We start from the raw sequence: 56,513 nt of genomic DNA, 5'->3' as shown, positions 1-56,513 counted from the left end.
CACCAGCGAAGGGTTGGCCGGATGGGTGACATGGATGCCGGGGATGTGGCTGGAGCAGGTGGCCAGTGCCAGGCACAGCAGCAGGACGAGGAACAGGCGCATCGACGCTCTCCATGGGCGATGGACCGCATGCTCGGGCGCACCCGGGCAGGCGGTCAACCGATCAAATGGGCGGGATGACCAGATCCAGGCGCGGGTACTCGCCGTCCTCGCCCCGTTCACCCTTTGGGGGCATGTGGAAGGTCCCCGTGATGTTGTCGCCGTTGAGTGTTTCCAGGTGGATGTCGAACCCCCACAGGCGGTGCAAGTGGCGCATCACCTCTTCGGTGGATTCGCCGAGCGGTTTTCGGTCGTGCTGCTGGTGGCGCAGCGTGAGCGAGCGGTCACCCCGGCGGTCGACGTTCCAGATCTGCACGTTGGGCTCGCGGTTGCCGAGGTTGTACTGGGCAGCGAGGGTTTCGCGGATGATCCGGTAGCCGGGTTCGTCGTGGATGGCCGGGACCAGCAGTTCGTCCTTCTGGTCGTCGTCGAGGATGCTGAACAGCTTGAAGTCGCGGATCACCTTGGGCGAGAGGAACTGCAGGATGAAGCTCTCGTCCTTGAAGCTCTTCATGGCGAACTTGATGGTGGAGAGCCAGTCGCTGCCGGCGATGTCGGGGAACCAGCGCTTGTCCTCTTCGGTGGGCTCCTCGCAGATGCGGCGGATGTCGCGGTACATGGCGAAGCCCAGGGCGTAGGGGTTGATGCCGCTGTAGTAGGGGCTGTCGAAGCTGGGCTGGTAGACCACGCTGGTGTGGGACTGGAGGAACTCCATCATGAAACCGTCGGTGACCAGGCCTTCGTCGTACAGATCGTTCATCAGGGTGTAATGCCAGAAGGTGGCCCAGCCTTCGTTCATCACCTGGGTCTGGCGCTGTGGGTAGAAGTACTGGGCGATCTTGCGCACGATGCGCACGATCTCGCGCTGCCAGGGCTCCAGCAGCGGGGCGTGCTTCTCGATGAAGTAGAGGATGTTCTCCTGGGGTTCGGCCGGGAAGCGGCCCTTGTCCTTGTCGTCGGACTTGCCATGGCCCTTGGGAATGGTGCGCCAGAGGTCGTTGATCTGACGTTGCAGGTGCTCTTCGCGCTCCTTCTGCCGGCGCCGCTCTTCTTCGGCGGAGATGGGGTAGGGGCGCTTGTAGCGGTCCACGCCGTAGTTCATCAGGGCGTGGCAGGAGTCCAGCAGGTTCTCCACGGCATCGATGCCGTGCCGTTCTTCGCACTGGTTGATGTACTGCTTGGCGAACACCAGGTAGTCGATGATCGAGCTGGCGTCGGTCCAGGTGCGGAACAGGTAGTTGCCCTTGAAGAAGCTGTTGTGCCCGTAGCAGGCGTGGGCGATCACCAACGCCTGCATGGTGATGGTGTTCTCCTCCATCAGGTAGGCGATGCAGGGGTCGGAGTTGATCACGATCTCGTAGGCGAGGCCCATCTGGCCGCGGCTGTACGACTTCTCGGTGCTGAGGAAGTGCTTGCCGTAGGACCAGTGGTGATAACCCAGTGGCATGCCCACGGAGGCGTAGGCATCCATCATCTGTTCGGCGGTGATGATCTCGATCTGGTTGGGGTAGGTGTCGAGTGCATAGCGTTCGGCCAGGCGGCCGATCTCGCGGTCATAGGCTCGGATGAGGTCGAAGGTCCACTCCGATCCCGTGGAGATCGGCTGCCTTTTCTTCTCTTTCGCGGTCATGGCGCAGCCCTCAGGTAACCAGCCGGCGCTGGAAGAGTTCGCGGAACACCGGATAGATGTCGGACGCCGAGACGATCTGCTGCTGGGCGAAGGTGTCGGCGAACGCCTCGCACACCTGCTCGTACTCGAACCACAGCGCCTGGTGCTCGCGCGGGGTGATCTCGACATAGGTGTAGTACTGGACGAACGGCATGATCTGCTTGATGAGGATGTCGCGGCAGATGGGTGAGTCGTCGTTCCAGTTGTCACCGTCCGAGGCCTGGGCGGCGTAGATGTTCCATTCGTTGATCGGGTAACGCTCGGCCATGATCTCCTGCATCATCTTGAGCGCGCTGGAGACGATGGTGCCGCCGGTTTCGCGGGAGTAGAAGAACTCTTCCTCGTCCACTTCCTTGGCGCTGGTGTGGTGGCGGATGAACACCACTTCGATCTTGTCGTAGTTCCGCTTGAGGAACAGGTACAGGAGGATGAAGAAGCGCTTGGCGATGTCCTTGGTCGCTTGGGTCATGGAGCCGGAGACGTCCATCAGGCAGAACATGACGGCCTTGGAGCTGGGGTTGGGCTGTTTGACCAGCAGGTTGTACTTGAGGTCGAAGGTGTCGAGGAAGGGCACCCGCTCGATGCGGGCGCGCAGCCGGGCGATCTCGGTTTCCAGCTCCTGGATGTCGCCGAAGTTGTCCGGCTCTTCACGCTTGAGGCGTGCGAGTTCCTCCTTTGCCTCCCGCAGTTTGGCGCGGCTGGAGCCGGAGAGGGCGATGCGCCGGGCATGGGCGGAGCGCAGGGTGCGGACGATGTTGATGCGCGAGGGGTTGCCTTCGTTGCTGATGCCGGCGCGCACGGTCTTGAAGGTGTCGGCACCGGTCAGGTGGCGTTTCACCAGGTTGGGCAGTTCGAGGTCCTCGAACATGAAGTCGAGGAACTCTTCCTGGGTGATCTGGAAGACGAACTCGTCCATCCCGTCGCCCTGGTTGCTGGCCTTGCCGCTGCCGCGTCCGCCGCCTCCGCCCTGGGGGCGAGGGATGCGTTCACCGGCGGTGAACTCCTTATTGCCCGGGTGGACGATGGTCTGCCGGCCGCCACGGCCGTGGTGCAGGACGGGCTCGTCGATGTCGCGGCCGGGGATGCTGATCTGCTCGCCGTGCTCCATGTCGGTGATAGAGCGCCGGCTGACGGCCTCCTCCACGGCCTTCTTGATGTGCTCGCGGTAGCGCCGCAGGAACCGCTGGCGGTTCACGGTGCTCTTGTTCTTGCCGTTCAGGCGTCGGTCGATCACATAGCTCATAGATGCCCCTCCGGGGCAGCGTCAGGCTGCCAACCGCAGGCTGCGGCGGGGAGCCCCGCACGCAGCGTGCAGCTGATGACTTGCGGCTGCTGTTATTGCGACTTGCGTACCCGCAGGTACCACTCGGACAGCAGGCGGACCTGCTTCTCGGTGTAGCCGCGCTCGACCATGCGCTTGACGAAGTCGTTGTGCTTTTGCTGCTCCTCTTTGCTGCCTTTGGCGTTGAAGCTGATGACCGGCAGGAGGTCCTCGGTGTTGGAGAACATCTTCTTCTCGATGACCACCCGCAGTTTCTCGTAGCTGAGCCAACTGGGGTTCTTGCCGTTGTTGTTGGCCCGGGCGCGCAGCACGAAGTTGACGATCTCGTTGCGGAAATCCTTCGGGTTGCTGATGCCGGCGGGCTTCTCGATCTTCTCCAGTTCCTCGTTGAGGGCTACGCGGTTGAGGATCTCGCCGGTCTCCGGGTCGCGGTATTCCTGGTCCTGGATCCAGAAGTCCGCGTACAGCACGTAGCGGTCGAAGATGTTCTGGCCGTACTCGCTGTAGGACTCCAGGTAGGCGGTCTGGATTTCCTTGCCGATGAATTCGATGTAGCGCGGTGCCAGGTACTCCTTGATGTAGCGCAGGTAGCGCTCGCGTACTTCGGCGGGGAACTGCTCCTGCTCGATCTGCTGCTCCAGCACGTAGAGCAGGTGTACCGGGTTGGCGGCGATCTCGTGGGGGTCGAAGTTGAAGACCTTGGACAGGATCTTGAAGGCGAAGCGGGTGGACAGGCCGTTCATGCCTTCGTCGACGCCCGCCGAGTCACGGTATTCCTGGATCGACTTGGCCTTGGGATCCGTGTCCTTGAGGTTCTCGCCGTCGTAGACGCGCATCTTGGAGTAGATGTTGGAGTTCTCCGGCTCCTTCAGGCGCGAGAGGACGGAGAACTGGGCGAGCATGCGCAGGGTGTCGGGCGCGCAATGGGCCTTGGCCAGCGAACTGTTGATCAGCAGCTTGTCGTAGATGCGGATCTCGTCGGTGACGCGCAGGCAGTAGGGCACCTTGACGATGTAGATCCGGTCGATGAAGGCCTCGTTGTTCTTGTTGTTGCGGAAGCTGTGCCACTCGGATTCGTTGGAGTGGGCCAGCAGGATGCCGCTGTACGGGATCGCGCCCAGGCCTTCGGTGCTGTTGTAGTTGCCCTCCTGGGTGGCGGTGAGCAGCGGGTGCAGGACCTTGATGGGCGCCTTGAACATCTCGACGAATTCCATCAGGCCCTGGTTGGCGCGGCACAGGGCGCCGGAGTAGCTGTAGGCGTCCGCGTCGTTCTGCGGATACTCCTCCAGCTTGCGGATGTCGACCTTGCCGACCAGGGCCGAGATGTCCTGGTTGTTCTCGTCACCCGGTTCGGTCTTCGCCACGGCGATCTGGTTGAGGATCGACGGGTAGAGCTTCACCACGCGGAACTGGCTGATGTCGCCGCCGAACTCCTGCAGGCGCTTGGTGGCCCAGGGCGACATGATGCTGGAGAGGTAGCGGCGCGGGATGCCGTAGTCCTCTTCGAGGATCGCGCCATCCTCGGCGGCGTTGAACAGGCCCAGCGGGGACTCGAACACTGGAGAGCCCTTGATGGCGTAGAAGGGCACCTTCTCCATCAGCTGCTTGAGCTTCTCGGCCAGGGACGACTTGCCGCCGCCCACCGGGCCCAGGAGGTAGAGGATCTGTTTCTTCTCTTCCAGGCCCTGCGCGGCATGGCGGAAGTACGCGACGATCTGGTCGATGCACTCTTCCATGCCATGGAAGTCGGCAAAGGCCGGATAGCGGCGGATCACCTTGTTGGAGAAAATCCGCGACAGGCGTGGATCGGAAGAGGTATCCAACAGCTCGGGCTCGCCGATCGCCATGAGCATGCGCTCCGCGGCGGTGGCGTATGCGCTCCTGTCCTGTTTGCAGAGGTCCAGGTACTCCTGCAGGGAATACTCTTCCTGGCGAGTGGCTTCGAAGCGCTGTTGGAAGTGGCTGAAAATGCTCATTGCGTCACCTCGCTGGATACGGGAGCCGGCGGGATCGGTCACGCGGGTGGGCAGTCGTCCGACGAGTCGGCCGAAGAGAATCCCCCAGTACACCAAATGGTCGCTGCCGATGGCCCGGAACCGGTGTGCCGGCTCTCCTTTTTGGATGGCCTGCCCTAAGAGTAGTTCGGAATCGGCGAGGTCAAGGATGACGGAGTGATAACAGCGTGTTGCCGTTCGTCAGGAAGGTGCGCAAGGCTACGGATGGCGCGGGTTTGCGCCATCCGCAGTTTTTTTACTCTTCGCCGCCTTGTGCTACGTGGGTGGGGTAGGTGGCGCGCCACAGCTCGAAGCCACCGTCGAGGCTGTAGACCTCGGAGAAGCCCTGGCCCACCAGGTAGGCGGCGGCTCCCTGGCTGGAGTTGCCGTGGTAGCAGGCGACGATAAGCGGGGCGTCGAGATCGGCCTGGGCGATGAAGTCAGCCAGGGAGTAGTTGTCCAGATGGCGTGAGCCGCTGATGTGGCCCTGCGCGAAGCTCTGCGGATCACGGATGTCGACCACTACGGCGCCTTGTTCGCGCAGGGCCTGGGCCCGCTCCGGCGGGATTCGCTGGAATTCACTCATGTCGGGGCTCCTTGCAGTCACAGCTGATGCGCTGGCCGTTGTCGATGTTCAGCAGGGTCATGGTGCCGCCCCAGACACAACCCGTGTCGAGGGCATGCAGGCCGGGTTCATTGCATTTGCCCTCGAGGGCTGCCCAGTGGCCGAAGATGATCTTCTGCCCACGGGTCTTGCGTGACGGGTGGGCGAACCAAGGGCGATAGCCGGGCGGGGCGGTGTCCGCGCCCTCCTTGCTCTTCAGGTCGAGGGTGCCGTCTGCCTTGCAGAAGCGCATGCGGGTGAAGTAGTTGGTGATCACCCGCAAGCGGGTGATGCCGTGTAGGTCGCTGTCCCAGCAGGCGGGATCGTTGCCGTACATGCCCTCGAGGAACAGCGGTAGGCGCGCGTCATCGAGCAGCGCCTCCTCCACTTCGGCGGCGCGTTTGAGCGCCTTGGCCAGCGTCCACATGGGGGGAATGCCGGCGTGCACCATGGCGATGTCGCGGGCCTCGTCGTAGTGGACGAGCTTCTGCCGGCGCAGCCAGTCCAGCAGGTCCCCGGCGTCGGGGGCTTCGATGATTTCCCGCAGGGTGTCGGACTTCTTCAGCCGCTCGACATTGTGAGCCACGGCCAGCAGGTGCAGGTCGTGGTTGCCGAGCACGCAGGTGACCGAGTCGCGCATGGCAAACAGGAAGCGCAGGGTCTCCAGGGACTTCGGGCCGCGGTTGACCAGATCGCCCACCAGCCAGAGGCGGTCCCGGGCGGGATCGAAGGCGACCCGGTCGAGCAGGCACTTCAGGGGATCCAGGCAGCCCTGCAGGTCGCCAACGGCATAGGTCGTCATGGCGGGCCTCAGTGCAGTGCGCCGGGTACGGCCAGGCGGAAGGGGGCGATGGGAGCGTCGAAGTGGTGGCCATCCTCGGCCAGCATCTGATAACTGCCCTGCATGGCGCCCACGCGGGTGGTCATGACCGTACCGCTGGTGTAGACGTGCTGCGCGCCCGGCTCGATCAGCGGCTGCTGCCCCACCACGCCGGCTCCGCGCACTTCCTGCACCTGGCCGTCGCCATCGGTGATGACCCAGTGACGGGAGATCAGCCGGGCGGCCACATCGCCGCTGTTGGCGATGGTGATGGTGTAGGAGAAGGCGTAGCGGCTGTCGTCCGGCTGCGACTGCTCAGGCAGGTAGCGGGTGGTGACGCTGACGTCGATCTGGTAGCGGGGTTCGGACACTGGGTGGGCTCTCTCGCGCAATGAAAAAAGTCTAGGAGCTCAGGCGGTGCCTGTCCTGGCGGCAAGCTGGTCGGCCAGACGGACGAACGCGGCCAGGTCCAGTTGCTCGGGTCGCAGGCTGCCATCCACGCCGGCGGCTTCGATGGATTCGGCGTCCAGCAGGGCCTTCAGGGTGTTGCGCAAGGTCTTGCGGCGCTGGTTGAAGGCTTCGCGAACGATGCGTTCCAGCAGGCGGTGATCCTTGGCCGGATGCGGCAGGGTCTCGTGGGGGACCAGGCGGACGATGGCGGAGTCCACCTTCGGCGGCGGGTTGAAGGCGCCCGGGCCGACGTTGAACAGGTGCTCCACGCGGCAGTGGTACTGGACCATGATCGACAGGCGGCCCCAGTCGCCACCGCCGGGTTCGGCTGCCAGCCGCTCCACCACTTCCTTCTGCAGCATGAAGTGCATGTCACGGATCAGCGGTGCGTTGTCCAGCAGGTGGAAGATCAGCGGGGTGGAGATGTTGTACGGCAGGTTGCCCACGACTCGCAGGGAGCGGGGCTCGGCGCCCAGTTGGTTGAAGTCGAACTTCAGGGCATCGCCCTGGTTCAGGCGAAAGCGTGGCTCGGCGCCGAACTTGGCGTTGAGGATTGGGATCAGGTCCAGGTCCAGTTCGATGACGTCCAGTTGCGCGCCACTGCCCAGCAGGCCTTCGGTCAGCGCGCCCTGGCCGGGGCCGATCTCCAGCAGGTGCTCGCCAGGCTTGGCGTGGATCGCACGCAGGATGCGGTGGATGACGCCGGCGTCGTGCAGGAAGTTCTGGCCAAAGCGTTTGCGGGCGCGGTGTTGGTATTCGGACATAGAGAGGCGGCTCCAGGCTTCAAGCTGCAAGCATCAAGCAAGAGCACAAAGCGAAAAAACGAGGTCGCGTAGTTTAAGGCAAAAGCGGCGCTGTGGTGCTGCTCGCCGCTGCCCGGTGGCAATCCGGGCAGCGGCCGGTCGGCATCAAGCGGTGCGTTGGCGGCTGGTGGCCATCTGGTAGGCGGTCTCCAGCGCCACCTGCAGGCTGCCACCGTCGATGCGGCCAGTACCGGCAAGGTCCAGGGCGGTGCCATGGTCCACCGAGGTGCGGATGATCGGCAGGCCCAGGGTGACATTCACGGCGGCGCCGAAGCCTTTGTACTTGAGCACGGGCAAGCCCTGGTCGTGGTACATGGCCAGGACTGCGTCGCAGTGCTCCAGGTGCTTGGGGGTGAACAGGGTGTCGGCCGGCAGCGGGCCGACCAGGTCCATGCCCTCGGCGCGCAGGTGCTGCAGGCAGGGCTCGATCACCTCGATCTCTTCCCGTCCCAGGTGGCCGCCTTCCCCTGCGTGGGGGTTGAGGCCGCAGACGAGGATGCGCGGCCGGCTCAGGCCGAACTTGTCCACCAGGTCGGCGTGGAGGATGCGCGTAACCCGTTCCAGGCGCTCCGTCGTGATGGCGGCGGCGACATCCTTCAGCGGCAGGTGAGTGGTGACCAGGGCGACGCGCAGCCCCCGGGTCGCCAGCATCATCACCACCTGCTGGGTGCGGGTGAGGTCGGCGAGGAATTCGGTATGGCCGGAGAAGGCGATGCCGGCGTCGTTGATCACGCCCTTGTGCACCGGGGCGGTGATCATGCCGTCGAACAATCCATCCAGGCAGCCCTGGCCGGCGCGGGTGAGCGTCTGCAGGACATAGGCCGCGTTGGCGGTGTCGAGCTGGCCGGCCGTTGCTTCTGCCCCCAAGGGCGTATCCCAGACGTAGAGCGCTCCCGCGGCAGCGGGGGCGGTGGGTAATCGCTCGGCTGTGACCTCGATGAGATTGATATCGACGCCCAAGGTGCGGGCGCGCTGCTCAAGCAGTTGCCGGCTGGCGATGGCAATCAGCGGATGGGGTTGGGCTTCGCGAGAAAGGAGCAGGCACAGGTCGGGACCGATACCGGCAGGCTCACCGGGGGTGAGGGCAAAACGCAGGGGGGGCATCAGGAGGGCTCCGGCGGGGAACTCGGGCGCTTATTCTAGCGCTGGCGAGTCCCCGCCGGTGAAGCGGGTCAGAGCTTGGTTTCGACGTAGGCTTCGTCGCGGATCTGACGCAGCCAGGCTTGCAGCTCTTCGTCGTACTTGCGGTTGCGCAGGACGTTGATGGCCTGCTGCTCGCGCATCTGGTCGCTGCTGTCGGTAGCGCGGCGGCCGAGTACTTCGAGCACGTGCCAGCCGTAGGGGCTCTTGAACGGACGGGAGAGCTTGCCGGCCGGGGTGTTTTCCATCACTTCGCGGAACTCGGGCACCAGGGCGTTGGGGTCGATCCAGTTGAGGTCGCCGCCGTTGAGGGCTGAACCCGGGTCCTCTGAGAAGTTCTTCGCCAGTTCGGCAAAGTCTTCCCCGGATTGGATGCGCTCGTAGAGGCGCTCGGCCAGCCGCTTGGTGTCGGCTTCGCTGCGGATTTCGCTGGGCTTGAGCAGGATGTGACGCACGTGCACTTCATCGCGAACCTGGCTGCTGCCACCGCGTTTGTCCAGCAGCTTGAGGATCATGAAGCCGCTCGGCGTGCGTACCGGCTCGGTGACCTCGCCCGGTGACAGGGCGCTGATCATGGCATCGAAGGGCGGGGGCAGCTGGGCAGCCTTGCGCCAGCCGATCTCGCCGCCTTCCAAGGCGGTTTCACCGGCAGAGCGGGAGATCGCCAACTGGGCGAAGTCAGCGCCCTGGCGCAGTTGCTGGTAGAGGTCGCGGGCCTGGCGCTCGGCAGCCTGGATGGTGTCCGGGGACGAGCCGTCCGGAACCGGGATCAGGATGTTGGCCAGGTGGAACTCTTCAGACAGCTGCAGCTTGCCCAGGTCGGAGGCCAGGAAGTTCTGCACTTCCTGGTCGGTGACCTGGATGCGCTCGGCCACGCGGCGTTGGCGCACCCGGCTGATGACCATCTCGCGACGGACCTGGTCGCGGGCGTCCTGGTAGGACAGGCCATCACGGGCCAGTGCCGAACGGAACTGATCCACGCTCATGCCATTGCGCTGGGCGATGGATTCGATGGCCTGGTTCAGCTCCTCATCGGTGATGCGGATACCGGAGCGGTCGCCGATCTGCAGCTGGATGTTCTCGATGATCAGGCGCTCGAGTACCTGTTGCTGCAGGACGTGCTCCGGGGGGAGCGCTGCGCCGCGCTTGGAAATGGTCTGCTGGACCTCGTGGACGCGCTGGTCCAGCTGGCTCTGCATGACCACGTCGTTGTCGACGATCGCCACTACGCGGTCGAGGGTCTGAACCTCGGCCTGCGCACCGGTCCCGAGGAGCAGGGCGCCCAGCATCAGCGGGCGCAGACAATCAGAAAGCTTGGTCTTCACGTTCACGGTAACCTTGGATGCCGGTGTCGAGGAAACTTTCAACCTTGTTGCCCATGATCCCGCCGAGGCCCTTCAGGACGATCTGCAGGAAGATGCCACGGTCGCCTTTTTCGTTCAGGTCGGGCGACAGGGTGGTTTCGTCGTAGCTAACCCAGTAGCGGTTGATCAGGCGCAGCTTCCAGCAGCAGCTGTCGTACTCGAAGCCACCGAAGGCTTCCAGCGTGCGGTTGCGGTTGTAGTCGTACTGCCAGCGTGCAACGGCGGCCCACTGCGGCACGATCGGCCAGATGACCGAGGCGTCGTGCTGCTGGATCTTGTAGTAGTCCTTGATCACGTTGCGGGTGACTGGGTCCACGTAGTCGCCACCTTCCTGCCACTGGCCAGTAGTCTGGTTGTAGACCACGGCATCGTTGCGGTAGCGATAACCGAAGTTGACCACCTTGTTGACTTCGTCTTCCGGCTGGTAGTGGAACATCAGGTTGCCGGAGCGGGTCTGGCCAGCGTCAGGATCCCAGTTGTACTCGGAACTCAGGCGCCAGTCGCGGTTGAAGCGATACAGGTATTCCATCGCGTAGGGCGAGCTGCTGGCCTGGGCAGAGTTGCGCAGGCGGTAGTCGATACCGGGCAGCTGGACCTTGCGATCTTCGAAGTAGAAGGCCTGGCCGATGCTGAAGCGCTGGCGCTCGAAGCCGTTCGGCTGGATCCAGCGGTTGGTCAGGCCCAGGGAGACCTGGTTGGCATCACCAATGCGGTCACGTCCGGTGAAACGATTTTCGCGGAACAGCGAGGCATAGTTGAAGCTGCTCTCGCCGGTGTCGAAGACCGGGATGTCGCTTTGCTTCTCCTCGGGAACATAGAGGTAAAACAGGCGCGGCTCGAGGGTCTGACGGTAGTTGTTGCCGAACAGGGTAGTGTTGCGGTCGAAGTACAGGCCGCTGTCCACGCTGAAGATCGGTACGGTGCGGTCCTGGCTGCTCTTGAAGGTCTGCCCATCAAACAGAGTTGCCTTGCCCTGACTGTCCAGGTCGATGTCGTACTGGGTATAGAGGTACTTCACGGAGGGTTTCAGGAAGCCGTAGCTCCAGTCCAGTGGCAGGCTGACGCCCGGCTCGACATGGATACGGTTGCCATCGGCGCGTGCCAGGCCTTGGATACGCGTGTCGTTCCACGGAGTGGCCTGGCCGTTCTCGTCGGTGAAGTTGCCGTTGCGCAGGCTGCGCTCGAAGCGCACGAACTCGGTCGAGTAGTCGAACTTCAGGCCGCCCGCATCCACCGGCAACGTGCCATCCAGGGTGAGCTGGGGCAGGCGGTTGTAAGGGGTGATGTCGGTGACGGTCGCCATTTCATAGGCGTGGGCATTGAGGCGCGCGGTGTAGCTGTCGCCGCGCCAGGTCAGAGTGCCACGCTGATTAACATAGGTGCTTCGTTGCACATCGAGATCGGTAGGCAGGTCTTGGAAGTAGTAAGGGTCGCTGATGTCTGTGTAGTCCACCTCGGCCAACAGGCGGGAATTCAAGCCGCCGGTGTGCTTCCAGCTGTACAGCCAGCGCTTGTCCTTGTACTCCGACTGCAGCTTGCGGTCGTCGTTCTCCTCGTTCAGGTAGGCGCCGCTGACCTGGCCTTCGCTGCTCTTGGTGAGGTAGCGGAATTCGCCGCCCATCATCAGGCCGCGCTTGGCCATGTAACGCGGGTACAGCGTCGCGTCGTAGTTGGGAGCGAGGTTGAAGTAGTAGGGCGTCAGCAGAGTGAAGCCGGTGTCGCCGCCACTGCCGATGCTCGGCGGGAGGAAACCGGATTGGCGACGGTCGTCGATCGGGAAGTAGATGTAGGGGGTGTAGAACACCGGTACATCCTTGACCCGCAGGGTGACGTTGGTCGCGGTGCCGAAACCGGTGGCCGGGTTCAGCTTGATGTTGTTGCCCTTCAGGTTCCAGGCGTTGTCACCCGGCTCGCAGCGGGTGTAGGTGCCGTCCTTCAGGCGGATGATGGCGTCGTCCTGGCGCTTGGCGTAGAGAGCGCTGCCGCGTACGTGTGACTTGTGCAGGACATACTCGGCGTTGTCGATCTTCGCCTCGCCGTTGTCCAGTTGCAGCTCGGCTCGGTCGCCTACTACCAGGGCACCGTTGTCACGCAGGCGGACGTTGCCCACCAGCTCGCCGCGGTTCTCGGCCTGGCGCAGGTTGGCCTCGTCGGCCTCGACCTGCATGCTGCCCTGGCGCATCACCACGTCACCGGCGAGGGTCGCCACCTGCTGCTCCTGCTCGTAGCGCGAGGCCTTGGCAGAAATGTAGGTGGGCGCATCCGCCTTGGGCGTCTTGTCGTTCATGCCCGGGCGGGTCGGCTCGATGTAGGCGCCTGCGCAGTACGGGCCAGCCTCGGCCAGCTGTGCGGCGGTGAGCTTTTCACGCGGGACCCAGTCGAGGTGGCTGTAGTCGGCACTGCGGGAAGCCAGGGCGCGACCACCGGATTCGGTGACCAGCGTCGGCTTGGCTTCTTCGCCGCTGGCTACCTGGCCGTTGCTGCCCGCCTGTGCACTGGCGACACCCACGGTGGAGCTGACGGCGCTCTCGCTGTGGATCGGCCGGGGCGGGAGGTTCGACGCGGAAGCCTTGGGGGTGCAGGCCCAGCCGCCCGTGGTGGACGCCTGGCAGTCAAACTGGTCAGCGGCGACAACGAATGGAGTGGCTACAGGTTGCAGGGCCAGCAGACCGCCGGTGACCAGCAAGGGGAATTTTTTACGAAACGCGGGAGATTTTACTGCCATCTTGTTAGTCCGGGCTTCCTGCGCGCCATCGGCCCGCGGGGGCCGCACGCCTCTCGATGGGCTGAAAAAGATGCTGGATAATAAAGCATGACCCGCGCAACGGCTAGCGCCGTCGGAGACCTCTCGATGCCCCACCAAGATGTACGGCTTCAACAACTTAGCGTTTGGCTGGAGCAGCAGCTCCCCGTTCTTTTCCAGCGTGAGGGCTGGGGCGAAGTGCCCGCGGCGAGCCTGACTCCGGCCAGCAGCGACGCCAGCTTCCGTCGTTATTTCCGCTGGCAGGGCGAGGCCCGCACGCTGATCGTGATGGACGCCCCGCCGCCCCAGGAAGACTGCCGCCCCTTCGTCAAGGTCGCCGGCATGCTGGCCGAGGCAGGCCTGCATGTGCCGCGCATCCTCGCGGCCGACCTGGAGCAGGGCTTCCTGCTGCTGGACGACCTGGGGCGCCAGACCTACCTGGACGTGATCGACGCTGACAACGCCGATGCCCTGTTCGAGGATGCCCTCCAGGCCCTGATCGCCCTGCAGCGTCGCAGCCTCGACGTGCCGATGCCCTGTTACGACGACGCCCTGCTGCGTCGCGAACTGCAGCTGTTCCCCGACTGGTACCTGCAGCGCCACCTCGAAGTGACCCTGGACGCCACCCAGCAGGCGCTCTGGTCGAAGACCTGCGATCTGCTGGTCGACAGCGCCCTGGCGCAGCCCCGTGTGCTGGTGCACCGCGACTACATGCCGCGCAACCTCATGCTCAGCACGCCCAACCCCGGCGTGCTGGATTTCCAGGACGCGGTCTACGGCCCGGTCACCTACGACGTCACCAGCCTGTTCAAGGACGCCTTCCTCAGTTGGCCCGAAGCGCGGGTGCGCGGTTGGCTGGAGCACTACTGGAATCTTGCCCGCGAGGCCGGCATCCCGGTGCAGCCGCAGCTCGATGACTTCCTCCGCGCCAGCGACCTGATGGGCGTGCAGCGCCACCTCAAGGTCATCGGCATCTTCGCCCGCATATGCCACCGCGATGGCAAGCCCCGCTACCTGGGCGATGTCCCGCGCTTCTTCTCCTATATAGAAGCCGTGCTGGCGCGCCGGCCCGAGCTCGCGCCCCTGGCCGAGCTGCTGGCCAGCCTGCCCCGTCATGCGGCGGTGCCCGCATGAAGGCGATGATCCTCGCCGCCGGCAAGGGCGAGCGCATGCGGCCGCTCACCCTACACACGCCCAAACCCCTGGTCCGTGCGGCTGGTGTTCCGCTGATCGAGTACCACCTCAAGGCGCTGGCTGCAGCCGGATTCGTCGACGTGGTGATCAACCACGCCTGGCTCGGCCAGCAGATCGAAGACCACCTTGGCGACGGCGCGCGGTTCGGCCTGCGCATCCGCTACTCCCCCGAGGGCGAGCCGCTGGAGACCGGCGGCGGCATCCATCGGGCGCTGCCGCTCCTGGGCGACGAGCCCTTCCTCGTGGTCAACGGCGACATCTGGACCGACTACGACTTCGCCCGTCTGCGTGCACCGCTCGATGGCCTGGCTCACCTGGTCCTGGTGGACAACCCGGCCCATCACCCGGGTGGCGACTTCCAGCTCCACCACGGTTGCGTCAGCGATGGCGTGCCCGGTGAGCCGGGGCTGACCTACAGCGGCATCGCCGTGCTCGACCCGCGCCTGTTCGAAGGTTGCCAGCCCGGGGCCTTCAAGCTCGCACCGTTGTTGCGCGACGCCATGGCTCACGCTCAGGTGAGCGGTGAGCACCACCCGGGCCACTGGGTGGATGTCGGCACCCTGGAGCGCCTGGCCGAGGTCGAGTGCCTGGTCGAGGCGGGGCGCTGAGATGTTCTGGCCCATGACCCTGCTGGGCGCCGTCGCCGGCATGCTCATCGCCAGCATCCCCGGTGCCTTGCTCGGCGGTCTGCTGGGCCAGGTGGCGGACCGGCGCTTCAAGCTCAACTCCTGGTCACGCCTGGTCCAGTGGGTACGCCGCCGTGACGAGCATGAGCTGCTGTTCCGCCTCCTCGGTCGCCTGGCCAAGAGTGAGGGGAGGGTGCTCGAGGTGCATATCCAGCAAGCCCGTGCCGAGATGCGTCGCCTCGGCTTGGACGACGCGGCCCAGCGCCGTGCCATCGAAGCCTTCACCCGGGGCAAGAACGGCGAGGGCGACCTGCGCCGGCCCCTGCGCCGCTTGCGCCACCAGCGTGCGGCAGGCGAAGCGCTGCTGCGTTCGTGCTGGCAGATGGCGGCGGCCGATGGGCGCATCGCTCGCCAGGAGCGGGAGCTGATCCTGCAATGGGGGCAATGGCTGGACTGGCCGGCGAACGAAGTGGAATCGCTCAGCGTCGGCTTCGACAAGCCCAGTGGGGCACCCGTGCAGCGGGGCGGGGCCTATCAGGAGGCGCTGGCGCTACTGGGCGTGGGCGCCGACAGCGAGCCTGCGGTCATCAAGCGTGCCTACCGGCGCCTGATCAGCCAGCACCACCCCGACAAGCTCGCCGGCGCGGGTGCCACCCCGCAGCGGGTGCGCGAGGCCACCGAGCGGACCCGCGAGCTGCACAGCGCCTACAACCTCATCCGCGAGCGCCACGGCTTCCGCTGATCAGATGCTCGGCGTCGCCGGCGCTGCCGGTGGCGTGGGGGCCGTGGCGCCGCTACTTGCGGGGCGCTTTGGCGCGGCGCCTTTCAGGTGGCTGTCCAGCCAACCGCGCACGCGCCGCACCAGTTGCTTCTGCTTGGCATCCTGGCTGGCGGACCAGTCCGCCAGCGGCACCTGCACGTAGTCCAGATGCTTGACCCGCTTGCTCGCCTGCAAGCGCTTCAGCGCCGATGCGGCAGCGGTGGGCGCCTGCTGGTAATAGAGGTCGCCCACGGCCTGGGGCAGGCGCGGGGCCAGCTCCTCCAGCGGAGGCTCGTAGCCGGCGGGCACTTCGGCCGCCACCATCACCAGATTCTCGACGCCGCTGGACGGTGTATCGGTCAGAAAGCGTGCCGCCCACCAGGCGCCACTGCCGTGTCCCAACAGGACGATGGTGGTGGCCTGTTGTTGGCGGGCAAAGCCGATGGCCGCCTGGATGCGGGCGGAGATGCGCTCGGTCTGGGTCTTGCGTCGCTCCTCGGCCGTCGGCTGTGGCGGCGCCGGATCGGTGCTGGGCTCCGCCGTGCTGGCCTGTTCTGGCGGTGGCGGCGGATTGGCTGGGTCGGCGCTTTCGGACTTCGGCGGCTCCGCAGGCGTCCCGCCTTCGCTGGCCGCTGGCGGCGGCGTATCCGCCGGCCGCGGTGGCGGCTCATCGCCGGCCGGGTCGGGCAGGGTGAGGCTCAGGGTGTGCCAGCCCACGTCCGGCAGTTTGGTGCGCAGGGGGGCAATCGCCCGGGGCCAGTCCGCAGTTTCGCCATCGCCGGGAATCAGGATTACCACCCCATTGGGCGTGCCGACGTTGGCCGGTTGCCACAGGGCGAGGAACGGCTCGCTGCGCGCTGTCAGTTGCTGCTGTTCAGCCTGGGGCAGGCGTTGCTCCAGGGCCTTGGCATCCTCCTGGCTGCGCTCGTCGAGTGGCGCGCGCTCCACCGGCTTTTCGGCCGGCTGCCCGGTGCCATCGGCCGGAGCAGCATCGCCTTTCTCGGCGGGTGGGTCTTCAGCCTGGGCGGCGGTGCAGAGCAGGGCCAGGGCGAGGGTCGCAAGGGTGAGCGTGCGGCGGGGCATGGCGGGCGTCCGGGTGGGGCAACAGGCGGAAGCCTATAGGCTGGCTGTTTTTTTGTCAGGCCTGCCTTCGCCTCCAGGGGCGGCGCTGGAGTAAGGTATGTCCGCCCCGATCCCGGGTCGTCGTGGTGTCCCGTCGCATGATTCGCTCGTTGTGCCTGTCCATCCTGTTCGCCTGCCTGCTGCCGGGGCTGTCCCTGGCGCAGCCGTCGCCGAGCTTGTCCCTCGATGACGGCCAGCGCGCCTGGCTCGAAAACCACAATGAGCTGCGCGCCGGCATCGTGCTGCAAGCCCCCTATGCGCAGTTGGACCGCCGCCTTCAGCAGCTGTCCGGCCTCAATGTCGAGTTGATGGAGCGCCTGGCCGCCGAACTCGGCGTGCACCTAGTCTGGCGCAGCTTCAATGAAATGGGCGAACTGGAGCACGCCCTGCGCAACGGGCAGGTGGACATCGCCCCCGGCCTGATCCAGACCCCCGCCGGCCTGCGCCTGTGGCTGTTCTCCGACCCCTACATGCGGGTGCCGCAGCTGATGGTGGGCGAGCGCGCCACCACCACCGGCGCGGTAGACATCGAACAGCTCGGCGCGAACGAACCGGTGGCGCTGCGCTCACCGAGCCCGGTGGCCGACTACCTGCGGGCCACCTATTCCGGCCTGGCGTTGCAGGCGGTGACCAGCGAACGCCAGGCGTTGCGCGCGGTGCTGGAACAGCAGGTGCGCTACGCCGTGATCGACGAGGCGCAGCTCAGCCGCCTGTCCCGCGAGCAGGAGTTCACCGGCCTGGCCGTGGTGGCGGACATCGGCTTCCCGCAGTTGCTGCGGGTCGCCACCCGGCGCGACTGGCCGGAGCTGTCGACCCTGGTGGATGTCGCCCTGCGGGCGATCCCGCCGAAGGACCTGGACCAGCTGCACGAGCGCTGGCTGCAGGCGCGCTACCCCCGCGCCAGCGAGTCCCCGGGTTTCTGGCAGAACCTCTGCCTGCTGTTCGGCCTGTTGCTGGCCAGTGCGGGCGCCATCATCTATTGGTTGCGGCGGCAGCAGCGTGCGCTGGAGAAGCGCCTGCTGGAGGCTCGCCATGCGATCCAGCTGCGGGAGGCGGCGGAGGAAGCGCTGCGGCTGACGCAGTTCTCCATCGACCACAGCACCGTGGGCATCCTCTGGGTCAACTGGGACAGCCATGTGCGCTACGCCAACCGGGCAGTGGAGCAGATGCTCGGCTATGCGCCGGGCGCCCTGGTGGATCGTCCCCTGTCGGCCCTGCAGCCGGATCTCACGATGGACCGCTGGCTCAACCTCTGGCGCCGTGCGCGCAACAGCAATGAGAGCGCGCAGAACATCGAGACCCTGTGCCAGCGCGAGGATGGGCGCCTGGTGCCGATGGACGTATCGCTGAGCTTCCTGCGCTTCGGCACCTCCGAATACCTGGTGGTATTCCTCACCGACATCACCGAACGCCGCCGTGCCCACGAGGCGCTGGAGGAGAGCGAGGCGCGGCTCAAGGGCATCGCCTCCAACGTGCCCGGGCTGGTGTTCCGCCTGGAGCGGCCCAGTGGCAGCGCCCATGCGGCGTTCGCCTTCATCGGCGCCGGCAGCGAGGCGCTGGTGGGCTACAGCGCCGAGGAGTTGCTGAACACCGGGCGCGGCATTCGCGGGCTGGTCCACCCGGATGACGAGTCCGGCTACTGGGCCAGCCAGATGGCCGCCCTGGCGGAGGACCGCGACTGGCACTGGCAGGGCCGCATCCTCACCCGCGATGGTGAGCAGCGCTGGGCCGACATCAAGGCCAGCGCGCGGATCTTCGAGGATGGCCGCGCGGTGTGGGACGGCGTGGTCTGGGACATCACCGCCAACAAGCGCATCGAACTGGAGCTGGCCGCTTCGCGGGCGCAATTGCGCGACCTGTCGGCGCATCTGGAGAGCGTGCGGGAGGAAGAGAAGGCCCGTATCGCCCGCGAGGTGCATGACGAACTCGGCCAGGTGCTCACCGTGCTCAAGCTGGAAACCTCCATGTGCGAGCTGGCCTACGGGGGCAGCGATGCCGGCCTGGGCGAGCGCCTGAACAGCATGAAGCGCCTGATCGCCCAGCTCTTCCAGCTGGTGCGCGACGTGGCCACGGCGCTGCGCCCGCCGATCCTCGACGCTGGCATCGGCTCGGCCATCGAGTGGCAGGCCCGGCGCTTCGAGGCGCGCAGCGGCATCCCCTGCCTGGTGACGGTGCCCGAGGCGCCGCCGGCGCTGTCCGATGCCAAGGCCATCGGGCTGTTCCGCATCCTGCAGGAAGCACTGACCAACGTGCTGCGCCACGCCCGCGCGCAGAGTGTCGAGCTGGAGCTGGCCCCGGAAGGCGGCTGGCTGCGGCTTTCCATCAGCGACGACGGCATCGGCTTCGACCCCGATGCCTGCCGTCCGGGGGCATCGTTTGGCCTGGTGGGCATGCGTGAGCGCGTGCTGATGCTGGGCGGCAGCCTGTCCATCCACAGCCAGCCGGGCGAAGGCAGCACCCTGGAGGTGCGTATTCCCCTGGAGAAGGAGACGACCGCGTGATCCGAGTACTGGTGGCCGAAGACCACACCATCGTCCGCGAGGGCATCAAGCAGCTCATCGGCCTGGCCAAGGACCTCTGCGTGGCCGGCGAGGCGAGCAATGGCGAGCAACTGCTCGAAACCCTGCGGCACACGCCCTGCGAGGTGGTGCTGCTGGACATCTCCATGCCCGGGGTCAACGGCCTCGAGGCGATCCCGCGCATCCGCGCACTGAGCAACCCGCCGGCGGTGCTGGTGCTGTCCATGCACGACGAGGCGCAGATGGCCGCGCGAGCGCTGAAGATCGGCGCCGCCGGCTATGCCACCAAGGACAGCGACCCGGCGCTGTTGCTCACGGCGATCCGCAAGGTGGCGTCCGGCGGGCGCTACATCGACCCGGACCTGGCCGACCGCATGGTGTTCGAAGTCGGCCTGACCGATTCGCGGCCGCCCCACGCGCTGCTCTCGGAGCGGGAGTTCTCGGTATTCGAGCGCCTGGTGCGGGGCGAAGGGGTGAACGAGATCGCCCAGCACCTGGCCGTCAGCAGCAAGACGGTGAGCACCCACAAGGCCCGCCTGATGCAGAAGATGGCGGTGCATTCGGTGGCGGACCTGGTGAAGTACGCGGTGGAGCACAAGCTGCTCTGAAGCGGCTTTTGCCGGGGATGGAGGGGGCCGGTTCCGACCGGTGAATGCCCGATCTTATCGCTCGGGATTGTAGGGCGATCCCTACAAGCGATCCTCCGCGCCCCTTATAGCAAAGTCTCATAGCGCCCGATTTGCGTGGCCTGCCGGCTTCTCTAGTCTCTCGGCACGGCATAAACAAAAATCAAAAAGGTGCGGTGATGGCCTCGATTCCGGCGAACGATGTACTGGTCAGCTTCCGTGGCGTGCAGAAGAGCTACGACGGCGAATCCCTCATCGTCAAAGACCTCAACCTGGACATTCGCAAAGGCGAATTCCTGACCCTGCTGGGCCCCTCCGGCTCCGGCAAGACCACCAGCCTGATGATGCTCGCCGGGTTCGAGACCCCGACCAATGGCGAGATCCTCCTGGCCGGGCGCTCCATCAACAACGTGCCGCCGCACAAGCGCGACATCGGCATGGTGTTCCAGAACTACGCCCTGTTCCCGCACATGACGGTGGCCGAGAACCTGGCCTTCCCGCTCACCGTGCGCGGCATGAACAAGACCGACATCAGCGAGCGCGTGAAGCGTGCGCTGTCCATGGTCCAGCTCGACAGCTTCCGCAACCGCTACCCGGCCCAGCTTTCCGGCGGCCAGCAGCAGCGCGTGGCCCTGGCCCGTGCGCTGGTGTTCGAACCTCAGCTGGTGCTGATGGACGAGCCGCTGGGTGCGCTCGACAAGCAGCTGCGCGAGCACATGCAGATGGAGATCAAGCACATCCACCAGCGCCTGGGTGTGACCGTGGTGTACGTGACCCACGACCAGGGCGAAGCGCTGACCATGTCCGACCGCGTGGCCGTGTTCCACCAGGGCGAGATCCAGCAGATCGCCCCGCCGCGCGAGCTGTACGAGTTCCCCTGCAACACCTTCGTGGCCAACTTCATCGGCGAGAACAACCGCATCAACGGCCAGCTGCTCAGCCGTGACGGCGACCAGTGCGTGGTGGTGCTGCCGCGCGGCGAGAAGGTCCAGGCCCTGGCGGTCAAGGTCGGCCAGCCCGGCGAGCCGGTGACCCTGTCGGTGCGCCCCGAGCGCGTGCGCCTGAACAGTGCCAGCGAATCCTGCGCCAACCGCTTCTCCGGCCGTGTGGAAGAGTTCATCTACCTGGGCGACCACGTGCGCATTCGCCTGGAGGTCTGCGGTCATTCCGATTTCTTCGTCAAGCAGCCCATTGCCGAGCTGGACCCGTCCCTGTCCGTCGGCGACGTGGTGCCGCTTGGCTGGCATGTGGAGCATGTCCGCGCGCTGGACCCGGTGGCGGTGGACGACTGACGCCCGCCCGAGGCTTAACCCCAACCCTGCACTTGCACTATGGAGAGAACAACAATGTCCAAATCCTTGAAGCTCACTGCCCTTGCGTTGGGGCTGGCATGCGCCGCACAGGCCATGGCAGCCGACCTGACCGTCGTGTCCTTCGGCGGCGCTAACAAGAATGCCCAGGTGAAGGCGTTCTACGAACCCTTCCAGGCATCCACCAGCAACAAGATCATCGCCGGCGAGTACAACGGCGAGATGGCCAAGGTGAAGGCCATGGTCGACACCGGCAGCGTGTCCTGGAACCTGGTGGAAGTGGAGTCCCCCGAGCTGGCCCGTGGCTGCGACGAGGGGCTGTTCGAGGAGCTGGACCCGGCTCAGTTCGGCAAGGCGGAAGACTTCGTCCCGGGGGCCATCCAGCCCTGCGGCGTCGGCTTCTTCGTCTGGTCCACCGTGCTGGCCTACAACGCCGACAAGCTGAAGACCGCCCCCACCGGCTGGGCCGATTTCTGGGACACCAGCAAGTTCCCGGGCAAGCGCGGCCTGCGCAAGGGTGCCAAGTACACCCTGGAATTCGCCCTGATGGCCGACGGCGTCGCGCCCAAGGACGTCTACACCGTGCTGGCCACCAAGGAAGGCCAGGACCGCGCCTTCAAGAAGCTGGACCAGATCAAGCCCAGCATCCAGTGGTGGGAAGCCGGCGCCCAGCCGCCGCAGTTCCTCGCCTCCGGTGACGTGGTCATGAGCTCCGCCTACAACGGCCGCATCGCTGCGGTGCAGAAGGAAAGCAACCTGAAGATCGTCTGGGCCGGTGGCATCTACGACTTCGACGCCTGGGCCATCCCGAAGGGGGCCAAGGACAAGGACGCTGCGCTGAAATTCATCGCCTTCTCGGTCAAGCCCGAGCAGCAGAAGATCTACTCCGAGAACATCGCCTACGGCCCGGCCAACACCCAGGCGGTGCCGCTGCTGGACAAGGCGCTGCTCAAGGACATGCCGACCACTCCGGAGAACATCAAGGACCAGGTCGCCATGAGCGTCACCTTCTGGGCTGACTACGGCGAGCAGCTGGAGCAGCGCTTCAACTCCTGGGCCGCCAAGTAACCGGCCACCCAGCACATCCCCTCCTCCTCGCGGGGGAGGGGAGTACCCAGAGATCCACCGGAGTTCGCCATGGCCACTGTCGTCACCGGCCCGACCCTGAAGCAGCGCCTCGCGCGTGCCGAACGGGTCAACCGCCTGAAGTCCCAGGCGCTGATCCTGCCCTTGCTGCTGTTCCTTCTGCTGACCTTCCTGGTGCCCATCGGCGCGCTGCTCTACAAGAGCGTGAGCAACCCCGAGGTGGTGTCTGCCCTGCCGCGTACCGTGGAAGCCATCGGCACCTGGGACGGCAAGGCCCTGCCCGCCGAGCCGGTCTACAAGGCCCTGGCCCTGGACCTGGCCGATGCGCGCAAGAACCAGACCATCGGTGACCTGTCCAAGCGCCTGAACATGGAGCTGGCCGGCTACCGCAGCCTGATGGCCAAGACCGCGCGTGCGCTGCCGTTCAAGAGCGAACCGGGCTCCTACAAGGACGCCATGGAAGGGCTCGACGAGCGCTGGGGCGACCCGGCCTACTGGCAGGCCATTCGCCGTAACGCCTCGAACTTGACCCCCTATTACTTGCTGGCGGCCGTCGACCATCGCATCGACGACCTCGGCGAGGTGGCCCCGGCCACGCCGGACCAGGCCATCTACCTGGATATCTTCGCCCGCACCTTCTGGATGGGCGCGGTGATCACCCTGATCTGCCTGGCGCTGGCCTACCCGCTGGCCTACCTGCTGGCGACGCTGCCGACGCGCAAGAGCAACCTGCTGATGATCCTGGTGCTGCTGCCGTTCTGGACCTCGATTCTGGTGCGCGTGGCGGCGTGGATCGTGCTGCTGCAATCCGGCGGCCTGATCAACGGCGCGCTGCTCAAGCTGGGCCTGATCGACCAGCCGCTGCAGCTGGTGTTCAACCGCACCGGCGTGTACGTGGCGATGGTGCACATCATGCTGCCGTTCATGATCCTGCCGATCTACAGCGTGATGAAGGGCATCTCCCCCAGCTACATGCGGGCGGCGATCTCCCTGGGCTGCCACCCGTTCGCCAGCTTCTGGCGGGTGTACTTCCCGCAGACCGTGGCCGGCGTGGGCGCGGGCTGCCTGCTGGTGTTCATCCTGTCCATCGGCTATTACATCACCCCTGCGCTGCTGGGCAGCCCGAACGACCAGATGGTGAGCTACTTCGTGGCCTTCTTCACCAACACCACCATCAACTGGGGCATGGCCACCGCCCTGGGCGGGATGCTGCTGCTGGCCACCATGGTGCTCTACGTCGTCTACAGCTGGCTGGTGGGCGCCGGCCGCCTGCGCCTGGGTTGAGGAGATAAGAAATGCTGAGTCCCTACATGTCCCCGGTCGAGCGCCTGTGGTTCTACACCCTGCGCATCCTCTGCGGCCTGGTGCTGCTGTTCCTGATCCTGCCGGTGCTGGTGATCGTGCCGTTGTCGTTCAACTCCGGCACCTTCCTGGTGTACCCGCTGCAGGGGTTCTCCCTGCGCTGGTACGCCGACTTCTTCAGCTCGGCCGAGTGGATGCGCTCGCTGACCAACAGCATGATCGTGGCGCCCGCCGCGACCTTGCTGGCGATGGTCTTCGGCACCCTGGCGTCCATCGGCCTGACCCGGGGCGAGTTCCGCGGCAAGGCGCTGGTGATGAGCCTGCTGATCTCGCCGATGGTGGTGCCGGTGGTGATCGTCGGTGTCGCCAGCTACCTGTTCTTCGCGCCGATGGGCCTGGGCAACAGCTACCTGTCGCTGATCATGGTCCACGCCGTGCTGGGCGTGCCCTTCGTGATCATCACCGTGTCGGCCACCTTGCAGGGCTTCAACCACAACCTGGTGCGTGCCGCCGCCAGCCTGGGTGCGCCGCCGTTGACCACGTTCTTCCGCGTCACCCTGCCGCTGATCGCACCGGGTGTGATCTCCGGGGCGCTGTTCGCCTTCGCCACGTCCTTCGACGAGGTGGTGGTGACGCTGTTCCTCGCCGGCCCCGAGCAGGCGACCCTGCCCCGGCAGATGTTCAGCGGCATCCGCGAGAACCTCAGCCCCACCATCGCCGCGGCGGCAACCCTGCTGATCGGCTTCTCGGTGGTGCTGCTGCTGACCCTGGAGTGGCTGCGCGGTCGCAGCGAGAAGATGCGTACCTCCATGCCGGAGTGATCCGGCTCGGCCCCCGGCGGCGCATTCCTCGCGCCTCCGGGGCGCCCGCTGACATATGACAACGCCCCCGCAGGCTGACTCAGGCTACAATCCGCGCCACCTGATTCAGCCCTGAGGTCTGCCATGCAACCCTTCGCCATCGCCCCGTCGATCCTGTCCGCCGATTTCGCACGCCTGGGCGAGGATGTGGACAAGGTGCTCGCTGCCGGCGCCGACATCGTCCACTTCGACGTAATGGACAACCACTACGTGCCCAACCTGACCATCGGCCCGATGGTGTGTTCGGCGCTGCGCAAGTACGGCGTCACCGCGCCCATCGACGTGCACCTGATGGTCTCCCCGGTGGACCGCATCATCGGCGACTTCATCGAAGCCGGCGCCACCTACATCACCTTCCACCCGGAAGCGACCCAGCACATCGACCGCTCCCTGCAACTGATCCGTGACGGCGGCTGCAAGTCCGGCCTGGTATTCAACCCGGCCACTCCGCTGGACAGCCTGAAGTACGTGATGGACAAGGTGGACATGATTCTCCTGATGAGCGTGAACCCCGGTTTCGGCGGGCAGAAGTTCATCCCCGGCACCCTGGACAAGCTGCGCGAAGCCCGCGCGTTGATCGAGGCCTCGGGCCGCGACATCCGCCTGGAGATCGACGGTGGGGTGAACGTGAAGAACATCCGCGAGATCGCCGCCGCAGGTGCCGACACTTTCGTCGCCGGCTCGGCCATCTTCAATGCGCCGGACTACGCCGAAGTCATCGCCGCCATGCGCGCCGAGCTGGCCCAGGCCTGATGAACGCGCTGCAACGGCTGTTCGACGGCCGCCTGCCGCGTCTGGTGATGTTCGACCTGGACGGCACCCTGATCGACTCGGTGCCGGACCTGGCCGCCGCAGTGGACCGCATGCTGGTCAGCCTCGGGCGTCCACCCGCCGGGGTCGAGCGCGTGCGCGACTGGGTCGGCAACGGTGCGCGGGTGCTGGTGCGCCGGGCCCTGGCCGGTGGCATCGATCACAGCGCCGTGCATGACGAGGACGCGGAGAAGGCCCTGGAGATCTTCCTGGAGGCCTATGCCGACAGCCATGCGCTGACCGAGGTCTACCCGGGCGTGGCGGAAACCCTGAAGTGGTTGCGCAAGCGCAAGATCGAGTTGGCGTTGATCACCAACAAGCCCGAGCGTTTCGTGGCGCCGTTGCTGGACCAGATGAAGCTGGGGCGCTACTTCCCGCTGATCATCGCCGGCGACACCCTGCCCCAGCAGAAGCCGGACCCGGCTGCGCTACTGCATGTGATGCACATGACCGGGGTCAGTCGCAACGAGGCGCTGTTCATCGGTGACTCGCGCAACGACGTGCTGGCCGCCAAGGCGGCGGGGGTCAAGTGCGTGGCGCTGAGCTACGGCTACAACCACGGTCGGCCCATCGACGAGGAGGAGCCGGCACTGGTGGTGGACGACCTGCGCGAGCTGCTGCCTGGCGGTTGCGCCGCACACGGCGCTGCGCTAATGTCGCCCGACTCCCCAGATCATCTGCCTCATAGAAGAGATAGAAACGTGCTGGTTCCCTGCAAGCTCTGGCTCGAACGAGCCTCCATGCGAATCATCAAGGCCGTGGCCCGTTGGCGCTGGCGCGCCTGATTCCATTCTGGCCGGACCGGTCCGGCGCGCTTGCACACCGACGTCTTTTATCCAGGAGCCCACCCGGGCTCCTCGCCCCACGAGGCAGATCATGACCCGCGATGAATTCCTGCGTTTGGCCGCCCAAGGCTACAACCGCATCCCGCTTGCCTTCGAAACCCTGGCGGACTTCGACACTCCGCTTTCCCTCTACCTGAAGCTGGCCGATGCGCCGTACTCCTACCTGCTGGAGTCGGTCCAGGGCGGCGAGAAGTGGGGGCGCTACTCCATCATCGGCCTGGCCAGTCGCACCGTGCTGCGCGCCCATGGTGCGAAGGTCAGCGTCAGCGTCGATGATCAGGTGGTGGAGGCCGTGGACAGCGAAGACCCGCTGGCCTTCGTCGAGGCGTTCAAGGAGCGTTACCAGGTTGCGCCCATCGACGGCCTGCCGCGTTTCAACGGCGGCCTGGTGGGCTACTTCGGCTACGACTGCGTGCGCTATGTCGAGAAGCGCCTGGCCAACTGCCCCAACCCTGATCCCTTGGGCACGCCGGACATCCTGCTGATGGTGTCGGATGCGGTGATCGTGTTCGACAACCTGGCGGGCAAGCTGCACGCCATCGTGCTGGTAGACCCGAGCCAGCCAGACGCTTTCGAGCAGGGCCAGGCCCGCCTCGATGCGCTGCGGCAGACACTCCGCCAGCCGGTGGTGCCGCGCCTGGGTGTCGACCCGAGCCTGCCGGTGGAGTTGCAGAGCGACTTCCGCTCCAGCTTCACCCGTGAGGACTACGAGCGGGCAGTGGGCGAGATCAAGGAATACATCCTGGCGGGCGACTGCATGCAGGTGGTGATCTCCCAGCGCATGTCGGTGCCCTTCGAGGCCGCGCCGATCGACCTCTACCGGGCGCTGCGCTGCTTCAACCCGACGCCCTACATGTACTTCTTCAACTTCGGCGACTTCCATGTGGTGGGCAGTTCGCCGGAGGTGCTGGTGCGGGTCGAGGATGGCCTGGTCACCGTGCGCCCCATTGCCGGCACCCGTCCCCGTGGCGCCACCGAGGAGGCCGACCGGGCTTTGGAAGAGGACCTGCTGTCCGACGCCAAGGAGCTGGCCGAGCACCTGATGCTGATCGACCTGGGCCGCAATGACGTGGGGCGCGTGTCCGCCACCGGTTCGGTGAAGGTCACCGAGAAGATGGTGATCGAGCGCTACTCCAACGTGATGCACATCGTCTCCAACGTCACCGGCCAGCTGAAGGAGGGCGTCTCCGCGATGGATGCGCTGCGGGCGATCCTGCCGGCGGGCACCCTGTCGGGTGCGCCGAAGATCCGTGCGATGGAGATCATCGACCAACTCGAGCCGGTCAAGCGTGGCGTCTACGGCGGTGCCGTGGGCTATCTGGCGTGGAACGGCAACATGGACACCGCCATCGCGATCCGCACGGCGGTCATCAAGGATGGGCAACTGCACGTGCAGGCTGGCGCCGGCATCGTTGCCGACTCGGTCCCCGCACTGGAATGGGAGGAGACGCTGAACAAGCGCCGCGCCATGTTCCGTGCCGTGGCGCTCGCCGAGCAGACCACCAAGACCGACGCCTGAGGACCCTGCCATGTTGCTGATGATCGATAACTACGACTCCTTTACCTACAACGTGGTGCAGTACCTGGGCGAGCTGGGTGCCGATGTCCATGTGATCCGCAATGACGAACTGAGCATCGCCCAGATCGAGGCGCTCAAGCCCGAGCGCATCGTCGTCTCCCCGGGCCCGTGCACCCCCACCGAGGCGGGCGTGTCGCTGGAGGCCATCCTGCATTTCGCCGGCAAGCTGCCGATCCTGGGCGTGTGCCTGGGCCACCAGAGCATCGGCCAGGCCTTCGGCGGCGATGTGGTGCGGGCGCGCCAGGCGATGCACGGCAAGACCAGCCCGGTCTTCCACCATGACCAGGGTGTGTTCCAGGGCCTGAACAATCCGCTCACGGTGACCCGCTACCACTCGCTGGTGGTCAAGCGCGAAACCCTGCCGGAGTGCCTGGAGATGACCGCCTGGACCCAGCACGAAGACGGTTCGGTGGACGAGATCATGGGGCTGCGCCACAAGACCCTGAACATCGAGGGTGTGCAGTTCCATCCGGAGTCCATACTCACCGAGCAGGGGCACGAGCTGTTCGCCAACTTCCTCAAGCAACAGGGCGGGGTACGCTGATATGGACATCAAGGAAGCCCTCGGCCGCGTGGTCAACCAACTGGACCTGACCACCGAGGAAATGCAGGCGGTGATGCGCCAGATCATGACCGGGCAGTGCACCGACGCGCAGATCGGTGCCTTCCTGATGGGCATGCGCATGAAGAGCGAGACCATCGACGAGATCGTCGGGGCCGTGTCGGTGATGCGTGAGCTGGCCAGCCGTGTGGAACTGTCGAGCCTGGATCGCGTGGTGGACGTGGTCGGCACCGGCGGCGATGGCGCCAATATCTTCAACGTGTCCTCGGCGGCGACCTTCGTGGTCGCGGCGGCAGGGGGCAAGGTGGCCAAGCACGGCAACCGCGCGGTGTCCGGCAAGACCGGCAGCGCCGACGTGCTGGAGGCCGCCGGTATCTACCTGGACCTGAAGCCCGAGCAGGTGGCGCGTTGCATCGAGCATGTCGGCGTCGGCTTCATGTTCGCCCAGGTCCACCACAAGGCGATGAAGTACGCCGCCGGCCCGCGCCGCGAGCTGGGGCTGCGCACGCTGTTCAACATGCTCGGCCCGCTTACGAATCCGGCCGGGGTGAAGCACCAAGTGGTGGGAGTATTCAGCCAGGCGCTGTGCCGGCCGCTGGCCGAGGTCCTCAAGCGCCTGGGCAGCCAGCACATTCTGGTGGTGCATTCCAAGGACGGGCTGGACGAACTGAGCCTGGCGGCGCCGACCCATGTGGCCGAGCTGAAGGACGGTGTGGTCACCGAATACCAGGTGCAGCCGGAGGACTTCGGCATCAAGAGCCAGAGCCTGATCGGTCTGACCGTGGACAGCCCGCAGCAGTCCCTTGAACTGATCCGCGATGCCCTGGGGCGTCGCAAGACCGAGAACGGCCAGAAGGCCGCAGAGATGATCGTGCTCAACGCTGGCGCCGCGCTTTATGCGGCGGACCATGCGAGTACCTTCAAAGAGGGTGTGCAATTGGCCCACGATGCCCTGCACACCGGCCTTGCCCGCGAGAAGCTGGAGGAGCTGGCCTCCTTCACCGCGGTGTTCCGAGTGGAGAACGAAGCGTGAGCGTCCCGACCGTCCTAGAAAAGATCCTCGCCCGCAAGGCCGAGGAAGTCGCCGAGCGGCGTGCCCGCACGTCGCTGAGCCAACTGGAAGCGCTGGCCCGTTCGGCCGACGCACCGCGCGGGTTCGCCCGGGCCTTGCAGGACAAGGTGGCGCGGCGCGAGCCGGCGGTCATTGCCGAGGTGAAGAAGGCGTCCCCGAGCAAGGGCGTCATCCGCGAGAACTTCGTGCCCGCGCAGATCGCCCGCAGCTACCAGGACGGTGGCGCCACCTGCCTGTCGGTGCTCACCGATGTGGATTTCTTCCTGGGTGCCGACGAGTACCTGAAGGACGCCCGGGCGGCCTGCTCGCTGCCGGTGATCCGCAAGGACTTCCTCATCGACTCCTATCAGGTCGTCGAGGCCCGTGCGTTGGGGGCCGATTGCGTCCTGCTGATCGCTGCGGCGTTGTCCGACCTGCAGATGGCGGAGCTGGCTGCCACGGCGACGGACGTGGGGCTGGATGTGCTGGTGGAAGTGCACGACGGCGATGAGCTGGAGCGGGCACTGAAGACCCTGGATACGCCGCTGGTGGGCATCAACAACCGCAACCTGCACACCTTTGACGTGAGTCTGGAGACTACCCTGGACCTGCTGCCGCGCATCCCGCGCGACCGCATCGTCGTCACCGAGAGTGGGATTCTCAACCGGGCGGATGTCGAGCTGATGGAAGTCAGCGAGGTCTATGCCTTCCTCGTGGGCGAGGCGTTCATGCGTGCCGAGGAGCCCGGGACCGAATTGCGTCGGCTGTTCTTCCCGGAGCGTGGGCGGGTCAAGCTGAGCGCCGACCCGAACTGATCGATGTGCACATGGAAAAGCCGGCGTCCTGCCGGCTTTTTCATATGCGCGTCTCAGCGGGTCCCGAAGACCACCATGGTCTTGCCCTTGACGTGCACCAGGCCCTGTTCCTCCAGGCTCTTGAGCACGCGGCCGACCATCTCGCGGGAGCAGCCGACGATGCGGCCGATTTCCTGACGGGTGATCTTGATCTGCATGCCGTCCGGGTGAGTCATGGCATCGGGCTGCTTGCACAGGTCCAGCAGGGTGCGAGCGACACGGCCGGTCACGTCGAGGAAGGCCAGGTCACCCACCTTGCGGGTGGTGTTGCGCAGGCGGTCGGCCATCTGGCTGCCCAGGGCGTAGAGGATTTCCGGGTCCTGTTGCGTCAGTTCGCGGAACTTGGCGTAGCTGAGCTCGGCCACTTCGCACTCGGTCTTGGCGCGGACCCAGGCGCTGCGCTCTTTCTCGGCGCCTTCCTTTTCGAACAGGCCCATCTCGCCGAAGAAGTCCCCGGCATTGAGGTAGGCGATGATCATTTCACGGCCGTCGTCGTCCTCGATGAGGATGGTGACGGAGCCCTTGATGATGAAGAAGAGCGTTTCACAGCGGTCGCCCGCATAGATGATGGTGCTCTTGGCGGTGTAACGGCGGCGGTGACAATGTGCGAGAAGCTTGTCGAGGTTCTTGATCTTTGGAGTGAGGGTAATAGCTACCATGCCCGAGTCCCGAAATATAAATAGATAAGCCCTTGTCCAACAGGCACTTTCTTATTAGTTATCTGGCTAAGTGTGCCAGTTATCCGACGTCAGCTTAACAGACGCACCGTGACCGGTGAGCCGATTTTGAGACGCAGATAACAACTGCCGGGGAACTATTCGACCAGCGTATGTGACGCCGGGGTGCCGCCAGGCGCTGTGATAAGCTGGCGCCCCTTTTTCTCAGAGCCTGGAGTCTGGTGATGAAAGCGCGTATCCAGTGGGCGGGCGAGGCCCTGTTCCTCGGCGAGTCCGGCAGCGGCCATGCGGTGGTGATGGATGGCCCGCCGGAAAGCGGTGGCCGCAACCTCGGCGTGCGGCCGATGGAGATGCTCCTGCTGGGGCTGGGCGGCTGCACCAACTTCGACGTGGTGAGCATCCTCAAGAAGTCGCGCCAGCCGGTGGAAAGTTGCGAGGCGTTCCTCGAAGCCGAGCGTGCCGACGAGGACCCGAAGGTGTTCACCAAGATCCACGTGCACTTCGTGGTGAAAGGGCGCGGCCTCAAGGAAGCCCAGGTCAAGCGGGCCGTCGAACTGTCCGCCGAGAAGTACTGCTCCGCCTCCATCATGCTGGGGCGGGCGGGCGTCGAGATCACCCACGACTACGAGATCGTCGAACTCGGCTGAGCCATCGACATCCGATCATCATATTGGGGGCGCAAACTCTGGTAGATGGCTTTCGTCATCTGCATAATGCGCCCCCTCGAATTCCAGGGGCCTTCTGCCCCAGAACCGATAACCACAATCGCCATCGCGAAGAGGTGTAAACCGTCCTACGCAGAAGTGTCGTGCGCTTCTGACGGGCATGCTCAACCACGCGGCAGAGCCGCACACGACGAGAGTTCACAAACGGTGAAAAGCAAACTCAAGCTCCACGGGTTCAACAACCTGACGAAGACCTTGAGCTTCAACATCTATGACATCTGCTACGCGGAAACCCCCGAGGACCAGCAGGCCTACGTCCAGTACATCGACGAAGAGTACGACGCCGAGCGCCTGACCCAGATCCTCACCGACGTGGTCGATATCATCGGTGCCAACATCCTCAACATCGCCCGGCAGGATTACGATCCCCAGGGTGCGAGCGTCACCATCCTCATTTCCGAGCAGCCGGTGACGCCCACCGACAGCCAGATCGAGGAATCCCCCGGCCCGTTGCCCGAGACGATCCTGGCCCACCTGGACAAGAGCCACATCACCGTTCACACCTACCCGGAGATCCATCCGGTGGAAGGCATCGCGACCTTCCGCGTGGACATCGACGTGTCCACCTGCGGCGTGATTTCGCCGCTCAAGGCCCTGAACTACCTCATTCACCAGTTCGACTCCGACATCGTCACCGTCGACTATCGCGTGCGTGGCTTTACCCGTGACGTGGAAGGGCGCAAGCACTTCATCGACCACGAGATCAACTCGATCCAGAACTACCTGTCCGACGACACCCGCGACGCGTACCAGATGACCGACGTGAATGTGTACCAGGAGAACCTGTTCCACACGAAGATGCTGCTCAAGGACTTCGAACTGGATAACTACCTGTTCGGCGATGCCACCTCCAACCTGACCGCTGAACAGCGCCAGCAGGTGGAAGAGCGCGTGCGCCACGAGATGCTGGAAATCTTCTATGCCCGCAACATGCCCCGTTGAGGGCAGCGAGCTGGAATGACAAAGGGCGCCGAATGGCGCCCTTTTGTTTTCACGTGCTGTGTCCGGATCAGATCCGGTAAGTGCTCTTGGTCATCACCTTGGACAGCAGCGTCATGCCGAACTTCACCGGGGCGGGGAAGCGCAGGCCGCCGGCTTCCAGGGCTGTGGTGGAGTGGTGTTCCTCGTCGACCCGCATCTGTTCGAGGATGGCCCGGCTCTTGGCGTCCTGCGGCGGGATCTGGTGCAGGTGCTCGTCCAGGTGCTTGCAGACCTGGTCCTCGGTGGCCGCGACGAAGCCCAGGCTCACGCGGTCGCTGATCAGGCCGGCCATGGCACCCACGCCGAACGACAAGCCATAGAACAGCGGGTTGAGCACGCTGGGGCGGCTGCCCAGTTCACGGATGCGCTGCTCGCACCAGACCAGGTGATCGATCTCTTCCTCGGCGGCATGCTCCATTGCCTGGCGCACCTCGGGCAGCTTGGCGGTCAGCGCCTGGCCCTGGTACAGCGCCTGGGCACAGACCTCGCCGGTGTGGTTGATGCGCATCAGGCCGGCTACGTGGCGCGTATCGTCCTCGTTCATCGGCGCATCGTCCTGCAGGTTGGCGGGGGATGGGCGGTACGGCTGGCCCTTGAACGGCAGGAGGGTCTTGAGGGCTGCATCGGCCTGCAGCAGCAGGCGGTCGGCGGGAGAGTAGTGACGTTCGGTAGCCATGGGGCACCTCGACAGGCGAAAACTGGCGGAGAGTTTACTCCATTGCTCCCCGCCGGGCTTGATCGGGATCAGTCGCATTCCGGCGCTGCCCGCTGACTCGAGGCTCAGCCCGGGGGCCAGTCCAGCTGGCGTTGCCCGAGCACGTGCATATGGATGTGATAGACCGTCTGCCCGCCCAGTTCGTTGCAGTTCATCACCACGCGGAAGCCTTCCTCGCATCCCTGTTCCCGGGCCAGGCGCTGTGCCGTGAACAGCATGTGGCCGGCCAGTTCACGGTCGTCCTCGGTGAGGTGGTTGAGGGTTTCGATGTGTCGCTTGGGGATGACCAGGAAGTGCACCGGCGCCTGTGGGCCGATGTCATGGAACGCGACAACGTGATCGTCTTCGTACAACGTGCGCGCCGGGATCTGCCCGGCGACGATTTTGCAGAACAGACAGTCCACCTGGATTCTCCGGGCTGATATAAGAATTGCCCGAGTCTAGCGGCGGACCATCGACTCCGGCCAGCAGCGAAACCCCACAAGGAGCCTGTGTGAAGAACGACATCCACGACCTGGGCCTAGTGCTCGATTCCAAGGTCAAGCTCATCGTCATCGAGTCCTGGGATGAGCAGCGCGTGCTGGAGACCCTCACCACCCTCGCGGTCAAGCGGGGCATGAGCCTGTTCACCTGGTCGGTGACCGAGGGGCTGCAGTGTCTCGGCTTTGGCGGCGAGCCCCTGGGGGGCGAGGAGACGGTCGACCCCGAGAAGGCCCTGCGCCTGATCAAGGGTGACCTTCAGTCCAGCCTGTACGTGATGTGCGACTTGCACCCGTTCCTGGAGGACAACCCCCGGCTGGTGCGCCTGCTGAAAGAAGTGGCCATGGCCGACTCGCCCCAGCGCCCGACCCTGGTGCTGGTGTCCCACGCCTTGCGCCTGCCGCCGGAGGTGCAACGCTACAGCGCCCGCTTCACCCTGGCGTTACCCAGTGAGGATGAGTTGCTGGCCATCGTCCGGGACGAGGCGACCCGCTGGAGCGAGCGCAACCGTGGCGCCCGGGTGCGCACCGACAACCGCACCCTCCAGCAGGTGGTGAAGAACCTGCGGGGGCTCAGCCATGGTGAGGCGCGCTCCCTGGCCCGCAATGTGATCTGTGATGACGGCGCGATCACCCAGGAAGACTTGCCGGAACTGAACAAGACCAAGTTCCAGCTGCTGGACCTGGAGGGCGTGCTCAGTTTCGAATACGACACGGCGCGTTTTGCCGAGGTGGGTGGCCTGACCAACCTCAAGCGCTGGCTCGGTGAGCGCCAGGGAGCTTTCATCGACGGCAAGGCCGAGGACCGGCCCAAGGGCATGCTACTGGTGGGCGTCCAGGGCGGCGGCAAGAGCCTGGCCGCCAAGGCGGTCGCCGGCCTTTGGGGGCTGCCCCTGCTGCGCCTGGACTTCGCCTGCCTGTACAACAAGTTCTTCGGCGAGACCGAGCGCAACCTGCGGGAGGCGCTGCGCCTCGCCGAGCAGATGGCGCCATGCGTGCTGTGGATGGACGAGATCGAGAAGGGCCTGGCCAGCGGTGACCATGACGGGGGCGTGAGCCAGCGAGTGCTAGGGACGCTGCTGACCTGGATGTCTGAGCGCAAGGCGCCGGTCTTCATGATCGCCACCGCCAACGCCATTCATCGCCTGCCGCCGGAGCTGGTGCGCAAAGGGCGCTTCGACGAGCTGTTCTTCGTCGACCTGCCGGACCCGGCGACCCGTGCGGAGATCTTCCGCATCCACCTGTTCCGTCGGGGCATGGACCTTGCCCTGTTCGACCTGCCGGCGCTGGCGTCGGCGTCCGATGGATTTTCCGGCGCCGAGATCGAGCAGGCCGTCGTGGGCATGTACTACGCCGCCCAGGCAGCGCAAAGCGATGTCAGCCAGGCGCTGCTCCTGCAGCAATTGCAGGGGACGGCGCCGTTGTCGGTGATCATGTCGGAAGAGTTGGCGGCCCTGCGAAGCTGGGCGGCCAGTCGCTGCGTGCGCGCGGACTGAGCGGGCGCGTTCAGCCGGCCACGAAGCGGCGATTGATGCGGGCAGTGAGGCGACGTGTCAGCCAGCGCGGCATGAAGCGTGCTGCCTTTGCCGCCAGGCGGTTGCGCCAGCCCGGGATGATGATGGCGCGGTTCTTTTCCAGGGCGCGTACGGTGTACAGCGCCACCTCTTCCGCACTCATCAGCAGGGGCGAGCCCTCCAGCTTCTCCCCGGCCATGCGGGCATGGCGGAAGAAGGCGGTGCGCACGGGGCCGGGGCAGAGGACGGAAACCTTCACACCATGGCGCTTCAGCTCCTCGCGCAAGCCTTCGGAGAAGTGCAGCACGTAGGCCTTGCTGGCGTAGTAGTTGCTCATCCAGCCGCCGGGCTGGAACCCGGCAACGGAGGCGACGTTGAGGATCTGCCCTTCGCCCCGCCCGGCCATGGCGCCACCGATCTCATGGCAGAGCCGTGCCAGGGCGAGGATGTTCAATTCGATCAGCTCCTGCTCGTGGCCCCAGGGTTGCTGGACATAGAGGCCGGCACTGCCGATGCCGGCGTTGTTGACCAGCAGGTCGATCTGGCGACCGCCCTGGTTGAGCTCATGCAACAGGCCGGATAGCTGTAGAGGTTCGGCGAGGTCACAGGTGCGGTAGAGGACCTCGACGCCAAAGCGTTGGGTCAGCTCATAGGCGATGCTCTCGAGCGCATCACGCTGGCGAGCTACCAGGATCAGGTGGCGACCCCGGCGAGCCAGGGCCTCTGCGAGGGCCAGTCCCAGGCCGCTGGAGGCGCCGGTGATGAGGGCATAGCGGGGCATCGTGAATCTCCTGGTGGGGCCGGGTTGGACAGCGCCGGCCCCGGGAGGTTGCTCAGTTCGACTCGTAGTCGTCCTGTTCAGCCGGTGCTTCGGCTTCCTCGGCCTGGTCGTCCGAGTACTCCGCCTCGTCGGCGGGGGCGGCGGCATAGTCGCTGCCGTCCACGTCGGCCGGCATCTCGTAGCTGCTGTCGGAGAAGTCGGAGTCCAGGGCGCTGAGGGCACCGACGCCGGCGAACATCAGCACACCGATGATGGCCAGGACGCTGAGGATGCCGGTGCCGATGGAAATCCAGGCCATGACCAGCACCGAGGTGCTGTTCGGCGGCTGGATCTGGCCGTAGCGGTTGGGACCCTGGGTACCGGGAATCACCATCATCAGCAGCGGGAAGACCGAGCCTACGAAGGGGACGAAGTTCAGCAGGTACAACCAGCCCGACCAGCCGATGTCGTGCAGGCGCTGGACGCCGAACTGCACGCTGACCACGGCCAGGGCGATGATTTCCAGCGCGAAGAGAATGCCGCCGAACACCGGGAACTGCGACATCAGCAGTGCGGTGAGGCCCATGACCGGCAGGGCTGCGATGATCAGGACCAGCGACCAGGCGATGTAGCGCATCCGACCGATGCGGCCGGTAACGCCGAAGGGGCGCAACTCGCCGAACTCTGGCAGGGAGTCGCTGACTTGGGCTTGGGGTGTGGCATAGGGAGATGCGGCGACGGTTCCCGGTGCGACCACGGCCGGCGTGCTCTCGGCGAGCTGGGCCTGGCGGGCCAGGAATTTCTCGATGACGATGCCGCAGGCCTGGCACTCGATGGCCTTGGGCTGCGTATGGCCGCACTTGGGGCAGGTCATGTCGGGTTGGTCTTCCGCTGCCTGGGGCGCGGCATCCGGGTTGGGGTGATCCTCGGTCTCCACCAGGCTCAGCCCGGCGGCGATGTCGGGCTCCTTGCGGACGTTGGCACCGGCACGTTGCAGGGCGGCCAGGTACTTGTCCGCTTCGCCGTCTTCGAGGTCGCGCTTCAGGGCGACGGGGCGACCATTGAACAGGGCGTCGATCTTGTCCGCGTCGCTCTTGAACAGGCGGGCGAGGTTCTCCTTGACCGAGTCCAGTGCCGCACCGGGCATCAGTTCACCTTCGAATACGATCTTGTAGCGAGCGTCGGACATGCGGGCATCCTTGTCGGCTGTAGGGTTGAGGATGGCAAAGCGTACTGGTGGGGGCGCCCAGGTTACAAGCCGGGGAGGCTAGAAAAAGCGGGGGGCTTCACGCTGTGGGCAAGGGTTTCCAGCGTCCGACGAGACGACCGCGTCGCAACAGGCTCATGGAGCCGAACCGGGCCAGCAGGCCCTCGGATACCTGCGGACGGAGAAACACCCAGTCATCGGGCTGCAGGCCATTCGCCGCCGAGCCGATCAGTCGTTCCTGGTTGGCACTGCGGCCATAGAGCGGGTCGTAGGCGAGCCCGGCCGGCGAGGCCGGGATGGCTTGCCAGTCACCGCCATATAGATAGAAGGCCTGTTCGCGGTTCGGGTTCCATGCGCTCACCAGGCGCTGGGCGTCTTCGAGGTAGGGCAGGGTGCCGCTCCCTGCCTTGAGCACGGGGGCGGCAATCCAGCAGGCGGCCTGGTAGGCGTCGAGGCTCTCGGCCTCGAAGTCCGAGGGCTTGAGCAGCACTGAACCTACGGCGATCTCATTCAGTGGGCTGGGGCCTGTCAGATGGCGCATGCAGGTGAGGCTACCGGCACCATTCAATAATGGTGTTTCTGGCCAAGCCTTCCTGGCGTGCGTGGCCTGTTCCAGGAAGTCACGGTAGCGGGCATTGGCCTGGTCGAAGGCGTCTCCGATCCAGAAGGGGGCGTGGGCCACATGGGCGTCGTAACCCATCAGTCCGCGCAGCTTGAGCACTTCGGGGGAGTGCTCGACGAGCGCGAGGCTGGCGGCGAGACGCTCGGGCGAGCTGTGCCCGCCGCGCCGCAAGCCGATGTCGATCTCCAGGGCGATGGACAGTGGACGTTGCAGGGCGAGTGCCATGTCACGGTACTGCACCAGGCGCTCCGGGCTGTCCACCAGCCAGGTGACCTGCCGATCCGGATCGAATGGCGCATTGGCGGCGAGCTGCTGGTAGAAGGCCAGGGCGGCTGCGACCGGCAGTGGCTTGCCGAGCAGCAGGTCGCTGTCGGGGAATGCCTCGGCCAACTGGTTGGCCTGGGGCTGGTGGAAGACCATGAAGCGCCGGGTGCCGAGGCGCTTCGAGAGATAGTCGAGCAAGCCTGTGGAGGCGAGCGACTTGCTCACCAGGCGCAGCTTCATGCCGCCGAGGCGGCTGCTCAGCAGGTCTGCGTTGGCGTCGAGCCGGTCGAGGTCGATGACCAGTTGAGGCACGCCGCCGCCCTGTTGGCGCAGCAGCCCCTGCAGCTGTGCGAAGTAGGGGGCATGAGGCGCGCCTTGGTCGGCAGGGCGCGCTGCCCAGAGCCCAAGTGCGCCCAGCGCACCGAGGCCTGCGAGCAGTTGACGGCGCTTCATCCCAGGTAGGGCTGGGCCAGGCGTGCGCTGTGCTGGAGGGCGGCGCGGTATTCGCGGTCGAGGCGCTCCACCAGCTCGGCGACGGTGGGGAGATCGTGGATGTCTCCGACGCCCTGGCCTGCCGACCAGACGGTCTTCCAGGCCTTGGCTTCATCGCTCACGGGCTTGAGCTTCTCGCCGTAGTTGACGTCCGCCTTGTCGTTCAGTCGGGCGAGCTCGTATCCGGCGGCCTCCAGGCTCTGGCGCATGAAGCTGGCCGGGACGCCCGAGACGGCCGGGGTGTGGATGATGTCAGCCGCCCGTGCGTCCAGCAGCATTTGCTTGTAGGCGGCGCTGGCCTGGCTCTCCTGGGTGGCGATGAAGCGGGTACCCAGGTAGGCGAGGTCCGCTCCGAGGAGCTGGGCTGCGAGGATTTCGTGGCCGTGGTTGAGGCAGCCTGCCAGGAGCAGGGTCTTGTCGAAGAACTGGCGGATTTCGGCGACCAGGGCGAAGGGGCTCCAGGTTCCGGCGTGACCACCGGCGCCGGCTGCGACGGCGATCAGCCCGTCTACACCGGCTTCTGCAGCCTTTTCGGCATGGCGGCGGGTGGTGACGTCATGGAACACCAGGCCGCCGTATCCGTGCACGGCGTCCACCACCTCCTTCACGGCGCCCAGGCTGGTGATGACGATGGGCACCTTCTTCTCCACGCAGATGGCCAGGTCGGCCTGCAGGCGGGGGTTGCTGCCGTGGACGATCAGGTTGACGGCGTAGGGGGCCGCATCGGCTGTCAGGCCAGCGGCGATTTCATCAAGCCAGGCGGCGAATCCGGCGCTCTCGCGCTGGTTCAGGGCGGGGAAGCTGCCGACGACACCGGCGTTGCAACTGGCCAGGACCATGGACGGTGCCGAGACCAGGAACATCGGAGCGGTGACGAGGGGCAGACGCAGGCGATTCTCGAGCAGGGCGGGCAGTGACATCCGACGGTCCTCTTGGATGGGATCAGAAAGGCTTGACCACGACCAGAATGACGATGGCCAGCAGGAAGAACACAGGGACTTCATTGAACCAGCGGTAGAAGACATGGCTGCGTGCGTTCTCGCCACGGGCGAAGCGCTTGAGCATCGCGCCGCAGGCGTGGTGGTAGCCGATCAGCAGCACCACGAGGGTGAGTTTGGCGTGCAGCCAGCCTTGGCTGAACCAGCCAGGGTTGAGGTACAGCATCGCGCCGCCCAGCAGGAGGGTGGCAATCATCGAGGGGCCCATGATGCCGCGGTAGAGCTTGCGCTCCATGATGCAGAATCGCTCTCGGCTGGGCTGGTCCTCCGCTGCGGCGTGATAGACGAACAGACGCGGCAGGTAGAAGAGGCCGGCGAACCAGCAGACGACGGCGATGATGTGGAAGGCCTTGAGCCAGAGGTAGAGCATGGAAAATGTCCGTTGTGTGAGATCGGTCCGATAGTAGAGGCTCAGGCGGCAGCGCGTCACCCCGGCGGTTGGCCCATGGCGGATCGGGCTTTATCATCGGCGCCTTTGCAATGGGCCGCTCTGGCCAGGTGGTTTCGCATGGCTCTTGCCTTCTCTGTCCTGTTCCGATCCCTGGACTGCGCCCGCTGATGGCCAGTTGGGAAGTCCGTGTCAGTGATCCACGTCGTGAGCATTTGCTGAGACTGGTGCTGTGTGTGCTGGTGCTGGCGTTGCCGGCTTCCTTCTTCGCCGGTGGTTGGCAGCAGGCGGAGCGTGCCCGCGAGGCGGTCGAGCAGCGGGACCAGTTGCTGCAGCAGAACCAGGAGCAGGCCCGCGAGCTGGAGCAACTGCGTCAGCGCCAGGCGGTGCTGGAGAGTGGCGAGCGCCTGGGCCAGCAGGCCAATGAACAGAGCCGGCAGGCCATCAAGATGATGGAGGAGCAGGTTTTTGCCCTGCAGCAGGAGCTGGCGGTCTACAAGGGCGTGCTGGCTCCCGAGCGCCAGGCGGATGGGTTGCGTATTCGCGCGCTGGAGGTGCACGGCACGGACACGCCGTCCCGCTACCGCATGCGGCTGATGCTGAGCCGGGTGGGCAAGGACGAGCGTGCGCTCGCAGGGGCTTTATCGATTCGCATCCTGGGTCGCCAGGGGAACAAGGAGACGGCCTTGCTCCTGGCTGATCTGGCGAAGGACCTGCCGAAGGGCGGTGTGCCTTTTTCATTCAAGTATTTCCAGGCCATTCCTGATGCCGGGCGCTTCATCGAACTGGAGTTGCCGGAAGGCTTCGTTCCACGTCGCATCGAGGTTAGCGCGCGGGTGGAGGGGCAGCGTGAGCCGCTGACGCGCACGTTCGACTGGACCGACGAGGAGTCATGAACCTATGTGGAACAAGCAGAAACCCAAGGCAGACCTGCAGCGCTACAGCGGCAAGACCAGCATCATCGCGACCGGGGCCGAGCTGGTGGGCGATCTGCGCTTCCAGGGCGCGGTGCAGGTGGATGGGCGCCTGACGGGCAATTTGTCTGCCGTGGAAGGAATGGTGCGCATCAGCGTGGACGGGTTGGTCCAGGGTGAGATTCGTGCGCCCCACGTCATCATCGATGGTGAGGTGCAGGGCGATGTGTACGCCAGCGAGCACCTGGAACTGGGCGCACGGGCGCGGGTGAAGGGTACGGTGTTGTATGGACTGATGGAGATGGCCATGGGCGCGCAGATCGACGGGCGCCTGGGCCAGATCAAGGAGTCTGCCAAGCCGCTCGAACTGCCGTCGCGGGTCGATGAGGCCGATGCTTAATAGTTGACCAGTTTTCTAGGGTAAGCGGATAATGCGGCGCCATAGCGCAGTATGGCGGCGTCAAGCCGGGAGAGTTGCATCATGAGTGTCGAATCCTTCACCCCTACCGCCCTGATGTTCACCCAGGGGGCCGCAAGCAAGGTGAAGAACCTGATCGATGAAGAGGGCAATCCGCGCCTGAAGCTCCGCGTCTTCGTCACCGGTGGCGGTTGTTCCGGTTTCCAGTACGGTTTCACCTTCGATGAAGACGTGGCGGACGATGACACCATCGTCGAGCGTGACGGTGTGAGCCTGGTAGTCGACCCCATGAGCTTCCAGTACCTGGCCGGCGCCGAGGTGGATTACCAGGAAGGCCTGGAAGGCTCGCGCTTCGTGATCAAGAACCCCAATGCAGCCACTACCTGCGGCTGTGGGCAGTCCTTCTCGATCTGATCGGACTTTGTCTACCGAACGCCGTGCTCATGCGCGGCGTTTTCGTTTCAGGCGGGGTAGATCGCGCCGAGGATGCGGGGGCCCCGGGCGCCAGTCACGCTCGGGCGATTGGCGGGAATGCCTTCCAGGCAGCAGTGGGCGAGCCAGCCAAAGGCCATGGCTTCCATCCAGTCCGCAGATACGCCAGCGTCATCGGTACTGCAAACCCGGGTAGAGGGGAGCAAGTCGGCCAATCGCTTCATCAGGGCGCGGTTTCGCGCGCCACCGCCGCACACCAGCAGCTCATCAGTGCTCGGCTGAGCCGCCTGCAGGGCGTCTGTGACTGTGCGTGCGGTGAACTCCAGCAAGGTGGCCTGGACGTCCTCGGCAGAAGGCGGCGTGTCCATTCGTGCCAGCTTGTCGTCCAGCCAGGGCAGGTTGAAGTGCTCTCTTCCCGTACTTTTGGGGCCTTGAGCGAGGAAGAATTCGTCTGCCATCAGCGCCTGGAGCAGGGCTGCGTCGATCTTGCCGCTGGCGGCCCACTCGCCATCCGCGTCGTAGGGTTTGCCCTGATGGCGGGCTATCCAGGCATCCAGCAGGACATTGCCGGGGCCACAATCGAAGCCGAAGACCGGGCGCTCTGGCTGCAGAAGCGAAAGATTGCTGAAGCCTCCAACGTTCAGGACGGCGCGATGGCAGTCGTTGCCGAACAGGGCTTCATGGAATGCAGGGACCAATGGGGCCCCTTGCCCGCCTGCGGCCATGTCCCGGCGACGAAAGTCACCGACAACGGTAATGCCGGCCAGCTCTGCCAGGAGCGCACAGTTGCCGATCTGGATCGTGAATCCCCGGCCAGGCTCGTGGCGTACCGTCTGGCCGTGACTGCCTATTGCCCGAATGGCATCGGGGCCGAGCCCTGCTTGCTGGAGGAGTTGCTGGATACCCTGTGCCGCGAGTCGTACCCAGCGTTGTTCCGCCAGGGCTGCACGGGCGAGTTCGTCCTCGCCGGGGGCGCACAGTGCAAGAAGGGTGTCCTTCAGGTCACCGGGCATGGGGATGTAATGGGAGGCGAGAAGCCGTGGGCGGCTGTCTTGCGCAATCAGGGCGATATCCAGTCCGTCCAGGCTGGTCCCGGACATGACCCCGATGTAGTACGGCATGCGTTTACTGCTGCTTGTTCTGGGCAAGCATGGTGGCCTTTTCCTGGTCCATGCGTGCCATCAGCGGCTTGCTCAGTTGCAGGAAGCGCTTCTTCTCGCTGGCGATGAGCGGATCGGCCATGGGGAGCTTCACGCTGAGCGGGTCGACGTGCTCGCCGTTGACTTGGAACTCGTAGTGAAGATGCGGGCCGGTCGAGAGCCCGGTGGTGCCGATGTAGCCAATGATCTGGCCCTGCTTGACGCTCACGCCGGTCTTGATGCCTTTGGCGAAGCCCTGCATGTGCCCATAGAGGGTGCGGTACTTGCCGCTGTGCTGGATGATCACGGCATTGCCGTAGCCACCACGGCGCCCAGCGAGCATGACCTTGCCATCACCCGTTGCCTTGATCGGTGTTCCGCGTGGAGCGGCGTAGTCGACGCCCTTGTGCGCGCGGATCTTGTTCAGGATGGGGTGCTTGCGGCCCAGCGAGAAGCGGGAGCTGATCCGAGCGAAGTCCACGGGGGTACGGATGAAGGCCTTGCGCATCGCGGTGCCATCATCACGGAAATAGCTTGCGATACCTTGGGCATTGGCAAAACGGACAGCGGTGTAGGTCTTGCCGCGGTTGGTGAACCGCGCTGCGAGGATGGCGCCCGAGCCTACTTCCTTGCCGTTGACGGTCTTCTTCTCGTAGATGACCTCGAATTCGTCGCCTTCTCGAATATCGAGTGCGAAGTCGATGTCGTAGTCGAAGATGTTGGCCAGGTCCATGGTCAGGTTGTGGGAGAGGCCGGCACGTTTGGCGGAAAGGAACAGCGAGCTGTCGATCACGCCGTGCGCGTAAGCCGAATGGATATCAGGCTTGGCAATATCGCGCTTGAAGTCGTAGCCCTTCTCGGTCTTGGTGAGCGTGACGGCTTCCAGATCACTCAGCTGGGAATGGAGGCTCTGGAACTCGCCTTCCGGGGTCAGCCGGAATTCGAAGGGCTGACCGACCTTGAGGCGGGTGAGGGACTTGGCATCCTTGCTGCTGTCGAGAATCTCGTGAAGCACGCTCGCCGAGAGACCGACCTTGGCAAACAGCGTGGACAAGGTATCGCCGCTATCGACCTTGACGGTCTTCAGGCCAGGATCGACGGGTGTACTCGGGGAGGAGGCTGATGTGGAAGCATCCTGCTCATCCGTGCTGGAATCGCTATCTGCGCTGTCCTTGGCATCCGCGGACGGTTCGATGGTGGCAAAGGGAGTGCTTGACTCGCCTTCGCTGGATAGGCCCTGTCGGAGATCGTCCTTCTCCTGAATCAGCGCTTCAGCGCCGTTGTCCATGTCCAGATTGATGTAGGTCTTCTTCGCCTCGACTTCCCGAGACGGGAACACCAGCAAGGCCAGGCTCAGAAGCGCAGCTACACCGCTTGCGGCCAGCAGATGGCTCTTCGGATAGCGCGGCGCTTTGGGAACGTTATGCGTCATGGCGTGTGGTGTTATTAAGAAAGTGATCTAACTGCCTAAAATATAATCAAATAGGCCCTCAGGCAACCTCGGGAACCGACCTTTCGGCGGTCGGTCTGGCTGCGGGCGCAAAACTTGTAATTAGTCAGCGATCTTGTATGTTTGGTTCCCTTTTGTATTTACGTGGCACGGGGCCTTACATGAAGTCGGTTGAGGAGCAGCTTGCGCTTATCAAGCGCGGTGCGGAAGAAGTACTGGTCGAGGCGGAGCTGATCGAGAAGCTCAAGACGGGGCGTCCGCTGCGCATCAAAGCCGGCTTCGATCCGACGGCACCTGATCTGCACCTGGGGCACACCGTCCTTATTAATAAGCTGCGTCAGTTTCAGGAGCTGGGGCATCAGGTGGTTTTCCTGATCGGGGGCTTCACCGGAATGATCGGTGATCCCAGCGGCAAGAGTGCCACTCGCCCTCCGTTGACTCGAGAGCAGGTGCTGGAGAATGCTGAGACCTACAAGGCGCAGGTTTTCAAGATCCTGGATCCCGAGCGGACCGAGGTGGCGTTCAACTCCACCTGGATGGATCAGCTGTCGCCGGCTGACTTCATTCGCCTGTCTTCCCAGTACACAGTGGCGCGGATGCTGGAGCGGGATGACTTCAGCAAGCGCTACGCCACCAACCAACCGATTGCGATCCATGAGTTCCTCTACCCGTTGGTGCAGGGCTATGACTCTGTTGCGCTTCGCGCCGATGTCGAGTTGGGCGGTACCGATCAGAAGTTCAACCTGTTGATGGGGCGCGAATTGCAGCGTGCCTATGGGCAGGCGTCCCAGTGCATCGTGACCATGCCGTTGCTTGAAGGGCTCGATGGGGTCAAGAAGATGTCCAAGTCCTTGGGGAACTATGTGGGCATCCAGGAAGCGCCGGGCGTCATGTACAACAAGCTCGTGTCGATGCCAGACAGCTTGATGTGGCGTTACTTCGAGTTGCTCAGCTTCCGCTCCATGGAAGAAATCCAACAGTTCAAGCGTGATGTTGAGGCAGGGGCCAATCCTCGTGACATCAAGATCAAGCTGGCTGAGGAAATCGTGGCTCGCTTCCATGGTGAAGAGGCGGCGGCCAGTGCTCATCGCTCGGCTGGCAATCGCATGAAGGATGGCGAGCTTCCGGACGACCTGCCTGAGGTGGAGTTGCGCGCATCCGAGGGTATGCCGGTGTCGTCTGTCCTTAATAAGGCAGGGTTGGTGAAGAACGCTGCTGCGGCGCGTGATCTCTTGGCGGCAGGCAGCGTGCGCGTCGATGGGCAAGTGGTCGATCGCTCGTTCGTGTTCGAGCTGGGCAAAAGTCATGTATGTCAGGCGGGTAAGAAGGCGTTCGCGCGCATCTCGCTGAAGGCGGAATGATTTTTCGAAAATAGGTGTTGACGCCGTGGCTGAGGTCTCTATAATGCGCACCACTCCCACGGCGGACAACGAAAACTCCTTGAAAATCAATGAGTTAAGTGTTTGAAGTGGGATGCGGTTCCGGGGTGGTTGCGGATTCGCGGTGATTGATTTGCTAGTCAGGTTGATTGCTGAAAAGAGGTGTTGACAGCGAGTTTGAATGCTGTATGATTCGCCTCCCGCTGATGTTGAAGAGTGTTTCGACGGATGCGCAAGTTGTTGAGTAGAAAGAAAAAATTCTTCGAAAAACAGCTTGACAGAAAGAATTCGTGTGGGTGCTTGTGATGTAAGACTGGTAGTCGACTGATTATCAGCAACACAAGTAACACTCGTGAATTCGAGAGTTTATTTGCGATTGCTGAGCCAAGTTTAGGGTTTTCTCAAAACCCAAGCAGTATTGAACTGAAGAGTTTGATCATGGCTCAGATTGAACGCTGGCGGCAGGCCTAACACATGCAAGTCGAGCGGATGAGTGGAGCTTGCTCCATGATTCAGCGGCGGACGGGTGAGTAATGCCTAGGAATCTGCCTGGTAGTGGGGGATAACGTTTCGAAAGGAACGCTAATACCGCATACGTCCTACGGGAGAAAGTGGGGGATCTTCGGACCTCACGCTATCAGATGAGCCTAGGTCGGATTAGCTAGTTGGTGGGGTAATGGCCCACCAAGGCGACGATCCGTAACTGGTCTGAGAGGATGATCAGTCACACTGGAACTGAGACACGGTCCAGACTCCTACGGGAGGCAGCAGTGGGGAATATTGGACAATGGGCGAAAGCCTGATCCAGCCATGCCGCGTGTGTGAAGAAGGTCTTCGGATTGTAAAGCACTTTAAGTTGGGAGGAAGGGCAGTAAGTTAATACCTTGCTGTTTTGACGTTACCAACAGAATAAGCACCGGCTAACTTCGTGCCAGCAGCCGCGGTAATACGAAGGGTGCAAGCGTTAATCGGAATTACTGGGCGTAAAGCGCGCGTAGGTGGTTCAGCAAGTTGGATGTGAAAGCCCCGGGCTCAACCTGGGAATTGCATCCAAAACTACTGAGCTAGAGTACGGTAGAGGGTGGTGGAATTTCCTGTGTAGCGGTGAAATGCGTAGATATAGGAAGGAACACCAGTGGCGAAGGCGACCACCTGGACTGATACTGACACTGAGGTGCGAAAGCGTGGGGAGCAAACAGGATTAGATACCCTGGTAGTCCACGCCGTAAACGATGTCGACTAGCCGTTGGGATCCTTGAGATCTTAGTGGCGCAGCTAACGCGATAAGTCGACCGCCTGGGGAGTACGGCCGCAAGGTTAAAACTCAAATGAATTGACGGGGGCCCGCACAAGCGGTGGAGCATGTGGTTTAATTCGAAGCAACGCGAAGAACCTTACCTGGCCTTGACATGCAGAGAACTTTCCAGAGATGGATTGGTGCCTTCGGGAACTCTGACACAGGTGCTGCATGGCTGTCGTCAGCTCGTGTCGTGAGATGTTGGGTTAAGTCCCGTAACGAGCGCAACCCTTGTCCTTAGTTACCAGCACCTCGGGTGGGCACTCTAAGGAGACTGCCGGTGACAAACCGGAGGAAGGTGGGGATGACGTCAAGTCATCATGGCCCTTACGGCCAGGGCTACACACGTGCTACAATGGTCGGTACAAAGGGTTGCCAAGCCGCGAGGTGGAGCTAATCCCATAAAACCGATCGTAGTCCGGATCGCAGTCTGCAACTCGACTGCGTGAAGTCGGAATCGCTAGTAATCGTGAATCAGAATGTCACGGTGAATACGTTCCCGGGCCTTGTACACACCGCCCGTCACACCATGGGAGTGGGTTGCTCCAGAAGTAGCTAGTCTAACCGCAAGGAGGACGGTTACCACGGAGTGATTCATGACTGGGGTGAAGTCGTAACAAGGTAGCCGTAGGGGAACCTGCGGCTGGATCACCTCCTTAATCGAAGACATCAGCTTCTTCATAAGCTCCCACACGAATTGCTTGATTCACTTGCGAAAAGCGATTGGGTTTAGACCCGAAAGTGTGACGATTGGGTCTGTAGCTCAGTTGGTTAGAGCGCACCCCTGATAAGGGTGAGGTCGGCAGTTCGAATCTGCCCAGACCCACCAATTGTCGAGGGCGCAGCAGGTCTGAAGGGGCCATAGCTCAGCTGGGAGAGCGCCTGCTTTGCACGCAGGAGGTCAGGAGTTCGATCCTCCTTGGCTCCACCATCCGCACAATCGCTGAAAGCTCAGAAATGAGTACCTGGTTCAGGTATTGATTTCTGGTCTTTGCGCCAGAACGTTCTTTAAAAATTTGGGTATGTGATAGAAGTGACTTGTTGAGTGTTTCACTGCACTCAGCAACTCAAGGCAAAATTTGCGAGTTCAAGCGCGAATTTTCGGCGAATGTCGTCTTCACACCATGACCACTTGCAGATTGCTTGGGGTTATATGGTCAAGTGAAGAAGCGCATACGGTGGATGCCTTGGCAGTCAGAGGCGATGAAAGACGTGGTAGCCTGCGATAAGCTTCGGGGAGTCGGCAAACAGACTTTGATCCGGAGATCTCTGAATGGGGGAACCCACCTAGGATAACCTAGGTATCTTGTACTGAATCCATAGGTGCAAGAGGCGAACCAGGGGAACTGAAACATCTAAGTACCCTGAGGAAAAGAAATCAACCGAGATTCCCTTAGTAGTGGCGAGCGAACGGGGATTAGCCCTTAAGCTTCTTGGATTTTAGCGGAACGCTCTGGAAAGTGCGGCCATAGTGGGTGATAGCCCCGTACGCGAAAGGGTCCTGGAAGTGAAATCGAGTAGGACGGAGCACGTGAAACTTTGTCTGAACATGGGGGGACCATCCTCCAAGGCTAAATACTACTGACTGACCGATAGTGAACCAGTACCGTGAGGGAAAGGCGAAAAGAACCCCGGAGAGGGGAGTGAAATAGAACCTGAAACCGTATGCGTACAAGCAGTGGGAGCCTACTTTGTTAGGTGACTGCGTACCTTTTGTATAATGGGTCAGCGACTTATATTCAGTGGCGAGCTTAACCGAATAGGGGAGGCGTAGCGAAAGCGAGTCTTAATAGGGCGTTTAGTCGCTGGGTATAGACCCGAAACCGGGCGATCTATCCATGAGCAGGTTGAAGGTTAGGTAACACTGACTGGAGGACCGAACCGACTCCCGTTGAAAAGGTAGCGGATGACTTGTGGATCGGAGTGAAAGGCTAATCAAGCTCGGAGATAGCTGGTTCTCCTCGAAAGCTATTTAGGTAGCGCCTCACGTATCACTCCAGGGGGTAGAGCACTGTTTCGGCTAGGGGGTCATCCCGACTTACCAAACCGATGCAAACTCCGAATACCTGGAAGTGCCGAGCGTGGGAGACACACGGCGGGTGCTAACGTCCGTCGTGAAAAGGGAAACAACCCAGACCGCCAGCTAAGGTCCCAAAGTTGTGGTTAAGTGGGAAACGATGTGGGAAGGCTTAGACAGCTAGGAGGTTGGCTTAGAAGCAGCCATCCTTTAAAGAAAGCGTAATAGCTCACTAGTCGAGTCGGCCTGCGCGGAAGATGTAACGGGGCTCAAACCACACACCGAAGCTGCGGGTGTCACGTAAGTGACGCGGTAGAGGAGCGTTCTGTAAGCCTGTGAAGGTGAGTTGAGAAGCTCGCTGGAGGTATCAGAAGTGCGAATGCTGACATGAGTAACGACAATGGGTGTGAAAAACACCCACGCCGAAAGACCAAGGGTTCCTGCGCAACGTTAATCGACGCAGGGTGAGTCGGCCCCTAAGGCGAGGCTGAAAAGCGTAGTCGATGGGAAACGGGTTAATATTCCCGTACTTCTAGTTACTGCGATGGAGGGACGGAGAAGGCTAGGCCAGCTTGGCGTTGGTTGTCCAAGTTTAAGGTGGTAGGCAGGGTGCTTAGGAAAATCCGGGCGCTCAATGCCGAGAGCTGATGACGAGTTATCTTTTAGATGACGAAGTGGTTGATGCCATGCTTCCAGGAAAAGCTTCTAAGCTTCAGGTAACTAGGAACCGTACCCCAAACCGACACAGGTGGTTGGGTAGAGAATACCAAGGCGCTTGAGAGAACTCGGGTGAAGGAACTAGGCAAAATGGCACCGTAACTTCGGGAGAAGGTGCGCCGGTGAGGGTGAAGGATTTACTCCGTAAGCCCATGCCGGTCGAAGATACCAGGCCGCTGCGACTGTTTATTAAAAACACAGCACTCTGCAAACACGAAAGTGGACGTATAGGGTGTGACGCCTGCCCGGTGCCGGAAGGTTAATTGATGGGGTTAGCGCAAGCGAAGCTCTTGATCGAAGCCCCGGTAAACGGCGGCCGTAACTATAACGGTCCTAAGGTAGCGAAATTCCTTGTCGGGTAAGTTCCGACCTGCACGAATGGCGTAACGATGGCGGCGCTGTCTCCACCCGAGACTCAGTGAAATTGAAATCGCTGTGAAGATGCAGTGTATCCGCGGCTAGACGGAAAGACCCCGTGAACCTTTACTGTAGCTTTGCACTGGACTTTGAGCCTGCTTGTGTAGGATAGGTGGGAGGCTTTGAAGCGAGGACGCCAGTTCTCGTGGAGCCATCCTTGAAATACCACCCTGGCATGCTTGAGGTTCTAACTCTGGTCCGTCATCCGGATCGAGGACAGTGTATGGTGGGCAGTTTGACTGGGGCGGTCTCCTCCCAAAGAGTAACGGAGGAGTACGAAGGTGCGCTCAGACCGGTCGGAAATCGGTCGCAGAGTATAAAGGCAAAAGCGCGCTTGACTGCGAGACAGACACGTCGAGCAGGTACGAAAGTAGGTCTTAGTGATCCGGTGGTTCTGTATGGAAGGGCCATCGCTCAACGGATAAAAGGTACTCCGGGGATAACAGGCTGATACCGCCCAAGAGTTCATATCGACGGCGGTGTTTGGCACCTCGATGTCGGCTCATCACATCCTGGGGCTGAAGCCGGTCCCAAGGGTATGGCTGTTCGCCATTTAAAGTGGTACGCGAGCTGGGTTTAGAACGTCGTGAGACAGTTCGGTCCCTATCTGCCGTGGACGTTTGAGATTTGAGAGGGGCTGCTCCTAGTACGAGAGGACCGGAGTGGACGAACCTCTGGTGTTCCGGTTGTCACGCCAGTGGCACTGCCGGGTAGCTATGTTCGGAAGAGATAACCGCTGAAAGCATCTAAGCGGGAAACTCGCCTCAAGATGAGATCTCACTGGGATCTTGAATCCCCTAAAGGGCCGTCGAAGACTACGACGTTGATAGGTTGGGTGTGTAAGCGCTGTGAGGCGTTGAGCTAACCAATACTAATTGCCCGTGAGGCTTGACCATATAACACCCAAACAATCTGGTGTTGTTGGTGAAGTCGACAAACCGAAAGTTCGATTGAACCGCAAAGTACTGTCACATACCCGAATTCGGGTGAGCGTCTCGACGATCACCCTAAAGAATTGCTTGACGACCATAGAGCGTTGGAACCACCTGATCCCATCCCGAACTCAGTAGTGAAACGATGCATCGCCGATGGTAGTGTGGGGTTTCCCCATGTGAGAGTAGGTCATCGTCAAGCACCTATACCAAACCCCCGATCATCGAAAGGTGATCGGGGGTTTGACTTTGCGCGAAAGAAAATCGCACTGAACTCCGACGCGCATATAGCGGGCTGAAACGCTGTTGCAGTGCACGAACACTCCAGGTGCAGGCCTTTGAGCAGGGCGAGAAATGAACCTCGGTCTGCCAGATGCAGTCACACTCGGGCAGTCTCTTTTGAGGCTGTGCTCGTCTAGAATAAGCGCGAATCTTCGTGAGCTCCCCGTATGCCTGACTCGGCTGAAGTCCGCCCGTTGTCCGAATACCCCCTGGAGGAATTGCTCGCCTGCCCCGAATGCGACCTGCTGATGCATCGCCAGCATGTCGAAGAGGAGCAGAAAGCCTGCTGCCCCCGTTGTGGCTACGAGCTGATCGTCCACCGTGCGCAGATGGAGCGACGGGCCATGGCACTCGTGCTCACCGCCCTGCTGCTGTTCGTACCGGCGAACTTCCTGCCCATCATGAAGCTCAACCTGCTCGGGCAGACCACCCAGGACACCATCTGGACCGGCGTGCTCGGCCTCTACGACAGCGGCATGCAGGGCGTCGCCGTGCTGGTGTTCCTCTGCAGCATGGTCATCCCCCTTCTCAAGCTCGTCTGCCAATTGCTGGTCCTGCTGTGCATACGCTGGCAGCGCTACCAGGTGGTGGGCCTGCACCTGTATCGTCTGTATCACCACCTGCGTGAGTGGGGGATGCTCGAGGTCTACCTCATGGGCATCCTCGTCAGCATCGTCAAACTGATCGACCTCGCCGACCTGCACCTCGGTATCGGCCTGGCCTGCTTCATCGGCCTGCTGCTGTCCCAGGTCTGGCTCGAAGTCACCATGTCGCCCCATCAGGTCTGGGATGCATTGGACGAAGGAGGGCACGCCAGTGAGAGCGCTTGATGCCGGCATCCTCGTCTGCGGCGAATGCCATCAGCTCAACCGGCCGGACCCTGATGACGAAGCTCCCAACTGCACTCGCTGCGGCTCCCGACTTCACGCCCGCCGGCCCGACAGCCTGGTACGCACCTGGGCCCTGCTGCTGACTGCCACCATCCTCTACATCCCGGCCAACGTGCTGCCGATCATGACGGTCAACTTCTTCGGCAAGGGCTCGCCCTCCACCATCATGGAAGGCGTCATCGAGCTGATCCACGCCGACATGCTGCCCATCGCCCTGGTCGTCTTCACCGCCAGCATCCTCGTGCCCACCTTCAAGCTCGTGGGCATCGCCCTGCTGCTTTACTCCGTACAACGCCACCAACCGATGTCCGCCCGCCAGCGCATCCTCATGTACCGATTCATCGAATGGATCGGCCGCTGGTCCATGCTGGACATCTTCGTGATCGCCATCCTCGTGGCGTTGGTCAATTTCGGGAACCTCGCCAGCATCGAGGCCAACATCGGCGCCGCGGCCTTCGCCAGCGTCGTGGTCCTCACCATGGTGGCGGCAGTGACCTTCGACCCTCGACTCATCTGGGACAACACCGATATGGACGACGAGCATGGCTGACCTGCCCAAGCCCACGAAGAAGAAAACCACCAACTGGTCCGCCATCTGGGTCCTGCCCCTGATCGCCCTCGCGATCGGCCTCTGGCTGGGCTGGAAGTCCATGAACGAAGCCGGGATCAACATCACCATCTACTTCGAGAACGGCGAAGGCATCCAGGTCGGCAAGACCCAGCTCATGTACAAGGGCATCCAGGTCGGCAAGGTCACTGACCTGCACGTCAGCGACGACATCAAGGGCGTGGTCGCCACCGTCGAAGTGCTCAAGGAGGCCGAGCCCTACCTGAGCAAGGAAACCCGCTTCTGGCTGGTCCGCCCCCGCGTCTCCCTCGCCGGCGTCACCGGGCTGGAAACCCTCGTCTCCGGCATCTACATCGCCATCGACCCGGTCAAGGGCGAGCCCGAGCGCAAGTACCACGCCCTCGCCGAACCGCCGCCGCTCTCCGACTCGCTGCCCGGCCTGCACATCACCCTCAAGGCCGAGCGCCTCGGCTCGCTGGAACAGGGCAGCCCCGTCTACTACCGGCAGATCCAGGTCGGCCAGGTGAAGAGCTACCAGCTCGCCGCCGACCAGCGCACCGTCGAGATCAAGGTGCTGGTCGAACAGCCCTACGCCCACCTCGTGCGCAAACACACCCGCTTCTGGAACGCCAGCGGCCTCAACGTCACCGCCGGCCTCTCCGGGGTCAAGATCCGCACCGAATCGCTGCTCAGCATGGCCGCCGGCGGCATCGCCTTCGCCACGCCCGAGAACCGCCAGGACAGCCCGCCCACCGACTCCACCATCCCTTTCCGCCTCTACGACGGCTTCGAGGCGGCTGAGGCGGGCCTCAAGGTCCTGCTGCGGATGGAAGACGTCAGCGGCCTCAACCCCGGCAACACCCCCGTCATGTACAACGGCGTCCAGGTCGGCACCCTCAAGAAGCTCGACATGGACAAGAACTTCGCCGGCGCCACCGCCGAACTGACCATGGAGCCCCGCACCGAAGACTTCCTCGTCGAAGGCACCGAGTTCTGGACGGTCAAACCCTCCATTTCCCTCGCCGGCATCAGCGGCATCGAAGCGCTGGTGAAGGGCAACTACATCGCCGTGCGCTTCGCCAAGAGCGGCACCCCAACCCGTGAGTTCACCGCCCGGCCCAAGGCCCCGCCGCTCAACACCGACGCCCCCGGCCTGCACCTGGTGCTCACCAGCGACAAGCTCGGCTCCCTCGATGTCGGCAGCCCCATTCTCTACAAGCAGATGCGTGTCGGCAGCATCCAGAGCTACCAGCTCTCCCGCGACCACCAGCGCGTCGTGGTCGGCGTGCACATCGAGCCCGAGTTCGCCTCCCTGGTGAACGAATCCACCCGCTTTTGGAATGTCAGCGGCGTCAGCATCAAGGGCGGGCTCTCCGGCGTCGAAGTGAAGAGCGAGTCCCTGCAGACCCTGCTCGCCGGCGGCATCGCCTTCGCCACCCCCGACGCCAAGGCCACCCCCGTCACCAAGCCGCGGCGCTTCACCCTCTACGACAACGAGAACCTCGCCCTCGGCAAAGGCACCCTGGTGGAGATCCTCATGCCCCAGGCCGACGGCCTGCGCGAAGGCACCCCGGTCCGCTACAAAGGCCTGGATGTCGGCAGCGTCGAGCGCATCTCCCTGGCGGACGACCTCAGCCGCGTCGTCGTGGTCGCCCGTATCACCGAGTCCGCTGAGCGCATCGCCCGCGAAGGCACCCAGTTCTGGGTGGTGAAGCCCGAGCTCGGCCTGGTGCGCACCGCCAACCTCGACACCCTGGTCAGCGGCCAGTACCTCGAAGTCCAGCCGTCCTCCCGCAAGGGCGCCAGCCAGACGCGCTTCACCGCCCTGGCCCAGCCGCCGTCCACCATCGCCCGGGAAGAGGGCCTGCGCGTCACCCTCAGCACCGCCCGCCGGGGCTCCATCAAGCCCGGCGTCGTGGTCAGCTACCGCGAAGTGCCGGTGGGCAAGGTGGAGAGCTTCGAACTCGGCAGCTCCGCCGACCGGGTGCTGATCCACATCCTCATCGAGCCCCGCTACGCGCCCCTGGTGCGCAGCGGCACGCGCTTCTGGAATGCCAGCGGCGTTGGTATCGATGCCGGCCTGTTCAAGGGCGTGAAGGTGCGCACCGAGTCCCTCGAAGCGCTGCTGGAAGGCGGCATCGCCTTCGCCACCCCGGACAACGCCCAGATGGGCAGCCCGGCCATCCCCGGCCAGACCTTCGCCCTGCACGACGAACTCAACGAAGAGTGGTTGAAGTGGGCACCGAAGATCGAACTCGGCAAATGACCCCACCCCGATAACAAAAAGGGCCGCGAAGCGGCCCTTTTTGTTGTCAGCGAAACAGCATCCCGGTCAGGCGGGCTCCACCTCGGAACCCGTCGCCTCGGCGGTGGCCGGGCTGGCTGCCTTCTCGCGGGGCTTGATGAACTTCCAGTCCGCCTCGTCGATGTAGATGCCGTTCGGGCCGCTGCCGCCTTCCAGGTCGATGGCCACGTGGGCCGAAACCTGCGGCTTCACCGACGCCAGGATGGGCGTGAAGCCCAACTGCGCACTGGTCTCGATCAGCGCCTGCTGGTTGCGCTCGTCGATGTCCGCCGCCTCGTCCAGGTAGTAGGGCAGGCGGATGCGCCCGGCCTGCTCGCGATCCATCAGGTGCAGCAGCAGGTACATGTTGGTCAGCGCCTTGATGGTCATGGTCGTACCGTTGGACGCCGCGCCATCGATGTCCGTGTGGATAACCGGCTGGCCATGCACCTTGGTGATCTCGAACGCCAGCTCGAACAGGTCCTTCAGGCCCAGCTGGTTGCCGTTGGCCGCCACCAGGCGTGCCAGGTACTCCTTGGCCTCCTCGTTCTTCGCGTCCTGCTCGGCGGACTGGGTCAGGTCGAACACCGACAGGGTCTCGCCTTCCTCGTACTGGCCGGCGCTGTGGATGATCTGGTCGATGTGGCGCAGCGCATCCTTGTTCGGCGCCAGCACGATGCGGAAGCTCGCCAGGTTCGACACCTGCCGCTTGTTGATCTCGCGGTTGAACAGCGCCAGCTGGTGTTCCAGGTTGTCGTAGTCGCTGCGGATGTTGCGCAGGGTCCGGGCGATGTCGGTCACCGCCGCACGGCGGGCCTTGGCCAGGGTCAGCGCCTCGTCCTGGCGGTGGGCGTAGGCGTTGATCAGCAGTTGCAGGCGACGCTCGGCATCTTCCTCGCTGTCGAACTTCGCCACGCCCTTCAGGCGGACCTGGGCATAGAGCGCGTCGATCTGGCCATCGATGCGTTGCAGCGCCTGCCAGGTGTCCTGGTAGTCGTTGAGCAGCGGCAGCAGGTTATCGAGGCTGTCGTCCACCGGGTCGGTGAACGGCGTACCGAAGGGCAGGTCGGCCGGCAGCAGCTGGCGACGGCGCAGCGCGTCCTCCAGGGTGCGTTCCTTGGCTTCCAGGTCGGCCAGCTGACGGCCCACCAGCTGCAGCTTGGCGGACAGCTGCTGGACGCGCTCGGTGAAGGCATCGCTGGAGCGCTTCAGCTCGTCCTGCGAGGCTTCCAGCACCGCCAGCTTCTCCAGCTTGGCGGGCTCCTCGGCGGTCAGGGTCTGGGTCTTGCGGAAGTCCTCCAGGGCCTTCTGCGCATCCAGCACCGCCTGGTACAGCTGCTCGGCCTGGGCCTTGCTCGCGGAACGGTCGGCGGCCACGGACTGCTGGGTCTTCAGCTGCTTCAGCTCGCGTTCCAGGCGGTCCTTCTGGTCGCGCAGCGCCGCCCGGTCGGCCAGGGCCTGCAGGGCCGGCGGCTCGATGT

48 protein-coding genes, 2 tRNA genes and 3 rRNA genes (2 of these 53 cut by a window edge) are annotated in these 56,513 nt (G+C 63.8%); 30 read left to right on the top strand and 23 right to left on the bottom strand.

Annotated elements, in window-relative coordinates:
• The 11 genes from RTK35_RS25585 to RTK35_RS25535 all read right to left on the bottom strand — a co-directional run.
• Window positions 1–102, bottom strand: the 5' portion of a protein-coding gene (locus RTK35_RS25585) for a DUF4136 domain-containing protein (protein ID WP_316909296.1). It extends 483 nt beyond the left edge of the window; the window shows 102 of its 585 coding nt (coding positions 1–102); the start codon lies at window positions 100–102; the stop codon falls past the left edge of the window.
• A gap of 61 nt (window positions 103–163) precedes the next feature.
• The gene (locus RTK35_RS25580; protein WP_044405670.1) at window positions 164–1,729 is read right to left on the bottom strand and encodes a SpoVR family protein; all 1,566 of its coding nucleotides are present in this window, start codon (window positions 1,727–1,729) and stop codon (window positions 164–166) included.
• A 10-nt stretch (window positions 1,730–1,739) separates the two neighbouring features.
• Window positions 1,740–3,011, bottom strand: a complete 1,272-nt coding sequence (locus RTK35_RS25575) for a YeaH/YhbH family protein (RefSeq protein ID WP_044405672.1) — start codon at window positions 3,009–3,011, stop codon at window positions 1,740–1,742.
• Between the two features lie 92 nt (window positions 3,012–3,103).
• Window positions 3,104–5,026 (bottom strand): PrkA family serine protein kinase, encoded by a 1,923-nt coding sequence (locus RTK35_RS25570; protein WP_044405674.1) that lies wholly within the window; start codon window positions 5,024–5,026, stop codon window positions 3,104–3,106.
• Between the two features lie 274 nt (window positions 5,027–5,300).
• Window positions 5,301–5,630 (bottom strand): thiosulfate sulfurtransferase GlpE, encoded by a 330-nt coding sequence (gene glpE / locus RTK35_RS25565; RefSeq protein ID WP_044405676.1) that lies wholly within the window; start codon window positions 5,628–5,630, stop codon window positions 5,301–5,303.
• A complete protein-coding gene (locus tag RTK35_RS25560) occupies window positions 5,623–6,450 on the bottom strand; it encodes a symmetrical bis(5'-nucleosyl)-tetraphosphatase (protein ID WP_044405678.1) in 828 nt (275 codons plus the stop codon). The genes glpE and RTK35_RS25560 overlap by 8 nt, the downstream gene beginning before the upstream one ends.
• An 8-nt stretch (window positions 6,451–6,458) precedes the next feature.
• Window positions 6,459–6,839 carry a Co2+/Mg2+ efflux protein ApaG gene (gene apaG / locus RTK35_RS25555; protein WP_044405679.1) on the bottom strand — a complete coding sequence of 127 codons (381 nt, stop codon included), beginning with the start codon at window positions 6,837–6,839 and terminating at the stop codon, window positions 6,459–6,461.
• Window positions 6,840–6,878: 39 nt separating this feature from the next.
• Window positions 6,879–7,682 (bottom strand): 16S rRNA (adenine(1518)-N(6)/adenine(1519)-N(6))-dimethyltransferase RsmA, encoded by an 804-nt coding sequence (gene rsmA, locus RTK35_RS25550; protein ID WP_142012552.1) that lies wholly within the window; start codon window positions 7,680–7,682, stop codon window positions 6,879–6,881.
• Between the two features lie 144 nt (window positions 7,683–7,826).
• A complete protein-coding gene (gene pdxA / locus RTK35_RS25545; protein ID WP_142012550.1) occupies window positions 7,827–8,825 on the bottom strand; it encodes a 4-hydroxythreonine-4-phosphate dehydrogenase PdxA in 999 nt (332 codons plus the stop codon).
• 68 nt (window positions 8,826–8,893) lie between these two features.
• Window positions 8,894–10,186 carry a peptidylprolyl isomerase SurA gene (gene surA, locus RTK35_RS25540; RefSeq protein WP_160479485.1) on the bottom strand — a complete coding sequence of 431 codons (1,293 nt, stop codon included), beginning with the start codon at window positions 10,184–10,186 and terminating at the stop codon, window positions 8,894–8,896.
• Complete coding sequence (locus RTK35_RS25535) at window positions 10,167–12,950, bottom strand: LPS-assembly protein LptD (RefSeq protein WP_316909295.1); 2,784 nt, start codon at window positions 12,948–12,950, stop codon at window positions 10,167–10,169. Before RTK35_RS25535 ends, surA begins: the two co-directional genes overlap by 20 nt.
• 126 nt (window positions 12,951–13,076) lie before the next feature.
• Between RTK35_RS25535 and RTK35_RS25530 the strand changes: the two genes are divergently transcribed.
• From RTK35_RS25530 to RTK35_RS25520, 3 genes are read left to right on the top strand one after another with little or no spacing between them, the layout of a single operon-like run.
• Window positions 13,077–14,102 (top strand): aminoglycoside phosphotransferase family protein, encoded by a 1,026-nt coding sequence (locus tag RTK35_RS25530; RefSeq protein ID WP_316909294.1) that lies wholly within the window; start codon window positions 13,077–13,079, stop codon window positions 14,100–14,102.
• Window positions 14,099–14,770 (top strand): N-acetylmuramate alpha-1-phosphate uridylyltransferase MurU, encoded by a 672-nt coding sequence (gene murU, locus RTK35_RS25525; protein ID WP_316909293.1) that lies wholly within the window; start codon window positions 14,099–14,101, stop codon window positions 14,768–14,770. The genes RTK35_RS25530 and murU overlap by 4 nt, the downstream gene beginning before the upstream one ends.
• A 1-nt stretch (window position 14,771) precedes the next feature.
• Window positions 14,772–15,530: a TerB family tellurite resistance protein gene (locus tag RTK35_RS25520; RefSeq protein WP_316909292.1), complete on the top strand. Its 759-nt coding sequence runs from the start codon at window positions 14,772–14,774 to the stop codon at window positions 15,528–15,530.
• On the opposite strand, the gene RTK35_RS25515 is transcribed toward RTK35_RS25520, so the two are convergent.
• Window positions 15,531–16,631 carry an alpha/beta hydrolase family protein gene (locus tag RTK35_RS25515; protein WP_316909291.1) on the bottom strand — a complete coding sequence of 367 codons (1,101 nt, stop codon included), beginning with the start codon at window positions 16,629–16,631 and terminating at the stop codon, window positions 15,531–15,533.
• A gap of 137 nt (window positions 16,632–16,768) precedes the next feature.
• Between RTK35_RS25515 and RTK35_RS25510 the strand changes: the two genes are divergently transcribed.
• The 12 genes from RTK35_RS25510 (at window position 16,769) to trpC (ending at window position 30,035) form a co-directional block, all read left to right on the top strand.
• Window positions 16,769–19,171, top strand: coding sequence for a PAS domain S-box protein (locus RTK35_RS25510; protein ID WP_222900867.1), 2,403 nt, complete (start codon window positions 16,769–16,771; stop codon window positions 19,169–19,171).
• Window positions 19,168–19,797, top strand: coding sequence for a response regulator transcription factor (locus RTK35_RS25505; RefSeq protein ID WP_044405695.1), 630 nt, complete (start codon window positions 19,168–19,170; stop codon window positions 19,795–19,797). Before RTK35_RS25510 ends, RTK35_RS25505 begins: the two co-directional genes overlap by 4 nt.
• Window positions 19,798–19,994: 197 nt before the next feature.
• Window positions 19,995–21,107, top strand: coding sequence for an ABC transporter ATP-binding protein (locus RTK35_RS25500; protein WP_044405697.1), 1,113 nt, complete (start codon window positions 19,995–19,997; stop codon window positions 21,105–21,107).
• A gap of 54 nt (window positions 21,108–21,161) precedes the next feature.
• On the top strand, window positions 21,162–22,193 hold the full coding sequence (locus tag RTK35_RS25495; RefSeq protein WP_044405698.1) for an ABC transporter substrate-binding protein: 1,032 nt from the start codon (window positions 21,162–21,164) through the stop codon (window positions 22,191–22,193).
• A gap of 69 nt (window positions 22,194–22,262) precedes the next feature.
• Entirely contained in the window at window positions 22,263–23,495 is a 1,233-nt protein-coding gene (locus tag RTK35_RS25490) for an ABC transporter permease (protein ID WP_074967494.1), read from the top strand.
• Between the two features lie 11 nt (window positions 23,496–23,506).
• The gene (locus RTK35_RS25485; protein ID WP_044405701.1) at window positions 23,507–24,334 is read left to right on the top strand and encodes an ABC transporter permease; all 828 of its coding nucleotides are present in this window, start codon (window positions 23,507–23,509) and stop codon (window positions 24,332–24,334) included.
• A gap of 123 nt (window positions 24,335–24,457) precedes the next feature.
• Window positions 24,458–25,126 (top strand): ribulose-phosphate 3-epimerase, encoded by a 669-nt coding sequence (gene rpe, locus RTK35_RS25480; RefSeq protein ID WP_044405705.1) that lies wholly within the window; start codon window positions 24,458–24,460, stop codon window positions 25,124–25,126.
• Window positions 25,126–25,968, top strand: a complete 843-nt coding sequence (locus RTK35_RS25475; RefSeq protein ID WP_044405707.1) for a phosphoglycolate phosphatase — start codon at window positions 25,126–25,128, stop codon at window positions 25,966–25,968. The genes rpe and RTK35_RS25475 overlap by 1 nt, the downstream gene beginning before the upstream one ends.
• Window positions 25,969–26,059: 91 nt before the next feature.
• On the top strand, window positions 26,060–27,547 hold the full coding sequence (gene trpE, locus RTK35_RS25470; RefSeq protein ID WP_222900870.1) for an anthranilate synthase component I: 1,488 nt from the start codon (window positions 26,060–26,062) through the stop codon (window positions 27,545–27,547).
• A 10-nt stretch (window positions 27,548–27,557) separates the two neighbouring features.
• Window positions 27,558–28,151, top strand: coding sequence for an aminodeoxychorismate/anthranilate synthase component II (locus RTK35_RS25465; RefSeq protein WP_074967498.1), 594 nt, complete (start codon window positions 27,558–27,560; stop codon window positions 28,149–28,151).
• A gap of 1 nt (window position 28,152) precedes the next feature.
• Window positions 28,153–29,202 (top strand): anthranilate phosphoribosyltransferase, encoded by a 1,050-nt coding sequence (trpD, locus tag RTK35_RS25460; protein ID WP_044405711.1) that lies wholly within the window; start codon window positions 28,153–28,155, stop codon window positions 29,200–29,202.
• Window positions 29,199–30,035 carry an indole-3-glycerol phosphate synthase TrpC gene (gene trpC / locus RTK35_RS25455; protein ID WP_074967500.1) on the top strand — a complete coding sequence of 279 codons (837 nt, stop codon included), beginning with the start codon at window positions 29,199–29,201 and terminating at the stop codon, window positions 30,033–30,035. The genes trpD and trpC overlap by 4 nt, the downstream gene beginning before the upstream one ends.
• 53 nt (window positions 30,036–30,088) lie before the next feature.
• Here the strand turns inward: trpC and crp are convergent, their stop codons facing one another.
• Complete coding sequence (gene crp / locus RTK35_RS25450; RefSeq protein ID WP_044405715.1) at window positions 30,089–30,733, bottom strand: cAMP-activated global transcriptional regulator CRP; 645 nt, start codon at window positions 30,731–30,733, stop codon at window positions 30,089–30,091.
• A 242-nt stretch (window positions 30,734–30,975) separates the two neighbouring features.
• Between crp and RTK35_RS25445 the strand changes: the two genes are divergently transcribed.
• Together RTK35_RS25445 and speD are read left to right on the top strand one after the other, a co-directional pair.
• Window positions 30,976–31,398, top strand: a complete 423-nt coding sequence (locus RTK35_RS25445; RefSeq protein ID WP_074967502.1) for an OsmC family protein — start codon at window positions 30,976–30,978, stop codon at window positions 31,396–31,398.
• A gap of 225 nt (window positions 31,399–31,623) precedes the next feature.
• Entirely contained in the window at window positions 31,624–32,418 is a 795-nt protein-coding gene (gene speD, locus RTK35_RS25440; RefSeq protein ID WP_044405718.1) for an adenosylmethionine decarboxylase, read from the top strand.
• Window positions 32,419–32,485: 67 nt separating this feature from the next.
• On the opposite strand, the gene coq7 is transcribed toward speD, so the two are convergent.
• Both coq7 and RTK35_RS25430 read right to left on the bottom strand, forming a co-directional pair.
• On the bottom strand, window positions 32,486–33,133 hold the full coding sequence (gene coq7 / locus RTK35_RS25435; protein WP_044405720.1) for a 2-polyprenyl-3-methyl-6-methoxy-1,4-benzoquinone monooxygenase: 648 nt from the start codon (window positions 33,131–33,133) through the stop codon (window positions 32,486–32,488).
• 104 nt (window positions 33,134–33,237) lie between these two features.
• Window positions 33,238–33,576 carry a histidine triad nucleotide-binding protein gene (locus tag RTK35_RS25430; protein WP_236214617.1) on the bottom strand — a complete coding sequence of 113 codons (339 nt, stop codon included), beginning with the start codon at window positions 33,574–33,576 and terminating at the stop codon, window positions 33,238–33,240.
• Window positions 33,577–33,665: 89 nt separating this feature from the next.
• Between RTK35_RS25430 and RTK35_RS25425 the strand changes: the two genes are divergently transcribed.
• Window positions 33,666–35,147, top strand: a complete 1,482-nt coding sequence (locus RTK35_RS25425) for an AAA family ATPase (RefSeq protein WP_316909290.1) — start codon at window positions 33,666–33,668, stop codon at window positions 35,145–35,147.
• A 10-nt stretch (window positions 35,148–35,157) separates the two neighbouring features.
• Here the strand turns inward: RTK35_RS25425 and RTK35_RS25420 are convergent, their stop codons facing one another.
• The 5 genes from RTK35_RS25420 to hemJ form a co-directional block, all read right to left on the bottom strand.
• Entirely contained in the window at window positions 35,158–35,946 is a 789-nt protein-coding gene (locus tag RTK35_RS25420) for an SDR family NAD(P)-dependent oxidoreductase (RefSeq protein ID WP_044405725.1), read from the bottom strand.
• 52 nt (window positions 35,947–35,998) lie between these two features.
• Window positions 35,999–37,114 (bottom strand): DUF805 domain-containing protein, encoded by a 1,116-nt coding sequence (locus RTK35_RS25415; RefSeq protein WP_074967508.1) that lies wholly within the window; start codon window positions 37,112–37,114, stop codon window positions 35,999–36,001.
• Window positions 37,115–37,211: 97 nt separating this feature from the next.
• Entirely contained in the window at window positions 37,212–38,471 is a 1,260-nt protein-coding gene (locus tag RTK35_RS25410) for an alanine racemase (protein WP_316909289.1), read from the bottom strand.
• Window positions 38,468–39,430, bottom strand: coding sequence for a nitronate monooxygenase family protein (locus tag RTK35_RS25405; RefSeq protein ID WP_316909288.1), 963 nt, complete (start codon window positions 39,428–39,430; stop codon window positions 38,468–38,470). The genes RTK35_RS25410 and RTK35_RS25405 overlap by 4 nt, the downstream gene beginning before the upstream one ends.
• Before the next feature lie 22 nt (window positions 39,431–39,452).
• Window positions 39,453–39,878: a protoporphyrinogen oxidase HemJ gene (hemJ, locus tag RTK35_RS25400; protein ID WP_316909287.1), complete on the bottom strand. Its 426-nt coding sequence runs from the start codon at window positions 39,876–39,878 to the stop codon at window positions 39,453–39,455.
• A gap of 188 nt (window positions 39,879–40,066) precedes the next feature.
• Between hemJ and RTK35_RS25395 the strand changes: the two genes are divergently transcribed.
• The 3 genes from RTK35_RS25395 (at window position 40,067) to erpA (ending at window position 41,642) form a co-directional block, all read left to right on the top strand.
• Window positions 40,067–40,792, top strand: a complete 726-nt coding sequence (locus tag RTK35_RS25395) for a DUF6776 family protein (RefSeq protein WP_316909286.1) — start codon at window positions 40,067–40,069, stop codon at window positions 40,790–40,792.
• 4 nt (window positions 40,793–40,796) lie between these two features.
• The gene (locus RTK35_RS25390; protein WP_044405734.1) at window positions 40,797–41,210 is read left to right on the top strand and encodes a polymer-forming cytoskeletal protein; all 414 of its coding nucleotides are present in this window, start codon (window positions 40,797–40,799) and stop codon (window positions 41,208–41,210) included.
• Window positions 41,211–41,291: 81 nt separating this feature from the next.
• The gene (gene erpA / locus RTK35_RS25385; RefSeq protein ID WP_044405735.1) at window positions 41,292–41,642 is read left to right on the top strand and encodes an iron-sulfur cluster insertion protein ErpA; all 351 of its coding nucleotides are present in this window, start codon (window positions 41,292–41,294) and stop codon (window positions 41,640–41,642) included.
• A gap of 47 nt (window positions 41,643–41,689) precedes the next feature.
• Here erpA and RTK35_RS25380 read toward each other — a convergent pair whose 3' ends face one another.
• On the bottom strand, window positions 41,690–42,781 hold the full coding sequence (locus tag RTK35_RS25380) for an anhydro-N-acetylmuramic acid kinase (RefSeq protein WP_316909285.1): 1,092 nt from the start codon (window positions 42,779–42,781) through the stop codon (window positions 41,690–41,692).
• A 4-nt stretch (window positions 42,782–42,785) separates the two neighbouring features.
• Complete coding sequence (locus RTK35_RS25375) at window positions 42,786–44,231, bottom strand: peptidoglycan DD-metalloendopeptidase family protein (protein WP_074967522.1); 1,446 nt, start codon at window positions 44,229–44,231, stop codon at window positions 42,786–42,788.
• A 179-nt stretch (window positions 44,232–44,410) separates the two neighbouring features.
• Between RTK35_RS25375 and tyrS the strand changes: the two genes are divergently transcribed.
• The 9 genes from tyrS to RTK35_RS25330 all read left to right on the top strand — a co-directional run bounded on the left by tyrS (window position 44,411) and on the right by RTK35_RS25330 (window position 55,014).
• The gene (gene tyrS / locus RTK35_RS25370) at window positions 44,411–45,610 is read left to right on the top strand and encodes a tyrosine--tRNA ligase (protein WP_316909284.1); all 1,200 of its coding nucleotides are present in this window, start codon (window positions 44,411–44,413) and stop codon (window positions 45,608–45,610) included.
• Window positions 45,611–46,048: 438 nt separating this feature from the next.
• Window positions 46,049–47,584: ribosomal RNA gene (locus tag RTK35_RS25365) — 16S ribosomal RNA — on the top strand.
• A 93-nt stretch (window positions 47,585–47,677) separates the two neighbouring features.
• A tRNA-Ile gene (locus tag RTK35_RS25360) sits at window positions 47,678–47,754 on the top strand.
• A 26-nt stretch (window positions 47,755–47,780) separates the two neighbouring features.
• A tRNA-Ala gene (locus RTK35_RS25355) sits at window positions 47,781–47,856 on the top strand.
• 224 nt (window positions 47,857–48,080) lie between these two features.
• Window positions 48,081–50,972 (top strand): 23S ribosomal RNA (locus tag RTK35_RS25350).
• A gap of 122 nt (window positions 50,973–51,094) precedes the next feature.
• Window positions 51,095–51,210 (top strand): 5S ribosomal RNA (gene rrf, locus RTK35_RS25345).
• The 16S, 23S and 5S rRNA genes sit together here with 2 tRNA genes alongside, the layout of an rRNA operon.
• A 247-nt stretch (window positions 51,211–51,457) precedes the next feature.
• On the top strand, window positions 51,458–52,120 hold the full coding sequence (locus RTK35_RS25340; protein ID WP_074973543.1) for a paraquat-inducible protein A: 663 nt from the start codon (window positions 51,458–51,460) through the stop codon (window positions 52,118–52,120).
• Window positions 52,107–52,730 (top strand): paraquat-inducible protein A, encoded by a 624-nt coding sequence (locus tag RTK35_RS25335; protein ID WP_107331827.1) that lies wholly within the window; start codon window positions 52,107–52,109, stop codon window positions 52,728–52,730. Before RTK35_RS25340 ends, RTK35_RS25335 begins: the two co-directional genes overlap by 14 nt.
• Window positions 52,723–55,014, top strand: a complete 2,292-nt coding sequence (locus RTK35_RS25330) for a PqiB family protein (RefSeq protein ID WP_044407831.1) — start codon at window positions 52,723–52,725, stop codon at window positions 55,012–55,014. The genes RTK35_RS25335 and RTK35_RS25330 overlap by 8 nt, the downstream gene beginning before the upstream one ends.
• A 66-nt stretch (window positions 55,015–55,080) precedes the next feature.
• Here RTK35_RS25330 and mksF read toward each other — a convergent pair whose 3' ends face one another.
• Window positions 55,081–56,513, bottom strand: partial view of an Mks condensin complex protein MksF gene (gene mksF / locus RTK35_RS25325; RefSeq protein ID WP_208276237.1) — the 3' portion only. 1,408 nt of this gene lie beyond the right edge of the window; the window shows 1,433 of its 2,841 coding nt (coding positions 1,409–2,841); its start codon lies beyond the right edge, outside the window; it ends in the stop codon at window positions 55,081–55,083.

This window comes from Pseudomonas sp. zfem003, from assembly GCF_032621675.1.
In the GTDB taxonomy this organism is placed as follows: Bacteria; Pseudomonadota; Gammaproteobacteria; order Pseudomonadales; family Pseudomonadaceae; genus Metapseudomonas; species Metapseudomonas otitidis.
This window is presented reverse-complemented; position numbering and strand designations above follow the sequence as displayed.

Excerpts from the sequence above, each read along its gene's own strand:
- RTK35_RS25560 (WP_044405678.1), bottom strand. The coding sequence starts at position 6,450 with ATGACGACCTATGCCGTTGGCGACCTGCAGGGCTGCCTGGATCCCCTG.
- tyrS (WP_316909284.1), top strand. The coding sequence starts at position 44,411 with ATGAAGTCGGTTGAGGAGCAGCTTGCGCTTATCAAGCGCGGTGCGGAA.
- RTK35_RS25495 (WP_044405698.1), top strand. The coding sequence starts at position 21,162 with ATGTCCAAATCCTTGAAGCTCACTGCCCTTGCGTTGGGGCTGGCATGC.
- RTK35_RS25420 (WP_044405725.1), bottom strand. The coding sequence starts at position 35,946 with ATGCCCCGCTATGCCCTCATCACCGGCGCCTCCAGCGGCCTGGGACTG.
- coq7 (WP_044405720.1), bottom strand. The coding sequence starts at position 33,133 with ATGGCTACCGAACGTCACTACTCTCCCGCCGACCGCCTGCTGCTGCAG.
- rpe (WP_044405705.1), top strand. The coding sequence starts at position 24,458 with ATGCAACCCTTCGCCATCGCCCCGTCGATCCTGTCCGCCGATTTCGCA.
- pdxA (WP_142012550.1), bottom strand. The coding sequence starts at position 8,825 with ATGCCCCCCCTGCGTTTTGCCCTCACCCCCGGTGAGCCTGCCGGTATC.
- RTK35_RS25445 (WP_074967502.1), top strand. The coding sequence starts at position 30,976 with ATGAAAGCGCGTATCCAGTGGGCGGGCGAGGCCCTGTTCCTCGGCGAG.
- RTK35_RS25410 (WP_316909289.1), bottom strand. The coding sequence starts at position 38,471 with ATGAAGCGCCGTCAACTGCTCGCAGGCCTCGGTGCGCTGGGCGCACTT.
- RTK35_RS25485 (WP_044405701.1), top strand. The coding sequence starts at position 23,507 with ATGCTGAGTCCCTACATGTCCCCGGTCGAGCGCCTGTGGTTCTACACC.
- RTK35_RS25330 (WP_044407831.1), top strand. The coding sequence starts at position 52,723 with ATGGCTGACCTGCCCAAGCCCACGAAGAAGAAAACCACCAACTGGTCC.
- RTK35_RS25575 (WP_044405672.1), bottom strand. The coding sequence starts at position 3,011 with ATGAGCTATGTGATCGACCGACGCCTGAACGGCAAGAACAAGAGCACC.
- RTK35_RS25415 (WP_074967508.1), bottom strand. The coding sequence starts at position 37,114 with ATGTCCGACGCTCGCTACAAGATCGTATTCGAAGGTGAACTGATGCCC.
- RTK35_RS25405 (WP_316909288.1), bottom strand. The coding sequence starts at position 39,430 with ATGTCACTGCCCGCCCTGCTCGAGAATCGCCTGCGTCTGCCCCTCGTC.
- RTK35_RS25390 (WP_044405734.1), top strand. The coding sequence starts at position 40,797 with ATGTGGAACAAGCAGAAACCCAAGGCAGACCTGCAGCGCTACAGCGGC.
- RTK35_RS25475 (WP_044405707.1), top strand. The coding sequence starts at position 25,126 with ATGAACGCGCTGCAACGGCTGTTCGACGGCCGCCTGCCGCGTCTGGTG.
- rsmA (WP_142012552.1), bottom strand. The coding sequence starts at position 7,682 with ATGTCCGAATACCAACACCGCGCCCGCAAACGCTTTGGCCAGAACTTC.
- hemJ (WP_316909287.1), bottom strand. The coding sequence starts at position 39,878 with ATGCTCTACCTCTGGCTCAAGGCCTTCCACATCATCGCCGTCGTCTGC.
- RTK35_RS25500 (WP_044405697.1), top strand. The coding sequence starts at position 19,995 with ATGGCCTCGATTCCGGCGAACGATGTACTGGTCAGCTTCCGTGGCGTG.
- RTK35_RS25375 (WP_074967522.1), bottom strand. The coding sequence starts at position 44,231 with ATGACGCATAACGTTCCCAAAGCGCCGCGCTATCCGAAGAGCCATCTG.
- RTK35_RS25510 (WP_222900867.1), top strand. The coding sequence starts at position 16,769 with ATGATTCGCTCGTTGTGCCTGTCCATCCTGTTCGCCTGCCTGCTGCCG.
- RTK35_RS25340 (WP_074973543.1), top strand. The coding sequence starts at position 51,458 with ATGCCTGACTCGGCTGAAGTCCGCCCGTTGTCCGAATACCCCCTGGAG.
- glpE (WP_044405676.1), bottom strand. The coding sequence starts at position 5,630 with ATGAGTGAATTCCAGCGAATCCCGCCGGAGCGGGCCCAGGCCCTGCGC.
- trpE (WP_222900870.1), top strand. The coding sequence starts at position 26,060 with ATGACCCGCGATGAATTCCTGCGTTTGGCCGCCCAAGGCTACAACCGC.
- RTK35_RS25570 (WP_044405674.1), bottom strand. The coding sequence starts at position 5,026 with ATGAGCATTTTCAGCCACTTCCAACAGCGCTTCGAAGCCACTCGCCAG.
- RTK35_RS25395 (WP_316909286.1), top strand. The coding sequence starts at position 40,067 with ATGGCCAGTTGGGAAGTCCGTGTCAGTGATCCACGTCGTGAGCATTTG.
- erpA (WP_044405735.1), top strand. The coding sequence starts at position 41,292 with ATGAGTGTCGAATCCTTCACCCCTACCGCCCTGATGTTCACCCAGGGG.
- trpD (WP_044405711.1), top strand. The coding sequence starts at position 28,153 with ATGGACATCAAGGAAGCCCTCGGCCGCGTGGTCAACCAACTGGACCTG.
- RTK35_RS25515 (WP_316909291.1), bottom strand. The coding sequence starts at position 16,631 with ATGCCCCGCCGCACGCTCACCCTTGCGACCCTCGCCCTGGCCCTGCTC.
- murU (WP_316909293.1), top strand. The coding sequence starts at position 14,099 with ATGAAGGCGATGATCCTCGCCGCCGGCAAGGGCGAGCGCATGCGGCCG.
- RTK35_RS25535 (WP_316909295.1), bottom strand. The coding sequence starts at position 12,950 with ATGGCAGTAAAATCTCCCGCGTTTCGTAAAAAATTCCCCTTGCTGGTC.
- RTK35_RS25490 (WP_074967494.1), top strand. The coding sequence starts at position 22,263 with ATGGCCACTGTCGTCACCGGCCCGACCCTGAAGCAGCGCCTCGCGCGT.
- RTK35_RS25520 (WP_316909292.1), top strand. The coding sequence starts at position 14,772 with ATGTTCTGGCCCATGACCCTGCTGGGCGCCGTCGCCGGCATGCTCATC.
- RTK35_RS25530 (WP_316909294.1), top strand. The coding sequence starts at position 13,077 with ATGCCCCACCAAGATGTACGGCTTCAACAACTTAGCGTTTGGCTGGAG.
- RTK35_RS25580 (WP_044405670.1), bottom strand. The coding sequence starts at position 1,729 with ATGACCGCGAAAGAGAAGAAAAGGCAGCCGATCTCCACGGGATCGGAG.
- crp (WP_044405715.1), bottom strand. The coding sequence starts at position 30,733 with ATGGTAGCTATTACCCTCACTCCAAAGATCAAGAACCTCGACAAGCTT.
- RTK35_RS25380 (WP_316909285.1), bottom strand. The coding sequence starts at position 42,781 with ATGCCGTACTACATCGGGGTCATGTCCGGGACCAGCCTGGACGGACTG.
- RTK35_RS25465 (WP_074967498.1), top strand. The coding sequence starts at position 27,558 with ATGTTGCTGATGATCGATAACTACGACTCCTTTACCTACAACGTGGTG.